The 57,165-nt window shown below is 65.2% G+C and carries 52 protein-coding genes and 1 pseudogene (2 of these 53 only partly in view); 24 read left to right on the top strand and 29 right to left on the bottom strand.

All coding sequences use genetic code 11. The features are described 5' to 3' along the window. From RAD15_RS16085 to RAD15_RS16050, 8 genes are all read left to right on the top strand, one after another. On the top strand, nt 1-771 hold the 3' portion of the coding sequence (locus tag RAD15_RS16085; protein WP_458179038.1) for an alpha-hydroxy acid oxidase. 363 nt of this gene lie to the left of the window's left edge; only the last 771 of its 1,134 coding nucleotides appear in the window; the start codon falls outside the window, past its left edge; the stop codon is at nt 769-771. A 29-nt stretch (nt 772-800) separates the two neighbouring features. After that, on the top strand, nt 801-1,427 hold the full coding sequence (locus RAD15_RS16080; protein ID WP_458179036.1) for an HAD family hydrolase: 627 nt from the start codon (nt 801-803) through the stop codon (nt 1,425-1,427). A gap of 161 nt (nt 1,428-1,588) precedes the next feature. After that, a complete protein-coding gene (locus RAD15_RS16075) occupies nt 1,589-1,795 on the top strand; it encodes a hypothetical protein (RefSeq protein ID WP_458179034.1) in 207 nt (68 codons plus the stop codon). A gap of 222 nt (nt 1,796-2,017) precedes the next feature. Beyond that, complete coding sequence (locus RAD15_RS16070) at nt 2,018-3,229, top strand: molybdopterin molybdotransferase MoeA (protein ID WP_458179032.1); 1,212 nt, start codon at nt 2,018-2,020, stop codon at nt 3,227-3,229. Between the two features lie 177 nt (nt 3,230-3,406). Further along, nucleotides 3,407-4,108 (top strand): transcriptional repressor LexA, encoded by a 702-nt coding sequence (lexA, locus tag RAD15_RS16065; RefSeq protein ID WP_129271649.1) that lies wholly within the window; start codon nt 3,407-3,409, stop codon nt 4,106-4,108. A gap of 171 nt (nt 4,109-4,279) precedes the next feature. Continuing rightward, a complete protein-coding gene (locus RAD15_RS16060) occupies nt 4,280-4,480 on the top strand; it encodes a hypothetical protein (protein ID WP_458179030.1) in 201 nt (66 codons plus the stop codon). 191 nt (nt 4,481-4,671) lie between these two features. Further along, nucleotides 4,672-5,100, top strand: a complete 429-nt coding sequence (locus RAD15_RS16055; RefSeq protein WP_458179028.1) for a hypothetical protein — start codon at nt 4,672-4,674, stop codon at nt 5,098-5,100. A gap of 223 nt (nt 5,101-5,323) precedes the next feature. Next, nucleotides 5,324-6,265 (top strand): GAF domain-containing protein, encoded by a 942-nt coding sequence (locus RAD15_RS16050; protein ID WP_458179026.1) that lies wholly within the window; start codon nt 5,324-5,326, stop codon nt 6,263-6,265. Nucleotides 6,266-6,274: 9 nt separating this feature from the next. On the opposite strand, the gene RAD15_RS16045 is transcribed toward RAD15_RS16050, so the two are convergent. Further along, entirely contained in the window at nt 6,275-8,557 is a 2,283-nt protein-coding gene (locus RAD15_RS16045) for a ComEC/Rec2 family competence protein (RefSeq protein ID WP_458179024.1), read from the bottom strand. Nucleotides 8,558-8,652: 95 nt separating this feature from the next. Continuing rightward, nucleotides 8,653-8,886, bottom strand: coding sequence for a DUF2171 domain-containing protein (locus RAD15_RS16040; RefSeq protein ID WP_458179022.1), 234 nt, complete (start codon nt 8,884-8,886; stop codon nt 8,653-8,655). A gap of 387 nt (nt 8,887-9,273) precedes the next feature. Here RAD15_RS16040 and RAD15_RS16035 point away from each other — a divergent pair, with 387 nt between their 5' ends. After that, nucleotides 9,274-10,596: an MFS transporter gene (locus RAD15_RS16035; protein ID WP_458179020.1), complete on the top strand. Its 1,323-nt coding sequence runs from the start codon at nt 9,274-9,276 to the stop codon at nt 10,594-10,596. Nucleotides 10,597-10,733: 137 nt separating this feature from the next. Here RAD15_RS16035 and RAD15_RS16030 read toward each other — a convergent pair whose 3' ends face one another. From RAD15_RS16030 to RAD15_RS16015, 4 genes are all read right to left on the bottom strand, one after another. Beyond that, a complete protein-coding gene (locus RAD15_RS16030) occupies nt 10,734-11,096 on the bottom strand; it encodes an SPW repeat protein (protein ID WP_458179018.1) in 363 nt (120 codons plus the stop codon). 170 nt (nt 11,097-11,266) lie between these two features. Next, a complete protein-coding gene (locus tag RAD15_RS16025; RefSeq protein WP_458179016.1) occupies nt 11,267-11,653 on the bottom strand; it encodes a YybH family protein in 387 nt (128 codons plus the stop codon). Between the two features lie 11 nt (nt 11,654-11,664). Beyond that, nucleotides 11,665-13,341: a glutamine--tRNA ligase/YqeY domain fusion protein gene (locus RAD15_RS16020; RefSeq protein ID WP_458179014.1), complete on the bottom strand. Its 1,677-nt coding sequence runs from the start codon at nt 13,339-13,341 to the stop codon at nt 11,665-11,667. A 79-nt stretch (nt 13,342-13,420) separates the two neighbouring features. Beyond that, on the bottom strand, nt 13,421-14,008 hold the full coding sequence (locus tag RAD15_RS16015) for an NAD(P)H-dependent oxidoreductase (protein ID WP_458179012.1): 588 nt from the start codon (nt 14,006-14,008) through the stop codon (nt 13,421-13,423). 67 nt (nt 14,009-14,075) lie between these two features. Here RAD15_RS16015 and gltX point away from each other — a divergent pair, with 67 nt between their 5' ends. The 10 genes from gltX to RAD15_RS15965 all read left to right on the top strand — a co-directional run bounded on the left by gltX (nt 14,076) and on the right by RAD15_RS15965 (nt 24,662). Further along, nucleotides 14,076-15,506 carry a glutamate--tRNA ligase gene (gltX, locus tag RAD15_RS16010; protein WP_458179010.1) on the top strand — a complete coding sequence of 477 codons (1,431 nt, stop codon included), beginning with the start codon at nt 14,076-14,078 and terminating at the stop codon, nt 15,504-15,506. A 180-nt stretch (nt 15,507-15,686) separates the two neighbouring features. Beyond that, complete coding sequence (gltA, locus tag RAD15_RS16005) at nt 15,687-16,991, top strand: citrate synthase (protein ID WP_458179008.1); 1,305 nt, start codon at nt 15,687-15,689, stop codon at nt 16,989-16,991. Between the two features lie 156 nt (nt 16,992-17,147). Beyond that, nucleotides 17,148-17,555, top strand: a complete 408-nt coding sequence (locus RAD15_RS16000; RefSeq protein WP_458179006.1) for a GFA family protein — start codon at nt 17,148-17,150, stop codon at nt 17,553-17,555. 98 nt (nt 17,556-17,653) lie between these two features. Then, a complete protein-coding gene (locus RAD15_RS15995) occupies nt 17,654-18,358 on the top strand; it encodes a hypothetical protein (RefSeq protein ID WP_458179004.1) in 705 nt (234 codons plus the stop codon). 126 nt (nt 18,359-18,484) lie between these two features. After that, nucleotides 18,485-19,663, top strand: coding sequence for an ROK family transcriptional regulator (locus tag RAD15_RS15990; protein ID WP_458179002.1), 1,179 nt, complete (start codon nt 18,485-18,487; stop codon nt 19,661-19,663). Nucleotides 19,664-19,721: 58 nt separating this feature from the next. After that, nucleotides 19,722-21,008, top strand: a complete 1,287-nt coding sequence (locus tag RAD15_RS15985) for an ABC transporter substrate-binding protein (RefSeq protein WP_458179000.1) — start codon at nt 19,722-19,724, stop codon at nt 21,006-21,008. Then, nucleotides 21,005-21,928, top strand: a complete 924-nt coding sequence (locus RAD15_RS15980) for a carbohydrate ABC transporter permease (protein ID WP_458178998.1) — start codon at nt 21,005-21,007, stop codon at nt 21,926-21,928. The genes RAD15_RS15985 and RAD15_RS15980 overlap by 4 nt, the downstream gene beginning before the upstream one ends. Then, complete coding sequence (locus tag RAD15_RS15975) at nt 21,921-22,778, top strand: carbohydrate ABC transporter permease (RefSeq protein WP_458178996.1); 858 nt, start codon at nt 21,921-21,923, stop codon at nt 22,776-22,778. Before RAD15_RS15980 ends, RAD15_RS15975 begins: the two co-directional genes overlap by 8 nt. Before the next feature lie 10 nt (nt 22,779-22,788). Next, nucleotides 22,789-23,898 (top strand): ABC transporter ATP-binding protein, encoded by a 1,110-nt coding sequence (locus RAD15_RS15970; RefSeq protein ID WP_458178994.1) that lies wholly within the window; start codon nt 22,789-22,791, stop codon nt 23,896-23,898. Then, a complete protein-coding gene (locus RAD15_RS15965; protein ID WP_458178992.1) occupies nt 23,895-24,662 on the top strand; it encodes an SDR family NAD(P)-dependent oxidoreductase in 768 nt (255 codons plus the stop codon). Before RAD15_RS15970 ends, RAD15_RS15965 begins: the two co-directional genes overlap by 4 nt. Here the strand turns inward: RAD15_RS15965 and lpxB are convergent. Genes lpxB through lpxA form a run of 3 tightly spaced genes read right to left on the bottom strand, consistent with a single transcriptional unit; the run spans nt 24,659 to nt 27,508 of the window. Then, nucleotides 24,659-25,843 (bottom strand): lipid-A-disaccharide synthase, encoded by a 1,185-nt coding sequence (gene lpxB / locus RAD15_RS15960; RefSeq protein WP_458178990.1) that lies wholly within the window; start codon nt 25,841-25,843, stop codon nt 24,659-24,661. The two genes, RAD15_RS15965 and lpxB, sit on opposite strands and share 4 nt — an antisense overlap. Next, nucleotides 25,840-26,697, bottom strand: coding sequence for an LpxI family protein (locus RAD15_RS15955; RefSeq protein WP_458179129.1), 858 nt, complete (start codon nt 26,695-26,697; stop codon nt 25,840-25,842). Before RAD15_RS15955 ends, lpxB begins: the two co-directional genes overlap by 4 nt. A gap of 19 nt (nt 26,698-26,716) precedes the next feature. Continuing rightward, on the bottom strand, nt 26,717-27,508 hold the full coding sequence (gene lpxA, locus RAD15_RS15950) for an acyl-ACP--UDP-N-acetylglucosamine O-acyltransferase (protein ID WP_458178988.1): 792 nt from the start codon (nt 27,506-27,508) through the stop codon (nt 26,717-26,719). Between the two features lie 176 nt (nt 27,509-27,684). Between lpxA and RAD15_RS15945 the strand changes: the two genes are divergently transcribed. Next, nucleotides 27,685-28,008 (top strand): KTSC domain-containing protein, encoded by a 324-nt coding sequence (locus RAD15_RS15945; protein ID WP_458178986.1) that lies wholly within the window; start codon nt 27,685-27,687, stop codon nt 28,006-28,008. A gap of 11 nt (nt 28,009-28,019) precedes the next feature. Here RAD15_RS15945 and fabZ read toward each other — a convergent pair whose 3' ends face one another. The 15 genes from fabZ to RAD15_RS15870 form a co-directional block, all read right to left on the bottom strand. Then, complete coding sequence (gene fabZ / locus RAD15_RS15940; protein WP_092028759.1) at nt 28,020-28,481, bottom strand: 3-hydroxyacyl-ACP dehydratase FabZ; 462 nt, start codon at nt 28,479-28,481, stop codon at nt 28,020-28,022. Next, nucleotides 28,478-29,545, bottom strand: a complete 1,068-nt coding sequence (gene lpxD, locus RAD15_RS15935) for a UDP-3-O-(3-hydroxymyristoyl)glucosamine N-acyltransferase (protein WP_458178984.1) — start codon at nt 29,543-29,545, stop codon at nt 28,478-28,480. The genes fabZ and lpxD overlap by 4 nt, the downstream gene beginning before the upstream one ends. Before the next feature lie 125 nt (nt 29,546-29,670). Beyond that, the gene (gene bamA, locus RAD15_RS15930) at nt 29,671-32,202 is read right to left on the bottom strand and encodes an outer membrane protein assembly factor BamA (protein ID WP_458178982.1); all 2,532 of its coding nucleotides are present in this window, start codon (nt 32,200-32,202) and stop codon (nt 29,671-29,673) included. Between the two features lie 175 nt (nt 32,203-32,377). After that, nucleotides 32,378-33,529, bottom strand: a complete 1,152-nt coding sequence (rseP, locus tag RAD15_RS15925; RefSeq protein WP_458178980.1) for an RIP metalloprotease RseP — start codon at nt 33,527-33,529, stop codon at nt 32,378-32,380. 44 nt (nt 33,530-33,573) lie between these two features. After that, complete coding sequence (dxr, locus tag RAD15_RS15920; RefSeq protein ID WP_458178978.1) at nt 33,574-34,797, bottom strand: 1-deoxy-D-xylulose-5-phosphate reductoisomerase; 1,224 nt, start codon at nt 34,795-34,797, stop codon at nt 33,574-33,576. A 4-nt stretch (nt 34,798-34,801) separates the two neighbouring features. Next, nucleotides 34,802-35,644 carry a phosphatidate cytidylyltransferase gene (locus RAD15_RS15915; protein WP_458178976.1) on the bottom strand — a complete coding sequence of 281 codons (843 nt, stop codon included), beginning with the start codon at nt 35,642-35,644 and terminating at the stop codon, nt 34,802-34,804. Next, complete coding sequence (locus RAD15_RS15910) at nt 35,641-36,399, bottom strand: isoprenyl transferase (RefSeq protein WP_458178974.1); 759 nt, start codon at nt 36,397-36,399, stop codon at nt 35,641-35,643. Before RAD15_RS15910 ends, RAD15_RS15915 begins: the two co-directional genes overlap by 4 nt. Before the next feature lie 100 nt (nt 36,400-36,499). Beyond that, nucleotides 36,500-37,063 (bottom strand): ribosome recycling factor, encoded by a 564-nt coding sequence (gene frr, locus RAD15_RS15905; RefSeq protein ID WP_458178972.1) that lies wholly within the window; start codon nt 37,061-37,063, stop codon nt 36,500-36,502. A 65-nt stretch (nt 37,064-37,128) separates the two neighbouring features. Further along, a complete protein-coding gene (gene pyrH / locus RAD15_RS15900) occupies nt 37,129-37,845 on the bottom strand; it encodes a UMP kinase (RefSeq protein ID WP_458178970.1) in 717 nt (238 codons plus the stop codon). Between the two features lie 60 nt (nt 37,846-37,905). Beyond that, entirely contained in the window at nt 37,906-38,829 is a 924-nt protein-coding gene (gene tsf, locus RAD15_RS15895; protein WP_458178968.1) for a translation elongation factor Ts, read from the bottom strand. A 133-nt stretch (nt 38,830-38,962) separates the two neighbouring features. Continuing rightward, nucleotides 38,963-39,958, bottom strand: a complete 996-nt coding sequence (locus RAD15_RS15890; protein ID WP_458178966.1) for a 30S ribosomal protein S2 — start codon at nt 39,956-39,958, stop codon at nt 38,963-38,965. A gap of 222 nt (nt 39,959-40,180) precedes the next feature. Further along, the gene (locus RAD15_RS15885; RefSeq protein WP_458178964.1) at nt 40,181-42,661 is read right to left on the bottom strand and encodes a caspase family protein; all 2,481 of its coding nucleotides are present in this window, start codon (nt 42,659-42,661) and stop codon (nt 40,181-40,183) included. A gap of 201 nt (nt 42,662-42,862) precedes the next feature. Beyond that, a complete protein-coding gene (locus RAD15_RS15880; RefSeq protein ID WP_458178962.1) occupies nt 42,863-43,606 on the bottom strand; it encodes a carbonic anhydrase in 744 nt (247 codons plus the stop codon). 214 nt (nt 43,607-43,820) lie between these two features. Next, entirely contained in the window at nt 43,821-47,324 is a 3,504-nt protein-coding gene (gene dnaE / locus RAD15_RS15875; RefSeq protein ID WP_458178960.1) for a DNA polymerase III subunit alpha, read from the bottom strand. A gap of 484 nt (nt 47,325-47,808) precedes the next feature. Continuing rightward, nucleotides 47,809-48,528, bottom strand: coding sequence for an outer membrane protein (locus RAD15_RS15870; protein WP_458178958.1), 720 nt, complete (start codon nt 48,526-48,528; stop codon nt 47,809-47,811). Between the two features lie 259 nt (nt 48,529-48,787). Between RAD15_RS15870 and RAD15_RS15865 the strand changes: the two genes are divergently transcribed. The 3 genes and pseudogenes from RAD15_RS15865 (at nt 48,788) to RAD15_RS15855 (ending at nt 50,823) form a co-directional block, all read left to right on the top strand. Further along, a complete protein-coding gene (locus RAD15_RS15865; RefSeq protein WP_458179127.1) occupies nt 48,788-49,102 on the top strand; it encodes a DUF3551 domain-containing protein in 315 nt (104 codons plus the stop codon). Between the two features lies 1 nt (nt 49,103). Beyond that, complete coding sequence (locus RAD15_RS15860; protein ID WP_458178956.1) at nt 49,104-49,352, top strand: DUF3551 domain-containing protein; 249 nt, start codon at nt 49,104-49,106, stop codon at nt 49,350-49,352. 161 nt (nt 49,353-49,513) lie between these two features. Then, nucleotides 49,514-50,823 (top strand): annotated as a pseudogene (locus tag RAD15_RS15855) (MFS transporter). 44 nt (nt 50,824-50,867) lie between these two features. Here RAD15_RS15855 and map read toward each other — a convergent pair. Continuing rightward, a complete protein-coding gene (map, locus tag RAD15_RS15850) occupies nt 50,868-51,617 on the bottom strand; it encodes a type I methionyl aminopeptidase (protein WP_458178954.1) in 750 nt (249 codons plus the stop codon). A 581-nt stretch (nt 51,618-52,198) separates the two neighbouring features. Further along, complete coding sequence (locus tag RAD15_RS15845; RefSeq protein WP_458178951.1) at nt 52,199-52,972, bottom strand: helix-turn-helix transcriptional regulator; 774 nt, start codon at nt 52,970-52,972, stop codon at nt 52,199-52,201. 108 nt (nt 52,973-53,080) lie between these two features. Between RAD15_RS15845 and RAD15_RS15840 the strand changes: the two genes are divergently transcribed. After that, a complete protein-coding gene (locus RAD15_RS15840) occupies nt 53,081-54,157 on the top strand; it encodes an alcohol dehydrogenase catalytic domain-containing protein (protein ID WP_458178949.1) in 1,077 nt (358 codons plus the stop codon). Between the two features lie 130 nt (nt 54,158-54,287). Here RAD15_RS15840 and RAD15_RS15835 read toward each other — a convergent pair whose 3' ends face one another. From RAD15_RS15835 to proS, 3 genes are all read right to left on the bottom strand, one after another. Continuing rightward, nucleotides 54,288-54,992, bottom strand: coding sequence for an ABC transporter ATP-binding protein (locus tag RAD15_RS15835; RefSeq protein WP_458178947.1), 705 nt, complete (start codon nt 54,990-54,992; stop codon nt 54,288-54,290). A gap of 7 nt (nt 54,993-54,999) precedes the next feature. Continuing rightward, entirely contained in the window at nt 55,000-56,280 is a 1,281-nt protein-coding gene (locus RAD15_RS15830) for a lipoprotein-releasing ABC transporter permease subunit (protein WP_458178945.1), read from the bottom strand. A 73-nt stretch (nt 56,281-56,353) separates the two neighbouring features. Continuing rightward, nucleotides 56,354-57,165, bottom strand: partial view of a proline--tRNA ligase gene (proS, locus tag RAD15_RS15825; RefSeq protein WP_458178944.1) — the 3' portion only. It continues 508 nt past the right edge of the window; the window shows 812 of its 1,320 coding nt (coding positions 509-1,320); the start codon falls outside the window, past its right edge; it ends in the stop codon at nt 56,354-56,356.

The following is a 57,165-nucleotide window of genomic DNA, read 5'->3' as shown; positions in this document are numbered from 1 at the left end:
CACATGCTGAGCTCGGTGTCGGAGCCCGGCCTCGAGAAGACCGCCGAGGCGGCCCCCGACGCGCTACGGCTCTACCAGCTTTATGTCCGCGGCGACGATGCCTTCGTCGCCGATGTCGTCAGCCGCGCCGAGAAGAACGCCTACGCCGCCTTCTGCCTGACCGTCGACACCGCCCATTACAGCCGCCGCGAACGTGACATCGCCAAGCGCTATGTGCGCGAGAGCCGCGTGCGCGCCACCGGCGGCGATTTCCAGAAGGGTCTGGAGTGGCGGACGGTGAAGATGATCAAGGACAAGTTTCGGACTCCGCTGATCCTCAAAGGCATCGCCACCGCCGAGGACGCGCAGATCGCGATCGATCATGGCGTCGAGTGGATCTACGTCTCCAACCACGGCGGCCGCCAGCTCGATCATGGCCGCGGCGCCATGCACGTGCTTCCCGAAATCGTCGAGGCCGTGAAGGGCCGCGCCAAGATCATGGTCGACGGCGGCATCTGTCGCGGCACCGACATCGTCAAGGCGGTCGCTGCGGGCGCCGACCTCGTCGGCATCGGCCGGCTGCAATGCTGGGCGCTGGCGGCGGCCGGCGAAGCCGGCGTGACGCGGATGCTGGAGCTGCTGGAGGACGAGGTGCTACGCTGCCTTGGCCTGTTGGGCGCCACCTCGTTCGCCGAGGTCAACAAGTCCTGCCTGCACCCGGCGACCGCGACGAATGCACCGAGTGTCTTCAGCGCGTTCCCGCTGTTCGACCACGAGCCTTACCGATACTGATTTGCGGATACCGAAGTGAAAAGGACGCAATGACCTCGCTCTCTCCCGGCAGCGCGGATGCGCTTCTGTTCGATCTCGGACGCGTGGTGCTCGACATCGACTTCTCCAAGGCGGTCGCCTGCTGGGCGGGACATGCCGGCTGCGCGCCCGAATCCATCGTCGCGCGCTACGTGCGGGACAGCGAGGCCTACCGGCTGCATGAGGTCGGCAAGATCAGCGATGCGGACTATTTCGCCTCGCTACGTGCTTCGCTCGGCATCGGCATTTCGGATGCGCAGTTCCTGGAGGGCTGGAACGCGATCTTCGCCGGCGAGATGCCCGACATCGCCGAGCTGCTGCCGCGTGCGGCGAAGCAGATGCCGCTCTACGCCTTCTCCAACACCAACCGGCCGCATATCGACTATTTCTCGAAGGAATATGCTGACCTGCTCGGCCATTTCCGCGAGCTGTATTTGTCGTCCAGCATCGGTCTTCGCAAACCGGATTCGGAGGCATTCGACCACGTCGTCGCCGCGATCGGCCTGCCGGCGAGGCGCATCGTGTTCTTCGACGACCTCGCCGAGAATGTCGAAGGCGCGCGGGCACGCGGCCTGATCGCGGTGCATGTGACGTCTCCGCGTGACGTCGCCAACGCATTGAGGGCATTGGGCATCTGACGACATCCCGTCATCGCGAAAGCGGCTCGGTTCCCGGAGCTAATTTTGCGGAACATGAGGAACCGGCCGCCTTTGTGCATTTTTGTACGGAGTTCCGGGAACAGAATCGTCCCTTCCGGACTCTAGAGTCCGTTGGGACTTCTACGGACGGACGCAGCATCGTGTTGGGCAAGACCTATCTCACCAAACAGGCCTCTCTTCTTCTCGAATTCGCCAGGACAACTTCGGATTCGGACCTTTCGGCCAAGCTTGTGAGCAAGGCCGCCGACCTGAAATCCCAGGCCGATCCGATGCCCGACAGGGATCAAGGCCCCAAAGCGCCCGACGTCACGCTGGACATCAGTCCGGACGGACAGACCGGGAGTTGACCGATGCTGGCCGTGGCGCTCGTCATTGTCGTCCTTGCCATGGCCACCCTCCTACCGATCTGCCTCGTTCTCTGGATCATGCCGCGCCGGGTCTGATCCCGCCTCCAGGATCGTATGGAAGCAGCGTGATGAACGCCGTGCTCTGCTGTTTTGCTTCCGCATTCGCGCTCGGCTAGAAGACTGACGGAACATTCGCCCGAACGTGCCGAGGAGTTTTCGCCCGTGGCCCTGATGCCGGTTTCCGACGCGCTTGCCGCGGTGCTGGCGGGTGCAGAGCCGCTGCCTGAAGAGATGGTTTCCCTCGACAAGGCCCACCACCGCGTGCTCGCGCGCGACGTCGCGTCACGGCGCACGCAACCGCCGGAAGCGATGTCGGCGATGGACGGCTACGCCCTGCGCGCGGTCGATGCGGCGAGGATCGATTCCCACCTGATGGTCATCGGCGAGGTCGCAGCCGGCCGTCCGTTTGCGGGATCGGTCGGCGCCGGCGAAGCCGTGCGGATCTTCACCGGCGGCGTGGTTCCCGACGGCGCGGACGCCGTCGTGATCCAGGAGGACACGATTGCGGACGGCAAGCACGTCACGATCAAGGAAGCCGCGATCGCGGGACGGCACATCCGTGCCGCCGGCGTCGACTTCCGCGAGGGCGACGTGCTGCTGCGCAAGGGGACCCGGCTGACCGAGCGCGATCTCGCGCTCGCCGCAGGCATGAATCATCCGCAACTCGCCGTCTGCCGCCGTCCGAAGGTCGCGATTCTCGCCACCGGGGACGAGCTGGTGATGCCGGGCACCACGCCCGGGCACGGCCAGATCGTCTATTCCAACGGCTACGCCCTGCACGCGCTTGCCCGCAGCGAGGGGGCCGAGACCATCGACCTCGGTGTTGCCGCCGATACGCTGGAGGCCACCACCGCCGGCATTCGCCGCGCCCGCGAGAGCGGCGCCGACATCCTGGTCACGACCGGCGGTGCGTCGGTCGGCGACCACGATCTGGTCCAGCAGGCGCTCCGGGACGAAGGCATCTCGATGGCGTTCTGGAAAATCGCGATGCGGCCCGGCAAGCCGATGATGCATGGGCGGCTCGGGGCGATGGGTGTGATCGGCCTGCCCGGCAATCCCGTGTCATCCTATGTGTGCGCCTTCCTGTTCATGGTGCCGCTGATTCGTGCGCTGTCGGGCCGCTCCGTGATTCACCATCGCCGCGAGCGCGCCGTGCTGGGCCGCGACGTGGGCGCCAACGACGTGCGCGAGGACTATCTGCGCGCGCGCCTGGAGCTGCGCGACGACGGCACGCTCGTCGTCATTCCCGTCAATCATCAGGACTCATCGCTGCTTGCGAATCTCGCTGCGGCACAGGTACTTCTCGTGCGCGCACCGTTCGAGCCGAAGGCCGAAGCAGGCAGCCCTTGCGAGGTGCTGCGGCTGCCAGTGTGAACTGCGCGGCCACACGCGTTCCGCGAACTTTGCTTTGTTCACGGTAAATTAAGCAGTTGCGGAACACATATCGAACATATAGTGTCCGTTCATGATTTGTTTCGAGCATGTAGCGGCTTGCCGCTCCACTTCAGCGTCTCGGAATCGAACGACATCAACCGGGGGATTTTGGTCGAGATGTTAACGCGCAAACAATACGAGCTTCTGCGGTTCATCAGCGAGCGTCTGAAGGAAAGCGGCGTGCCGCCCTCCTTCGACGAGATGAAGGATGCGCTCGACCTGCGCTCGAAGTCAGGCATCCATCGCCTGATCACCGCGCTCGAGGAGCGCGGCTTCATCCGGCGCCTGCCCAACCGCGCCCGCGCCATTGAAGTCATCAAGCTGCCCGAGCTGCAGGCGGCCGCCGGCAGTCGCCGCGGTTTCACGCCGAGCGTCATCGAAGGCAATCTCGGCAAGGTGCGCACGACCTCCAGCCCGTCCGCCGACGAGGGCGAGCGCCCCGTCGCGGTGCCGGTGATGGGCCGCATCGCGGCCGGCACGCCGATCGAGGCGTTGCAGACCCGCAGCCACACCATCAGCGTACCGCCCGACATGCTCGGCTCGGGCGAGCACTACGCGCTCGAAGTGCGCGGCGATTCCATGGTGGAGGCCGGCATCCTCGACGGCGACATGGCGCTGATCCAGCGCAACGAGAGCGCCGACACCGGCGACATCGTCGTGGCGCTGATCGACGACGAAGAGGCGACGCTGAAGCGCTTCCGCCGCCGCGGCGCCTCGATCGCGCTGGAGCCCGCCAACGCCGCCTATGAGGTCCGCATCCTGCCGCCCAACCGGGTCAAGATCCAGGGCAAGCTGATCGGGCTTTACCGGAAGTACTGAGCCTATCCCCCGGTCGTTCGAACGCTAGTGGAGCGGATCATTGTCCGCTCCGGCTGGATAGTCTTTCTGGTTCTGCACAGATTATCCGGCCCCTCCTCCGGCGCTACATCCTCGGCACACCGCAACCAGGCAGCATTGCTTCGCGGCCTCTGGAAGTTCGAGGAGACACCCATGCGCCAGATCATCTTGGGCACGGTCGCAGCGGCGCTGATCGCAGCATCAGCGTCGCAAGCCGTTGCCGCCCCATCGCGTCACCATGTCCGCAAGCAGACGGCGGTGAGCGAGCAATTCCGCAACGCCCGCAATGCGGCCCCCCAGTCACCGCAACCGAGCTGGCAATCCTCGGGCTGGTCCGCACCGGCAGGTCGATGACAGGCGCCTCCGGAATGCACGGAAGCGGGCTTTGTTCCTATTGGATTCGGGAAAGATAATGTGATCGCGTGCTGCGGACACCAGCCGCAGATTCGCCCACAACCAAGCAGAACGTTACGTGCTTCCACTCTGATAGAGGCCTGCGCCTCCGAAAGAGGTGCGGGTCGCTGTCTCTGCAAGAGGAGCACCCGATGTGTGACTACAGCCTGCACGCCGTCGCGACGCGTCCCGCAGAAGTCGGCGAGACCATCGTCACGACAACCTTCCGCGGCACATCGACCCGCGGCTTCGCCTCCGAAGCCGACCTTTCCGTCGCGGTCTGCCTGCTGCCCGGGACGGAGCTCGCCTTCGCCGACAACGTCCGTTACGACAATCGCTGGATCTGGACGCGCACCGTCAACTCTCGCGTCGGCAAGTTCGGCAAGATCGATCCGCACGTTCCCGATCGCCATCATGACGCGATCGAATTCCCCGACGGTAAATACGTGCTGGTGACGCAGCTCGTCGAAGGCCAGCGCGCAACCGTGCTGCAACTGCCGGTGACCCTGCCAGTCAGCGAGCACAAGCCGCAGATCACCGCCGACAATCGGCCGACCGTCACGCGGCTGCCGATCGGCTGACGCAGCCATGCCCGACCGAGAGGTCGGGGCCAGGAATGAGATGCCATCGCCGGCCGAGGCCGGCGAGATGGTATGATTTGCGTCCGACGAAATCCGCCCGGATGGACCGACCGCCCGCAGCTGTCCACCGCACGAAGTTTGGGCCGCCCTGCCTGAATTTTGAACGTCCGCTCCGCAGCCAAATGACCGATGCTGTCAGGGTTTGAGGCGGCGGGCACACTCGATGAAAACCTTCCTTCGCGTCGTTGAACTCTGGGTGCCTGACCGGACGCGCACGCGGCTGGAATTTGGCGGTGGCCTCTACGGCGACGGATTGTCCGCGTTCAAGGCCGTGAGCGAAGGTTTGTATTTCGGATATGACGAGGGGCTTCCCGGCAAGGCTTGGGCCGGCAGCCACCCGATCATCCTCACCCAATTCACCAACTCCTATTTCAAGCGGACCGATCAGGCCATCGCGGCCGGCCTCACCTGCGGCGTCGCGGTGCCGGTGTTCGCAGGCGAATTCCTGCATGCCGTGATGGTGCTGTTCTGCGGCGACGACGAGGCGCATGTCGGCGCCATCGAGCTCTGGCACAACGATGCCGGAATCTCCCACGAGATGGGACTGGTCGACGGCTATTACGGCACCGCCGACATGTTCGAGTTCAACTCACGGCACACAAAATTTCCGCGCGGCTTCGGCCTGCCCGGCCGCACCTGGAAGGCGGGCCTGCCGCTGATCATCAAGGATCTGCACGACGCCAAGAGCTTCCTGCGCTGGGAGGACGCCGCCAAGGTCGGGATCAATCTCGGCGTCGGCGTGCCCTATCGGACCGGCACCGACCAGACCTGGGTCCTGACTTTCCTCTCCGCGCAGGCAACGCCGATTGCGCGACGCTTCGAGATCTGGGTGCCGAACGGGTCCCGCTCAGCGCTGGTCTTCCGCGCCGGCGATTGCAGCGCGCAGACCGACCTCGCCAGGCTCTATGCGGAAAAATCCATCGCCAGGGGCGACGGCAGCATCGGCGGCGCCTGGGCCACCGGCATGCCCGCGCTCAACGACGATCTGGCGCATGACGGCTCGATCGCGGCCACAGAGGCACGCGCGGCCGGACTGAGCCAGATGGTGGCCCTGCCGGTGATCGGCAACACCGGGCTCGACGCCGTGCTGGCCTGGTACCTGTAGCCGATCCGGTCAATCGTCGGCCTGCAAATCGGTCTCCGAGGGCGTCGCATCGCGGTTACGGGGCGCGGCCGTCTTCGGCGCAAGGCTGCCGTCAAAGTCTCCCTCGCCGGCTCCGGCCGGCAACCAGGGGCGGCTCGCGCCTCTCGCCCGCACCGCCTGAACCGAAAAACCGTCACCACGCTGCGTCAGCGCCAGCGCGCCCTGGCTCGTGAGCCGCGGCCGGTCGACCACCATCGCCGCGCAATCGGGCGGCGCGGGCCGTGCCGTCACCACCAGCGCGGCGCGGCTGCAATCGTCCGCCAGCGCGTCGACGCGCAGGGAAAGCGCGACCAGACGCCCGTCGGCGAGCGGCGTCACGCAGCCGGACTCGTCACAGGACACGCCGTCCGCCAGCGAGGCACGCCCGGCATCGCGCAGATCGGCGTCGGCCGCCAACCACTCCTTGAGCAGGAAGCCGTCCTTGCTCGCCCTGATCAGATGCAGCTGCCCGTCCCTGCCCCGCACCGCCACGCTCTGGCCGTCCCCGGCGATCAGGATGTCGGGCTGCCGCACCGACAGCCCCCAGAGGATTGCTGCCAGCAGCACCAGAGCGCCGCACCAGCGCAAGGGCGTGCGCAAGAGGCCCATCACGATGATCCCGAGGCTCGCCGCGACCAGCGGCGCGATGCCGAAAGCCGGGATGCGGCCGACCGCACCCGGCAACGCTGCCACCCAGCCCGAGACCGCGACCATCCAGTCGATGCCGATCCCCATCAGCCACCAGAACACGCCGTCGAGCCCGAACGGCACCGCGAGCAATCCGAGCAGTCCCGCCGGCATCACCAGCGCCGAGACCACCGGCATCGCACCGAGATTTGCGAGCACGCCGTACGGCGTGACGCGGTGGAAGTGGAAAGCGGCATAGGGCGTGGTCGCGAGCCCCGCGATCAGCGAGGCCAGGAACAGCATGGCGATCTCGCGGCCGCCCCACATCGCGATGCGCGCGGTCGCCGAATGATCGGGTGAGGCAAACAAATTCGGCATGCCGATCTGCACCAGCGCGACGAGACCGAGCGTTGCGGCGAAGGACATCTGAAAACTCGGATGCACCACCGCTTCCGGCGCGACCGCGAGCACGATCAGCGCCGCCACCGCCAGCGTGCGGAAAGTGATGGCGCGGCGATCGACCATCACGGCGATCAGCACCACAGCGGTCATGAAGAACGACCTTTGCGTCGCGACCTCCGCACCCGACAGCAGCAGATAGAACGCGGCCGCGACCAGCGCGGCAGCGGCCGACCATTTCTTGATGGCAAAGCCGGCCGCCAGTCCCGGGATCAGCGCGAGCAGCGCGCGCACGGCGAAGAACACGACGCCGGCAACGACCGCCATGTGGTAGCCGGAGATCGAGAGCACATGACCGAGGCCGGAGATGAACATCGCATCATTGACGGGCGTCGTGATCGCATCGCGCCGCCCCGTCAGCAGCGCGGTCGCGATCGCGCGGTTGTCGCCCTCGAGCGTGGCACGGATGCGCGCATCGATCGCATCGCGCAGGCCTTGCATGAAGGCCGCGTAGCGCAGCCGCAAGCCGCCGGCATCCGGTGGCACCGACGCCGTGATCGCGCCCATCACGAAACCGGAGGCGCCGATGCCCTGGAAGAACATGTCGCGCGAAAAGTCGTAACTGCCGGGACGCACCGGCGAGAGCGGCGGCAGCAGCCGCGCCTTGAGCTGCACGAAGCTGCCGACCTCGGGCGCGGTGCCCTTGCGCACCGACAGGCGCACGCGTTCCAGCTTGACGTCGCTGCGCTGCGCCTCCATCGCCGTGACGCGCAGCACGAAACGATCGGTGCGCTCGCGGATATCGCGCGCCTCGACGTAGCCCGACAGCGACACCGAATAGAGCGGCTTGGCCAGCACCGTGTGCGCAATGCGCGCCGTCTTCCAGGTCGCCATGGCAAAGCCGGCAGCAACCGCCGCGATCATGATGGCTGGGGCGAACAGCCGGCTCCGCCGCAACAGGACCGCGCCCAGCATGAAGGCGACCGCCGTCGCGGCGACGACCCACAGCACCGGCTCATGATCGGCGGCGAAGTACAGCGCGATGCCGCCGCCGAAGGCGACGGGCACCCACGGCAACAGCCGCCCGGCGCCGGCTTCGGCACGCGCCCATTCGCGCAGTGCCTCGACGAGTGCTGGCCAGGCGCCAAGGCCCGCCGGGACAAAGCCGCCGGCCGACGCGGTCCGGCCCGTCGGCCAAGTGCCGGCGATGCCTTGCGAGACGCGCTGCGGCCGGCCCGGCTCCGCCATTCTCTGCACCTTACACTACGCAACCGGCGCGGATGCTACCGGAACGTGCAGGCGGCCGAATAGCGGTACGGATCAGGAACGAAGCGGCCCGAGCCCTACTTTTCCTCTTCCATCGTCACGGCGACAGCCGCCTTGGCCGACAGCCGGACCTTGTTGCCCTCGACGTCGGCGACGAAGCCCTTGTCGATGAAATGGTGGTGGCCCTTGTGGCTGCCCTCGCCGCTGTCCTTCTCGGTCAACTTGATGCGATTGCCCTCGACACGGTCGACGGTGCCGACGTGCACGCCGTCGGCGCCAATGACTTCCATATGCTCTGCGATGGTCTGCATGGTGGTTTCCTTGTTGGACCCCTCACAACGCCTGAGACGCCTTTCCGTTCGCTGATTACCAGACGTCGCGGACAATTCGAGTCCTTGCGATCTCTGTCGCAAAACCGCCCCGTGTCAGATCGATTGAGCCGAAAGTCTCATAAGTTGCCAACCCGTGGTGGGATTACACTACGTTCCCCGCCTCCCCGACAGACGGGCAGGCAGTGGTGGCTCGCGGTTCCAAGGCCGCTGGAGCTCTTCTCAGGTGGCGCAAAACGCGCCTGAGGTCAGACGTTGCCGACGCAACTCTTTGAATTGGCGCCTGCGACGCCGCGCATCACGCTCTTCCCGCGAGACGATCGACGCTGAAACAAGCGAGGAGACGTTTTGAAACCATAGGAGGCGTACATGCAGGTACCGAGCGATTTTCGCCGCGTGATCATCGCTGCGTCGGTAGGAAACATCATCGAATGGTATGATTTCTACATCTTTGGCAGCCTGGCCGCAGTTCTATCGGTCAAGTTCTTTGAGCAGTCCCACCCCGTCGCCGCCCTGCTCAGCACGATCGCGCTGTTCACGGCAGGATTTCTGATCCGTCCGCTGGGGGCCTTCCTGTTCGGATGGATGGGTGACCGGGTCGGCCGCAAATATACGTTTCTCATCACGCTCAGCGGAATGGGACTGGGCACGGGAGCGATCGGATTGATCCCGACCTACCAGTCGATCGGCCTGACAGCCGCGTTCATTCTGTTCGGGCTGCGCATGATCCAGGGCCTGTGCCTGGGCGGCGAATATGGTGGCGCCATCACCTATGTTGCCGAGCATGTGCCTGACGACAGGCGCGGCTACTACACCGGCTGGCTACAGACCTCTCCCACTCTCGGGATCGTGGTGTCGCTGGCCGTCATCGTCCTCACGCGGACCTATGCCGGCAACCAGGCCTTCGACGAATGGGCGTGGCGCGTTCCGTTCCTGGTGTCCTTCCTGCTGGTGGCCATCGCGATCTATATCCGCCTCCAGCTCCAGGAGACGCCGATCTTCCAGGAGATCAAGGCCCGCGGGCAGATGACGAGGAATCCGTGGAAGGAGGCCTTCCTCAGTTCGAACGTCAAATATATCGGGATCGCCATCGTGGTCCTGATCGGACAGGGCGTGGTCTGGTACAGCGGTCAATTCTGGGCGCTGTACTTCCTGCAGCAGGTCTCCAAGGTGGACCCGCTGACCTCAGCCTACATCGTGGGAACAGCACTGCTCATCGCAACGCCGAGCCTGATCTTCTTTGGCTGGCTGTCGGATCAGATCGGCCGCAAGCCGGTGATCCTCGGAGGCATGCTGCTCGCCGCGATCACGTACTATCCGCTGTATCTGTGGCTGGGTACGGTGACGCAGCCCGGAAACATCAACTATCCGACCGCTATCTTCATCATCTTCATCCTCGTTTGCTACGTCGGGATGGTGTACGGGCCGGTCGGCGCGTTTCTGGCGGAATTCTTCCCCGCCAGGATCAGGTACACGTCGGTCTCCGTGCCGTACCACATCGGCAACGGCTGGGGCGGCGGATTGGTGCCGTTCATCACCTCGGCAGCATTCGCCGCGACCGGCAGCATCGGCTACGCACTGATCTACCCGATCGTGGTCCCCGCGGTGTGCTTCGTGCTCGCTGTCTTCCTGATGCCGGAGACGCGAAAGATCAGCATCTGGCAACCGATCGAGCCCAGAGCCGCATTGTGATGGGTTGTGATGGGATGACCCGGTGCAGGACCGCGAGGCCCTGCACCGCACCTTTCCTTCGGAATGCCGGAGCCAAATCCCCGCCTCTCCGACCGCCAGCGGATAGAGGTCGGCGAAAGTTCGGCTAACCGCTCTTGTCAGCCGGCTGGATGATGCCAGCGATCGTGCCACCAGGCGGTGAAGTCACGATCGGACATCAGTTCCCAGCCGCCGAGCAAGATCACCAATATGCCCGACAACACGCTGCTCACCGTGGCTGATGCTGACTCATAGCCAATGGTCCAAGGCGCGAGCACAAGGGCCAGACCCAGCAGCATTTCTCCCCACTCTTCCAGATATGACGGGATGACAAACGCTTCTACGGCAAAGAGCACGACGCCGAGCCCGAGCGCGATGGTGATCCAGACAGCCGCCCCGGACAAGCCCAGGACGAAGGACGACAGGACCAGCCATACGCCGACCAACAGGCTGGCAGCATCTTGCCAATGTTGGATGCGCATAATGCTCACCTCCCCTCTTCCAATTAGATGGGGCGCACCGATGAAAATGCATCGATCCAACCTGCGTTATGTTGCCGCTGCGCTGATCCGAGGCGCCAATCCTGACACGTCTGTCCCTGGAAAGGCCCCAGCAAACGCCCTGCGTCAGGACGCAGGACGTTCCGCTGCCGCTAGATCAGCGATGTCCGCGACGAGGCATGGTGATTGACGATCTTCCAGTCGCCGTCCTCGCGGATGATGACCCAGCTCATCTTGACGACGAGGTCGGGGCGCTCACCGGCAAGGTCGAAGGAGATCGTCGCGCCCATGTTGATCAGGTCGGGGCCTGCCTGCGCGACCTGCACCTCGGAAAATGCAGCGCTCGGCTTGCGCCAGCGCGGCAGGCCGTTGACGTATTCGGCAACGCCGTCCCTGCCCCGATAGAGTCTTGGGTTGGAGCCGAAGAAGAATGCGTTCTTGGCATAGAGCGAGGACAGTGCCGCAGCATCGAGCATTGCGAAGCCGGCGCACCATTTCGCGATGATGGCGGAAACGATGTCGTCGGCTTCGTTGCTCATTTTCGTGTCCTTCAGCCCTTTGCGACTTCCTTCGCAAAGGTGTCGCGCAGGCCGATGGTGCGCGAAAACACCGGCTTGCCCGGCGTCGAGTCCTTGTCACGTACGAAATAGCCCTGGCGCTCGAACTGCATCGGCTCCGTCGCATTGCTCTCGGCGACCGACGCCTCGATCCGGGCGTCGGACAGAATCTCCAGCGAGTTCGGATTGAGATCGGCCGCAAAGTTCGAAGCGTCCGGGCTCGGGTTCGCGAACAACTGGTTGTAGATGCGGATTTCCGCCGGCTTCGAATTCGCCGCCGGCAGCCAGTGCATGGTCGCCTTGACCTTGCGGCCGTCGGGAGCGTTGCCGCCCCTGGTCGCGGGATCGTAGGTGCAGCGCAGCTCCACCACCTCGCCCGCATCGTTCTTGATCACGCCGGTGCATTTGACGAAATAGGCGTAGCGCAGCCGCACCTCGTTGCCCGGCGACAGGCGGAAGAACTTCTTGGGCGGATTCTCCATGAAGTCGTCCTGCTCGATATAGAGCTCGCGGCCGAAATTGATCTTGCGCGTGCCGGCGCTGGGGTCGTCCGGGTGGTTGATCGCGTCGAGCTCCTCGACCTGCCCTTCCGGATAGTTCTCGATCACCACCTTGAGCGGCTTGAGCACCGCCATGCGCCGCTGCGAGGTGCGGTTCAATTCCTCGCGGATGCAGAACTCGAGCATGCCGACGTCGACCACGCTGTTGGCCTTGGCGACGCCGATGCGCTTGACGAATTCGCGCAAGGCCGCCGGCGGCACGCCGCGGCGACGCATGCCCGCCATGGTCGGCATGCGCGGATCGTCCCAGCCCGCGACATGGCCCTCGCGGACCAGCTGGGTCAGGACGCGCTTCGACAACAGCGTATACGTCAGGTTCAGCCGGGCGAACTCGTACTGATGCGGCTGCGACGGCACCGGGAGCTTCTCGATGAACCAGTCGTAGAGCGGCCGGTGGTCCTCGAACTCCAGCGTGCAGATCGAATGCGTGATGCCCTCGATCGCATCCGACTGGCCATGGGCATAATCGTAGCTCGGATAGATGCTCCACTCGGTCCCGGTGCGCGGATGGTGCGCATGCAGGATGCGGTAGAGCACGGGGTCGCGCAGATTGATGTTGCCTGCACCCATGTCGATCTTGGCCCGCAGCACGCGCGCGCCGTTCGGGAATTCACCGGCCTTCATGCGGCGGAACAGGTCGAGGTTCTCGTCCACACTGCGGTCGCGGAACGGCGAGTTCTTGCCGGGCTCGGTCAGCGTGCCGCGCGAGAGACGGATCTCCTCCTGGGTCTGGTCGTCGACATAGGCGAGCCCGTCGCGGATCAGCTTCTCCGCCCATTCGTACAGGCGCTGGAAATAGTCGGAGGCGAAGAACAGGTTCTTGCCCCAGTCGAAGCCGAGCCAGCGCACGTCGGCCTGGATGGAATCGATATATTCCTGCTCTTCCTTGACCGGATTGGTGTCGTCGAAGCGCAGATGGCAACGGCCCGGAAACTCCTGGGCGATGCCGAAATTGAGCGCGATCGACTTGGCGTGGCCGATATGGAGGTAGCCGTTCGGCTCCGGCGGGAACCGGGTCACGATCTCCCTGTACTTGCCCTGATCGAGGTCGGCCTGGATGATGTCACGAATGAAATCGCGCCCAACCTCAGCTGCCACCGGTTCTGTCATTACGAAAATCCTGTCGGGAAATCAGCGGTCCTTCTGCCAAATTCGCGCCGTCAGGCCAAGCCCCAAGCCCGCCTCCCGGTCAAACTTCGGCGATCCTGGCGCGTACGCGCTCGACAAAGGCAGCTCGAGATGCCGGCGTGGAGCGATCCATGTCGTAATGCGCCAGATAGAACGAGCGAACGCGAGGCCCGCACATCGGTCTCAGCGCCCGAAACAGCACTTTGCGGCCGGGATCCTGCATGACGATCCGGGTCAGCCACCACGGTGAACCGTAGCTCGTCACGACACCGAACAGGCGGATATTGGTCAACAACGGCCTGATACGACCGCCGCCCAGATCGTGGGCAAATGCCGTTCCGGGCGCCCAGACCCGGTCGAAATAGCCCTTGAGCATGGCCGGCATCGAGAACCACCAATGCGGGAAGCAGAAGATGATGCCGTCGGCCCGCCGCAACTGACCGATGAGGCGCGCCACGGCGTCCTCGGCATAGGGTCCCTGAAAGTAGCTGCGCCGCTCTGCCTCGGTCATCGCCGGCGAAAAGCCCTCGCGGTCAAGATCGGTCGCGATCACCTCGTGCCGGCGTTCCAGCGTCTCGACGATGGTGTGGAACAGCGCATGGTTGTAGCTGTCCGCGAGCGGATGGCTATGAACGACCTGGATTAGCATTGGCAAAATCTCCCATCCCTATGATACACGGTCGCTCCACAACTTGACCGCCCTTGCCCGCCACAGAATGACCACATCCCAAATCATCACCCGCTTCGCTCCCTCGCCGACCGGCTTCCTCCATATCGGAGGCGCCCGCACGGCGCTGTTCAACTGGCTCTATGCGAAGAAGCACGGCGGCAAGATGCTGCTGCGGATCGAGGACACCGACCGGGAGCGCTCCACGGAGGCTGCGATCGGCGCCATCCTCGACGGGTTGAAATGGCTGGAGCTCGGCTGGGACGGCGACGTCATCTACCAGTTCAGCCGGGCCGCCCGTCACCGCGAGGTCGCCGAGCAGTTGCTCGCCGACGGCAAGGCCTATCGCTGCTACGCCACGGCCGAGGAGCTCGCCGCGATGCGCGAGAAGGCGCGCGCGGAGGGGCGCACCCGTCTCTATGACGGCATGTGGCGCGACCGCGATCCGGCAACGGCCCCGTCCGACGTCAAGCCCACCATCCGCCTGCGCGCGCCGCAGACCGGCGAGACCGTGATCGAGGACCAGGTGCAGGGCCGCGTGGTCTGGCAGAACGAGAACCTCGACGACCTCGTCCTGCTGCGCGGCGATGGCAACCCGACCTACATGCTCGCGGTGGTGGTCGACGACCACGACATGGGCGTCACCCACGTGATCCGCGGCGACGACCATCTGATCAACGCCGCCCGCCAGAAGCAGATCTACGATGCGATGGGCTGGGCGCTGCCGAGCATGTCCCACATCCCCCTGATCCACGGCCCGGACGGCTCCAAGCTCTCCAAGCGCCACGGCGCGCTCGGCGTCGATGCCTACCGCGCCATGGGATACCTCCCGGCCGCGCTCCGCAATTACCTCGTCCGCCTCGGCTGGAGCCATGGCGACCAGGAGATTTTCTCGACCGAGGAGATGATCGCGGCATTCGACCTCGCCAGCGTCGGCCGCGCCGCCGCCCGCTTCGATTTCGCCAAGCTGGAAAACCTCAACGGCCACTACATCCGCCACGCCGACGATCAATCACTCGTGAAGATGTTCGAGGACGTGCTGGACCACCTCGTGCCCAGCCGCGACGAGCTTAAGGCCAAGTTAAACGACACCACGCGGGCACAGCTTCTCAAGGCCATGCCGGCCCTGAAGGAGCGCGCCAAGACGCTGATCGAGCTGATCGACGGCGCCTATTTCATCTTCGCCGACCGGCCATTGCAGCTCGATCCGAAGGCGGCAGCCCTGCTGACACCCGAGAACCGCAAGCTGATCGGCCAGCTGCATTCCGCGCTGGAGAAAGTCGAGACGTGGAGCGGCACCGCCACGGAAGCCGCGCTACGCGCCTTTGCCGAGGAAAATAGTCTCAAGCTCGGCGCCGTTGCCCAGCCGCTCCGGGCGGCGCTGACCGGACGGACCACGTCGCCTGGTATATTTGAGGTTTTGGACGTCCTGGGACGCCAGGAAAGCCTGGGCCGGCTTGAAGATCAGGCCAAAGGCTAGGTCAAGGGCCAGGGAGGGCCAGGCTACGACGTAAGTCGAGCATGCGCGCGGTGATCTTGCAGCGCACACAGCAATAATATACCCATCTCCCCCGTACCTTCTGGAACATCCGGCCTGCCCCAATCAACTCGCATGGGGCCTCCGGCTCCGGTCCGTTTCACATTTCATCGGGGACCTACGATGGACGCAAAACCAAGCAACAAGACCGCTACACTGACGGTCGGAAACAAGAACTACGATCTTCCGATCCACAGCGGCAGCGTCGGGCCCGATGTCATCGATATCGGCAAGCTCTACGGCCAGTCCGGCCTGTTCACCTACGACCCCGGCTTCACCTCGACCGCGAGCTGCCAGTCCAAGATCACCTATATCGACGGTGACGCGGGCGTGCTGGAATACCGCGGCTACCCGATCGAGCAGCTCGCCGAGAACGGCGACTTCCTGGAGACCTGCTATCTCCTGCTGTTCGGCGATCTGCCGACTGCCGAGCAGAAGAAGGATTTCGACTACCGCGTGATCCATCACACGATGGTGCACGAGCAGATGGCCCGCTTCTTCCAGGGCTTCCGCCGCGACGCCCATCCGATGGCAGTGATGGTGGCCTCCGTCGGCGCGCTCGCCGCGTTCTATCACGACTCGACCGACATCAACGATCCGAAGCAGCGCATGATCGCTTCCATGCGCATGATCGCCAAGATCCCGACGCTGGCGGCGATGGCCTACAAGTACACGGTCGGCCAGCCCTTCGTGTATCCGAAGAACTCGCTCTCCTTTGCCGAGAACTTCCTCAACATGTGCTTCGCCGTGCCGTGCGAGGAGTACAAGAGCAATCCCGTGCTCGCTGACGCGCTGGACAAGATCTTCATCCTGCATGCCGACCACGAGCAGAACGCCTCGACGTCGACGGTGCGCATCGCCGGCTCTTCCGGCGCCAACCCGTTCGCCTGCATCGCCGCCGGCATCGCCTGCCTGTGGGGCCCGGCGCATGGCGGCGCCAACGAAGCCGCGCTCGCGATGCTCGCCGAGATCGGCACCGTGGACAAGATTCCCGAGTTCATCGCCAAGGTGAAGGACAAGAACTCTGAAGTCCGCCTGATGGGCTTCGGTCACCGCGTCTACAAGAACTACGATCCGCGCGCCAAGATCATGCAGAAGATGTGTCACGCCGTGCTCAAGGAGACCGGCCATGGCGACGATCCGATGCTGAAGGTGGCGCTCGAGCTCGAGAAGATCGCGCTCAGCGACCAGTACTTCATCGACCGCAAGCTGTACCCGAACGTCGACTTCTATTCGGGCATCACGCTGAAGGCGATGGGCTTCCCGGTCTCGATGTTCACTGTGCTGTTCGCGGTCGCCCGCACCGTCGGCTGGATCAGCCAGTGGAGCGAGATGATCGAGGACCCGCAGCAGAAGATCGGCCGTCCGCGCCAGCTCTACACCGGCGTGACCAAGCGCGATTACGTCGCGATCAAGGATCGCAAGTAAGTCTTCAGCCAACACGGCTTTCCAAACGGCGCCATCTCACGATGGCGCCGTTTTTGTTTGTGCAGTGACCTTGTAGGGTGGGACCGCGGAGCCTGTCATCGGGCGCGCATTCGCTCGACCCGGTGGCTTCGTCCACCCTACAGATTGGAGAACCTGATGCTGAGCGGAAGCTGTCTCTGCGGACGTGTTGCCTACGAGGTCGACGCAGCCCCGGGTCTAATCATGCACTGCCATTGCCAGACCTGCCGCAAGACCCACGGCTCGGCTTTCTCCACCGTCACCAATGTCCCCCGCGACCGCTTTCGCTGGACCAGGGGCGAGGACCTGCTGCGCGGTTTCGAATCCTCGCCGGGCAAGACGCGTTACTTCTGCTCGCAATGCGGATCGCACATCGTCGCCGCGCGCGACGGCAGGAGCACCCTCCTGCTGCGGATGGGCTGCCTGGACACGCCGATTGTCGAGCGCCCCGAAGTCCACATCTGGCGATCGGATGCCGCCAATTGGTACGACCCGAAATCCGAATTGCCGGAATGGTCGGAGGGAACGCGGCCGCCGGCACCGTAATTTGCGAAACAGCGAGCTGTCCTGAAACGCGCTGTCTCACGATCGCGCCGCTTTTGTTTGGTAGGTGCCCCGGATCGAGCAAAGCGCAGGGCGAGCGGATGCAGATTACGAACCCGGTGGAGGGATGGTTGCAGGTCGTGGCCTGCTCACCGTTTCCCGATGCGGCCGGCGAAATGGTGCTCCATCCCAGATGCGACATTGACGGGTTGATTATCGCCGAACGCGTCGCAGCGACGGCCGTGCGATACAACGGCTACGACGTCCCCAAGCTGAAATGGCCGTGTCCCGGGACGATGCTTCCCGTCACCGTGGATCTGGCCGATCCGACACGGTTCAGGATCGAATGGGATCTGGTTTCGACCGGCCGTGAAGCCGCCGAACAGCTCGCGGAGCGTTTGCGCGGCGCGCCGGAGGCCAACACGCCCGGCCGCCGCCCGTTTCCCCGCACTTGGCACGAGGTGGAGCATGCCGCTTCGTCGCCGGCGCTGGTCAACGGGCTGACGCCACAGCAGATGGAGATTGCGCTGGCCGGTGGCGCCGCCGTGGTCGGTCTGGTTCCGACGACGGCGAAGGTGTTGAGCGCGCACGAGGCCCAACCGAGCAGCGCGCCGGGCGGGACGTGGGATATCGCCGTCGCGGTGAACGACCCGAATGGCGGCCCGAGTTGGGAAGCGATCACACGCATGTCCTTCAGCAGCCCAGACCGCCGCGCAAGCCGCACTGCCGATGGCGTCGTGTTGCCTATCCTAGTCGACCCGGACAACCGCAGACGGATCATCGTCGACGTCGCGCGTCTCTCCTGAGGGACATCGCACGCGCCAATCTTGTTGCCACGCACAACAACAAGTCGGCGCATCGCGCCGGCAAACGCTTGACAGTCCGAACGCTCCGCGCGCAAATTCTTACACTAAGTAAGAATGACGACAGGGATGGAAATGCCGGAGCAGCCGAGAAGTCGGCGGCAGACGCGCGCTGCCATTTTGACTCACCTGCTTCAGTCGGGCGGCTCGTTTCGGCCGCCGTTGGCGAAAGCCGTACGTCTGTCCGAGGCCAGCCTGTCGCGCATCCTGTTCGATCTGAAGGCCGAAGGCCTGATCGAGGAGGTGCGGCGCCCTGCCCCTTACGTCGGCGGCCCGACCGGCCTCGTGTCGCTGGACGGCTCGGTGGCGCTTGCCGCCTTGGAGCTGGGCACCCAACGGCTCAGTGTCGGCATCGGTAGCCTGTCGGGTGAGCTGCACTACACGGAGCGTATGCTGCTGCCGAAAACGCCAACCGTCGAATCCGTCGGCCGGGTGTTTCGCGAGGCGCTGACATTGCTGCGCGAGTGGACGCGGCGCCACCGCATCACCCTCGCACAAATCGGCGTCTCCATTCCGGGCCTCGGCCGGCTGAGTGTGTCGACCAATCCGATCATTCCCTGCGATGTCGAGCGCATCAGCGCGATGCTCGGCGAGATGTTTGCCGACGTGCCGGCCGAATTCACCAATTCCGTCGTCGCGCACGCCACCTTCCACCGCTGCCGCACGGAACATTATCCATTCAGCGACACGCATCTGTTCGTCTTCGTCAGCCACGGCGTTGCTGGCGCCTGGATGGACGATCCGGCCGAGGCCGATGCCCTGCAACCGGTCGAGCTCGGCCACATGGTGTTCGGGCCCGAGGGACCGCGCTGCCGCTGCGGCCATCATGGCTGCGTCGAGGCCTACACCTCGCTTCCTGCCCTGGCGGACGTCCTTGGCGTTTCCGAAGCCGAGCTGTTGCAGCTCGGCAGCGAATGGGTGCACACGATCCCGCTCTCGTCGCGCGTTCGCCAGGAGCTGCGCCGGAGACTGTTCCGGCTTGGCCTTGCGATCGGCAACACGCTGAACGTGAAGCCCTGCGGTGGCGTCGCGATCAGCGGCTGGCCGTCGCTGCTCGCCGAGGACGATCGCAACGCCGTGATCGAGGGGATCGACGCCTGCCTGCTAGGCGGACGCAAATTGGCGCAGGTGTCACTCGCCTTCGTTCCGCCCTCGACCGGGAACGATCCGCAGGCCGCGCTGGCTTTCGCCGCATTTTGTCTGGCCAGCCGCGGCGGCATGCCTGCGGCATCGACGGAGGCTGCCTGACATGCCCTGAGCCGCGCGGCCTCAACGCGCCAACACGTTCACACCAGGAGGAACTGTCATGCCGATCACAACAACAAGGCGTCGTCTGCTCGCTGGATCCGTTGCCACTCTCGCGCTGCCGGCATTTGCCCGCGCACAAGGCGCGGCCAAGCCGCGCCTGACCGCGATCTCGCAATGGTCCGCAGGCAGCGATGGAGCGGCGATCACCGCGCTCGGGAAGAAATTCGAGGAGAAAGGCGGCGTTTGGCAGCACTCGCCCGTTCCCGGATTCACCACCGAGATGATGAACAAGCTGCGCGCTCAGATCATGGCCGGCGATCCGCCGGCCTGTTCGCAGCTCAAGGGTCCCGAGATTGCGGCCTGGTCGAAGATCGCCCCGACCGTTGACCTCGACGCCGTCGTCGCTGCCGCCGGCTATGAGAAGGTCGTCGCTCCAGACCTTGCGAAATTGCACAAGCCGGGCGGCAAATGGATCGCACTGCCGTTGCAGATCTACAGCACCAACATGCTTTTCCTCTCCAAACGCGCGATGGACAAGGCCAAGGCCGACAAGATCCCCGTCACATGGGCTGAGTTCAACGACCTCGCCGAAAAGATGAAAGCGGGCGGCGTTCCCTATCCCGTCGCCAACGGCGGCACCCGACCGGACGACGGGCAAAAATTCGAAGCCGCGCTGGCGGGCATCAGTCCCCTCGCCTACCGCGCAGCCATCATGAATCTCGAGAAGAAGACCCTGGAGGGTCCCGAGATCAAGGCTGCGTTCGCACAGGTGCGCAAGATCGCCGACTGGATGGACCCCAACGTCGGCGCCCAGCACTTCTCGACCAATCTGAAGCGCTTCGTCGACGGCGACATGGGCATGATGATCATGGGCGGCTGGGCCCAGGGCGTGTTGCGCAATGCCGGCTTCAAGTTCGAGGACTTCACCATCGCGCCAGGCCCCAGCGACAATGGCAAGCCGGTCTTCCTGTTGAATGCCGACGCCTTCATCTTCTGGCAGCGCAAGGACCCTGACCTGCAAGCCGGCCAGACGCTGATGGCCCAGCTCGTCATGGATCCCGCGATCCAGACGATGTACTCGCAGATCACGGGATCGATCCCGGTGCGCACCGATGTCGATCTGTCCGGTGAAGGCTGGTCGGACGGTCAGCGCCGGACCGCAGCCGCTCTGAAAGACGCGATCGCCAGCAACCAGGCGGTCCTCAGCCTCGCGCACAACATGGCGCAGGAAAACGGCATGACCGCTGCGATGATCGACGTGATCACGGAGTACGTGAAGAACAAGACGATCAAGCCGGAGCAGGCCGCCACCCGCCTCGCCGAGGCCGTCGAGGGCGCCCGTTGACCAGCGTCGTCGCGACAAGACCGGGCCGGCCGGCGGCCTCTGACATGGTGCGCCGGCTGCCCGAATACCTGATGATCTGGGTGCCGCTGCTCTTGTGCGCCGCGCACCTCATTTCGTTTTCGCTATGGACGATCTGGATCTCGTTCACGCCGTCCACCCTCGTTCCGGTCTCGGGCTGGGTGGGCTTGCGCAACTACTCGGCGGTCGCGGCGTCGCGGAACTGGCAGATCGCCCTCGACAATCTGCTGCTGTTTGGCAGTGCGTTCGTGCTGCTGAGCGCGGTGACCGGCCTCGTGCTTGCGATCCTGCTCGACCAGCGCATCCGCGGCGAGAACGTGCTGCGATCCATCTTCCTCTATCCCCTCGCGGTGTCGTTCGTGGTCACCGGCACGGTCTGGAGCTGGCTGCTCAATCCCGGCATTGGAATCCAGAAGCTGGTCCACGACCTTGGCTGGACCTCCTTCAAGTTCGACTGGCTGATCGACCGCGACATGGCCATCTGGACCATCGTGATCGCCGCGATCTGGCAATCCTCCGGCTTCGCCATGGCGCTCTTCCTTGCCGGCCTTCGGTCCGTCGACGCCGACATCATCAGGGCCGCACAGATCGACGGCGCGGGACCGTTCCGAATGTACCGGCGCATCATTCTGCCGACGCTTTGGCCGATCACCATCACCGTCGTCGTCGTCCAGTTGCAGTTCGCGATTTCGGCGTTCGACCTCGTCCGCGCCCTCACCAACGGCGGGCCGGGAATCGCGACCCAATTGCCGGCCCTTGTCGTCTACGACCTGATGTTCCAGCGTAGCCTGCTCGGCCGCGGGGCGGCGGCGGCCGTCCTCATGCTGCTCATTCTTCTTGCGGTCCTGGTGCCCTATGCAGCGTGGCGCTATGTCCAGCAGCGGCGGGCGACCCATGCGTGAGCCAAGCTTCGCACCAGGCCGGATCTTGATCTATCTCATCGTTTCGCTGATCGCTGCAGCATGGCTCGCGCCACTGGCCGTTGTCGTGCTGAACTCGCTCCGTACCAACGAGGAGATCGCGCAGGGTTCGATGATCGGCTGGCCGCAGCACCTGGCCTGGAGCAATTACGCCGTTGCCTGGAGCGGCTTCTGCGTCGCCGAGACCTGCGCCGGCATCCGGCCGTACATGCTGAACTCCGCGCTCGTCACGATCCCTGCGACGATCTTCTCGACCCTGCTCGGGGCGATCGCCGGTTACGCGGTGTCGCTCTGGCGTTTTCGCGGCGACAACTGGGTCTACGGCATCGTGACCCTTGGCCTCTTCCTTCCCCAGCAGATGCGCCTGCTGCCCTGGACCATCGTGCTCAGGGACATCGGCCTCATCAACACGCTGGCGGGCCTCGTGCTGATTCACACGATCCAGGGGCTCTCCTTCACCACGCTGTTCTGCCGCAACTATTATGTCGCCATTCCCCATGAATTGATCAGGGCCGCGCGGATCGACGGCGCCGGCTTCTTTCGTATCTTCTGGCGCATCATCCTGCCGCTCTCACCGCCCATCCTGATCGTCACCGTGATCTGGCAGTTCACGCACATCTGGAACGAGTTCCTCTATGGCGTGACCTTCACGAGCGGCCAACAGCAGCCCGTCACGGCCGCTCTCATCGCGCTGTCCGCTGCAGTCGCGGACATCCCACAGCATGGCGTGCAGAGCGCCGCGGTGATCATCGCGGCCCTGCCCACTTTGTTGATCTATCTCCTCGGCGGCAGGTATTTCGTACGCGGCCTCACTGCCGGGGCCGTGAAATGATGGAATTGTCATGGCAGCACTGAGCATTCGAACCCTGTCGAAGCGCTACGCCAATCTTGAGGTGCTCAAGGGCATCGATCTCGACATCGAGAGCGGCGAATTCACCGTGCTGGTCGGACCGTCCGGCTGCGGCAAGTCCACGCTGCTCAACATCGTCGCCGGGCTCGATCGTCCAAGCGCAGGCACCGTGGAAATCGGCGGCCGTGTCGTCAACGACATCCCGCCCAAGGACCGCGACATCGCGATGGTGTTCCAGTCCTACGCGCTCTATCCGTCGATGACGGTACGCCAGAACATCACCTTCGGCATGGAATGCCGCCATGTGCCGAAGGCGGAGCAGGAGAAGGCGGTCGCGAATGTCGCAAAACTGCTCCAGATCGAGCCCCTGCTCGGCCGCAAGCCGTCGCAGCTGTCCGGCGGCCAGCGCCAGCGCGTGGCGATGGGCCGGGCGCTGGTGCGCGATCCCTTGCTCTTCCTGTTCGACGAACCGCTCTCCAATCTCGATGCCAAGCTGCGCGTCGAGATGCGGATGGAGATCAAGCGGCTGCACCAGCGCATCGGCGCCACCATCATCTATGTCACCCACGACCAGATCGAGGCGATGACGATGGCGACGCGGATCGCCGTGATGCATCGGGGCGTGGTGCAGCAATTCGCCGACCCTGATACGGTCTACCGCTATCCGGCGAACCTGTTCGTCGCCGGCTTCATGGGCTCGCCGCCGATGAACACGATGCCGGCACGGCTCGAGGCCGATTCCGGCGGGCTGCTGGCCGTGATCGGCGCGGGAAGGCCCGACGAGGTCCGTCTGCGCCTCCAGGGCTATGACGCTGCGGCGCCCTATGTCGGCCGCGAGGTGGTGCTCGGGATCAGGCCGGAATGCATCGCCGAGGGCGGCCGCGTATTTTCCGGCGAGGCGCCCATCGTCGTCAACGCACCGGTCGAGATGATCGAGCCGACCGGGGCCGAGACCATCGTCCTGCTGCGGCTTGGCGGCGAGCCCGCGCAGGCGCGCATCTCCCCGGACGTTCGCCCCGCGCCGGGCACCGCTGCCCCCTTCGCGCTGGACACGCGCCGCCTTTGCCTGTTCGACCCCGAGACGGAGCGACTGATCGCATGACGAAGACGATCTATTCAGGCCTTGCGGGCCAGGTGGCGCTGATTACCGGCGGCGCCAGCGGCATCGGAGCGGCCTTCGTACGGGCCTTCGCGGCCCAGGGGGCCCAGGTCGCTTTTTTCGACATCGATGAAGCGGCCGGCGGGGCGCTGGTCGCAGAGGTGGCGACGACGTCTGGCACCGCACCGTTGTTCGTGCCGTGCGACCTCCTGGACATCGAGGCGCTGCGCGCGGCAATGACAAAGGCCCATGGCGTGCTCGGCGATGCCGCAGTGCTCGTCAACAACGCCGCCAATGACCAGCGCCAGGTACTGGCCGAGGTGACGCCCGCCGAGTTCGACTGGACGATGGGCGTCAATCTCAAGCACGTCTTCTTTGCGGCCCAGGCGGTGGTGCCGCAGATGCAGGCGCGCGGCGGCGGCTCGATCATCAACATGTCGTCGATCGCCTGGATGCGCGGCGCCCCGACGCTACCGGTCTACGCCGCGGCCAAGGCGGCGATCGTCGGCTTCACCAACTCGCTGGCCCGCCTGGTCGGCCCCGACCGCATCCGCGTCAACGCCATTGCGCCGGGCATGGTGATCACCGAACGCCAGCGCCGGCTGTGGTATCCCGACGAAAAGATCATCGCCGAGATCCGCACCCGTCAGGCCATTCCCGATGCGGTGACGCCCGAGGACATTGCCGACATGGCGCTGTTTCTGGCGTCCGACGACAGCCGGCGCATCACCCGCCAATGCATTCAGGTCGATGGCGGCTTGGGCTAGCTCGTCCGCCGCCCCTTCCGCATCGTCGCGAGCACGATGTCGGCGGCGAGCACGCTCGGCGACTTGTTGCCGGTCGACATGATCTGATCGAGCCGGGCAAAGGCTTCGACCTGTTGCCGGCGCAGCGGCGAATCCGTCAGCAGTTCGGAGAGCGCCGGCGCCAGCTTCTCCGGCGTACACTCCTCCTGGAGATACTCCGGAATGACATCCTTGCCGATCACGAGGTTGGCGAGGATCACCGAGGAGACGCGGATGGCGCGGCGCAGGATGAATGCCTCGATCGCGCCGACGCGATAGGCCGTCACCATCGGAATGCCCGACAGCGCGAGCTCCAGCGTCACGGTGCCGGATTTGGCCAGCGCCGCATGTGCGATCCGGAACACGGCGCGCTTCTCGTTCTCGCCGGTCACGATTCTCGGCTTGACCGGCCAGTTCGCGACGCCTTCGCGGATAGTGGCTTCGAGATGTGGCATGGTCGGCAGTATCAGCTCGAACACGCGACCTTCGGCCTGCAAGCGGCCGAGCGTCCCGCCAAACACGTCGAGATGGTGCCTGACCTCGCTGCGGCGGCTGCCGGGCAGGACCAGGAGCACCGGCGGCTCGCCATCGCGTCGCGCCTGCTCCTCCGCGTTCGGCCGCAGCGACGGCAATTGCTCGATCAGGGGATGGCCGACATAGCTACAGGGCGGCCCGCCGAGCTTGCGATATTCCTCCGGCTCGAACGGCAACAGGCCGAGCACATGATCGACATAGCCGAGCATGGTGCGCGCCCGTCCCGGCCGCCACGCCCAGAGCTGCGGCGAGACATAATCGACGATCGGGATCGCCGGATTGCGCGCGCGCACGCGGCGGGCGACGCGATGGGTGAAATCGGGGCTGTCGATGATGACGAGCGCATCCGGCGCGGCCTCGGTCACGGCGTCCGCAGTCTGTCGGATCAGCCGCAGGATCTTCGGCAATTGCTGCACGACCGCGGCGAAACCGACGATCGACAGCTCCTCGATCGGAAACAGCGACTCCAGCCCCTCGCGCGCCATGGTGCGGCCGCCGACACCTTCGAACTGCACGCCGTCGCCGAGGCGCTGGCGCAGCACCTTCATCAGCGCCGAGCCGAGCCTGTCGCCGGATTCCTCCGTCGCGATCAGGAAGATCTTCCGCTTGGGATCGCGGCCCTGCATCACGCGGGCAGGCCCATGACGAAGAGATATTTTGCGTCGGCCAGCGCGATCATCGCCTGCGGCTCGGCGGCGATGGTGTTGCCGGCGATGACGGCGATACCGGCGAGGCCCGCGGCGGCGACCCCTTCGAGCGTGCGCGGCCCGATGGTCGGCAAATCGAAACGCAGATCCTGGTTGCTCTTCGGCGCCTTCACCAGCACCCCGCGCCCCGTCGCCGCGCGGATGCGGCCCTCCTCGCGCAGGCGCGCCACGCGCGCGAGCAGCGCGTCGGTGCCCTCGATGTCCTCGACCGCCACCACGTGACCATCGATCACGACCACGGCCTGGCCGATGTCGAACGTACCGAGCGCGGTCAAGACCGCGCGGCCGCGCTCGATGTCGGTCTTGCTGGTGTCGCTCGGCCAGCCCCTGCTGATGCACCCTTCGGGCATCAGCAGGTCGGGCGCGACGTCCTTGATGCCGACCATCCGAAAGCCGTCCTGCTCGAGGATGCGCCCGACGCCCGACAGCAGATGATCGTCGCCGCCGCGGAAAGCACGGATGACGTTGCCGAGCAGGCGGAGTGTCTTGACGTCGAACCGGATCTCCGAGAGCGAGGGTCGCACCAGAGTGCCGATGAAGATCAGGTCGCGGCAGCCCTCCTCGCGAAACAGCCGCATCGCGCGGCCGAGCTGGCCGACCGAGATCCAGCGGTGACGGAATTTCTCCACCCGCGCCGGATCGCAGGCCCCGCGCAGCGGAAACAGCACCGGCGTGATGCCGCGCGCGGCGAGCGAGTCGGCGACCGCGAACGGCATCGCGCCGCCGCCGGCGACCACGCCGACCGGCGATGAAATCTCCGAAGCCGCCGATGTCATGCCCGCGGCCATGCCAGGATCACTTTTCGATGGCGGGAAGACAGAGCGGGCGCTTGCCCTTGCCGATGAAGTCGAGGATTTCGGCGATGGCCGGATCTTCGCCGGCGAGCGGCCGGGAAGCCTCAAGCCGCTCGGCAAAGGTGCCCGGCCCGTGGAAGAGTTTTTGGTAGAACCCGCGCACCGTCGCCAGCCGCTGCTTGGTGAATTTGCGCCGCTTCATGCCGATGATGTTGAGGCCCTCGAGCACAGCATACTGGCCGTTGACCAGCCCGAACGGAATGATGTCGTCGCGCACGCCGCAGACGCCACCCACCATGACCTGCGGCCCGATGCGGGTAAACTGGTGCACCGCGGACAAGCCGCCGATGAAGACGAAGTCGCCGATCTCGGCGTGACCGCCGAGCGTTGCCGAGGTCGCGAAGATCACGTCGTTGCCGACATGGCAGTCATGGCCGACATGGCTGCAGTTCATGAAATAGCCGCGGTCACCGACCGTGGTGATGCCGCCGCCAGCGACCGTGCCGGCGTTCATGGTCACGGATTCGCGGATGGTGCAGCCCGAGCCGATCTGGAGCTTCGTCAGCTCGCCGCGATAGCTGAGCGATTGCGGCGGCGTGCCGAGCGAAGCGAAGGGATAAATGGTGCAATCGTCACCGATGGTGGTCTGCGCCGTGACATGCACATGTCCGATCAGCTTGCAGTCTTTGCCGATCACGACATTGGGGCCGATGAGGCAATAGGGTCCGATCTCGGTGCCCTCGCCGATCACGGCGCCGTCCTCGACCCGTGCGGTGGGATCAATCTTGCTCATCAAGCAATCTAACTCGTCAAGAAGGTCTGATTATATGTTGAAGTCGCTTGGTTTTCGGCTGGTTAGCGCGACTATGCCCGATCTGTCCAGTGACGTATCATCTCTGCCTGTTTCAAGTGCCGGATGAGGCGCCCGGCTCGGGGCATCAACGCGTTCACGTGGAGCTTTTGGTTACCATGGTCAGGGCCCTGGCACTCCTGCTCGCACAGCTGACGGCCGCGCCGATCGTCTCCGAGACGGTCGAGACCGGCGAACGCCGCCCCGTCGACCTCGCGACATTCGAATGCCGCGACATCACCCGCAGCACAGTGCTTCAGCGGGTCTGTTACGACCGCGCGCAGCACAACCTGATCGTCGCGATCAACGGCGCCTATGACCGCTATTGCGGCGTCGACCCCGATACGGTCGAGCGCCTCCTGGGCGCGCCGTCCATGGGGCAGTTCTTCAACCACAATATCAGGCGCGAGGACGCCGGCAGCCGCTACGATTGCAACGGGTGAGCGCCGTCCGCTCAGTCCGTCAGCATGGCGCCGACATCGGCTTCCGCGACCACCTGGCCGTTGACCTTGGCGTCGCCGTGAAACCACCACATCGCTTTGCGGCGTCCGATCGAACGCATGTGATATTCGATGGTGTCGCCGGGCAGCACGGGCTTGCGGAACTTGCACTTGTCGATGGTGAGGAAATACACCGCGCGCGGCTTCTCGGTACCCTCGACGGACGTGATGCCGATGACGCCGGCGGTCTGCGCCATGGCTTCGATCATCATCACGCCGGGATAGACCGGGCGTTCCGGGAAATGTCCCTGGAAGGCCGGCTCGTTGAAGGTGACGTTCTTGATGCCGATGCCGCTGTAGTCGGCGCGGATGTTGATGACGCGGTCGATCAGCAGCATCGGAAAACGGTGCGGCAGCGTCCGGAGGATCGCATTGATATCCACCAGCTCGAACTTAACAGGTGATTCCGCCGTCATTCCCGTCCCTCGTCCTTCGGTTCGGCCTTGCTGTCGCGTACCAGGCGCTCCACCGCGATAATTTCCTTGAACCACTGCTTGGTCGGCTTGGCAAAAAAACCACCCCAGCGTCCGCCCGCCGGGATGTCGTCCTTGACGCCGCTCATCGCGGTGACCTGGGCCCCATCGCCGATCTTGAGGTGATTGTTGATGCCAACCTTTGCTCCCAGCGCCACGTTGTCGCCGATCGTCAGGCTGCCGGCGAGTCCGATCTGGGCCGCCAGCAGGCAATTCCGGCCGATCGTCACATTGTGGCCGATCTGGACCTGGTTGTCGATTTTGGTGCCCTCCCCGATCACGGTGTCACGCAAGGATCCGCGATCGATGGTGGTGCCGGCGCCGATTTCCACATTGTTCTGGATCAGCACCCGGCCGGTCTGGGGAACCTTCAGATGGCCCTCGGGACCGAAGAAGATGAAGCCGTAGCCGTCCTGGCCGATCGAGCAGCCGGGATGGATCAGCACGTCGTTGCCGATCAGCGCGCACTGGATCGCCGTGCGGGCACCGACATTGCAGTCCCGGCCGATCTTGACGCCCGGGCCAATGACCACGCCGGCGCCGACCACTGTGCCGCTGCCGATCTCGACATCGGGGCCGATGACGGTGAGCGGCTCGACGATGACGTCGTCCTCGAGCCGCGCCGAAGGGTCGATGATCGCCGACGGCGCAATGCCGGTATTGCCGAACCAGGACTGCGGGCGCAGCGCATCGCCATGCCATTCCCGGGCGATCCTGACGAAGGCACGGAAGGGCTGCGCCACCCGCAGCACGGCCACATGCGCGGGCACCTGGGCCTCGAAGCGCGGACTCACGAGGCACGCGCCGGCCTTGGTCGCCTTCAGCTCGTCGGCATATTTCAGGTTGTCGAAGAACGCCAGATGCATCGGGCCCGCTTCGTCGAGCGAAGCGAGACCCGTGATGATTTGGCCGCCCCTGGCGGGGTCGACCAACTGCGCCTTGGTCAGCGCGGCGATGTCGACCAGCGCTGAGGCCGGCGGTTTCTTGAAGAAGATCGGCTGCGCCATTCCACCCCGTCGCGGTCCGGCTTCGGCATGAAGCGGTCAGGCCGCATCATGCCTCATCTCTTGGATCGGCACGATCCCTTTCGGAAACCGGCTCCTGTGATCCGGATCGTGCCGTGCTGATCGAACTAGAACGTGGTGCCGCCGCCGAACCGGAACTCCTGCGTGCGGTCGTGAGCGCCCTTGGTGAGCGGCACGGCGTAGTCGAAGCGCAGCGGTCCGAACGGCGACTGCCAGATCAGGCCGACACCGACCGACGAGCGGACGACATTGCCGTTGTCATACACCAAGCCGGTACAAGTTCCGGCCGAGGGCGGATTGATGGTCGACGGGATACAGTTCGAGTTCTTCGTCGTGGTCATCTCATTCGTTACCGACCACGTCGTCGGTCCCTGGTAGTCGTACAGGCCGCCGGCGTCGGCATAGACCGCGCCCTTCAGACCCACTTCCTTCGGCAGGAACCAGAACGGCATCTGCAATTCGAGCGAAGCGCCCCAGTACTTGGTGCCGCCAAGCGCATCCTGCGTGCCAAAGGGATTCAGGTCGCGCGGACCGATGCCATTCGGAGCAAAGCCGCGGACGAGGTTCGGACCCATCTGGAAGTGATCGAGCATGCGCAGATCACTGCCCAGCTTGTTCAGCATGCCGGTCTGGAGGTGAACGAGACCGACGATATCGGACACCAGCGGGGCGTAGTACTTCGCGTCGATGACGCTCTTCAGGTAGGTGACGTCGCCGCCGACGCCGGCGAAGTCCTGACGGAAGTCGACGAGCAGGCCGTCGGTGGGGTTCTTGTTGTTGTCCAGCGTGTTGTAGCTCAGCGTGTAGCCGAGCGCCGAGGTCAGGGTCTTGCCATTGGCAAGCTCCCTGCGGACCGGCAGCGAGGCTTCACCGTCGCTGTAGCAGCCGAGGCCGTTGGTCGAGCTCAGGTCGAGGCCGTTGAGGTTGGCGTAGGCCGGGCTCGGGTTGAATGCCGCCGAACCGGCTACGTTGTTACAGTTCGCCAGGTAGTACGGCAGCGTGATTTCCTGCCGATAGATCGAGTAGCGCACCTGGAGTGCCAGATCTTCACGCAGGGAGAAGCCGAGGCGCGGCGAGAAGCCGAGCGTCTTGGTGCCGTAGGAGATGTAGCTGTTGGACTTCTGCTCACGCTGATAGAGGTCGAGGCCGAGCGCGACGCGGTAGTCGAGCAGATAGGGTTCGACGAACGACAGCGAGTAGCCGCGCGCGTACTGGCCGTAGGTCACCGACGCCTTGGCGAACAGGCCGCGGCCGAGCAAGTTGCGCTCGGAGATCGAGACTTCAGCCAGCGCACCGTCGGTGGTGGAGTAGCCGCCCGAGATCGAGAAGTCACCGGTCGATTTCTCTTCCATGTCGACGATCAGGATCACGCGGTCGCTCGACGAGCCGGGCTCGGTCGTGATCTTCACGCTCTTGAAATAGTCGAGGTTCTTCAGGCGCCGCTCGGCACGGTCGACCAGCGCGCGGTTGTAGGCATCGCCCTCAGAGAGGTCGAACTCGCGACGGATCACGTAGTCACGGGTGCGGGTGTTGCCGCGCAGGTTGATGCGCTCGATATAGGTGCGCGGGCCCTCGTCGATGTTGAACACGACCGAGACGGTGTGCGCCTCGAAGTTGCGGTCGCCGCCCGGACGGACCACGGCAAAGGCATAACCGCGGCGCGCGGCCTCGATCTGCATCTCCTCGACCGACTTCTCGACCGATTCGACGTTGTATAGCGAGCCGACATTGACGCGCGAATAGGCGCGCATCGAGGCGGGATCGAAGTTCGTAATGCTGGAGCGGATATCGACCGCGCCGACGCGGTACTGAGGGCCTTCCTCGATCTTGAAGGTGACGTTGAAGCCCTTCTTTTCCGGATCGTATTCGGTGAGCGCGGCCACCACCTGGACGTCGGCGAAACCGTGCTTGAGATAGAAGCGGCGGATCAGGTCGCGGTCGGCCTCGACGCGATCCGGATCGTAGATGTCGCCGCTGGCGAGGAAGCTCAGCAGGTTGGATTCGCGCGTCTTGATGACGTCCCGCAGGCGGTAGGACGAGAACGCGACGTTGCCGACGAAATCTATCGACTTGACGCCGGTCTTGGCGCCCTCGTTGACCGTGAAGATGAGGTCGACGCGATTGTTCGGCTGCTCGATGATTTCAGGCGTGACGCGCACATCATAGCGGCCCGAGCGGCGATAGATTTCAGCGATTCGCAGCGTGTCGGACTGCACCATGGCGCGGGAGAAGGTGCCGCGCGCCTTGGACTGGACCTCGGCGGAGAGCTGCTCGTCCTTGATCTTCTTGTTGCCCTCGAAGGCAATGCGACCGATCACCGGGTTTTCCACCACGGAGACGATGATCTGACCGCCGGAACCACGGTTGATCTTCACGTCCTGGAACAGGCCGGTCTCGATCAAGGCCTTGAGGCCGTCGTCGATGGCGCCTTGATCCAGGCGGCCGCCGGGACCCGGCTTGAAGTAGGAGCGGATCGTCTCCACCTCGACACGGCGATTTCCTTCGACGGAAATCGACTGAACGGTCTGAGCGAGCGCAGACGAAGACACAAAAACAGCCCCGACCGGGGCAACCACCGGCGCGCCGAACATGATCAGGGTTGCGAGCAAGCCCCCCCGGAGTCGCAGTCCAAACTTCATGCGCAACGCGCCCTTATCATTCCGAGCCAGACCCAACCCCAACGCCGGTCTGGAGATTCCCCAAGTTCAGGCCGCTTGTAGCCAATTTCGCCGACGCCGCAAACGGCCGAAAGCGTCGTGATTTCAATTTCATTCCAAGACGTTGCTCAACAGCAACGCCACAAAAAAGCCCCTATCAGGATGCGGCCATCCGCAGAATGTCGTTGTAGGTCGCAAAGACCATCAACATCAGCACCAAACCCAGCCCGATTCGGAAGCCCATCTCCTGAGTCCGCTCGGACAGGGGCCGGCCGCGGACGATTTCCGCCGCATAGAACATAAGGTGACCGCCATCGAGCAGCGGAATCGGGAACAGGTTCAACAGACCGATCGACACCGACAGCACCGCGCACAGATTGATCACGAACTGGAACCCGGCGCTGGCCGCCTGCCCCGACATCTTCGCGATTCCGAGAACGCCGCTGACCTCGTTGGGATTGCCGTTTCCGACGAACAGCGAGCCCAGGAACTTGAAGGTGCTGGTGATGATGAACCAGACCTGCTCGACCCCGATCTTGAGCGCCTCGCCAACGCCCACCGGAGCGGTCGAGGCCTCCCCGGCCTGCGACTTGTGCTCGACGCCGAGCACGCCGACACGATGGCTGTTGCCGAACGGATCCTTGCGCTCGAGCAGCGCCGGCGTCGCGGTCAGCGAGACGATGGCGCCGTCCCGCTTCACCTGGAACGCAAGTGCCGAACCGGCATTCATCGCAACGATTCGCTGCATGTCGGCGAAGCTCTCGATCGGCTTGCCGTCGATCTGGACGACGACGTCGCCGATCTTGAAGCCGGCCGCGGCAGCCGCGCCTTCGGCAACCACGCCGTCGACGCGCGCGATCGTGCTCGGCTTGCCGTAATACAGCGCCATGCCGGCGAAGATCAGCGCGCCCAGGATGAAATTGGCGATCGGTCCGGCCGCGACGATGGCGGCGCGCGGACCAACCTTCTTGTGGTGGAAGCTGCCGGCGCGCTCCTCGGCCGACATCGCGGCGAGCGTCTCGGCCGAGGGAGTGGAGGCCTCGCTCTCGTCACCGAAGAACTTGACGTAGCCGCCCAGCGGGATCGCGGAGAGCTTCCAGCGAGTGCCATGGCGGTCGTTGAAACCGACCAGTTCGGGTCCGAAACCGAGTGAAAACGTTAACACGCGCACGCCGGCCCACCGCGCGACCAGGAAATGGCCGAGTTCGTGGAAGAACACGACGATGGTCAGGACGAACAGGAAGGGAACCGCGTAGCCGAGGAGCCCATGGCTCAACGTATTGAAACTATGGACAAAAAAGTCGATCATCGATTTCCCTCATCCAGCGCCGCAAGGCCCTGGCCCCGAACCAACTAGGATGCCTTTAAGGCAATTTGAGGCAATAGGGCGGCGGCTCTATTTCGAGCAACATGGTCAACAGAGATTGCATCGTCCGCGGACGTCAGGGGCGCCTGGTTCCCACCGCGGATCCAGTCGTCCAGCGTCGCCTCCACCAACCTGGCGATCGCGCCGAACCGGATCTTGCCGGCGATGAAGGCGGCAACCGCAACCTCGTTGGCGGCGTTGTAGACGGTGGTCGCCCCCTTCCCGGTCCGCAGCGAATCATAGGCCAGGCGAAGTCCGGGGAAGCGCTCGAAATCGGGCGTCTCGAAGGTCAGCTGGCCGATCTTGGCCAGATCGAGCTTGGCGGCCGGCCCCTTGATGCGATCGGGCCAACCTAGGCAGTGCGCAATCGGCGTGCGCATGTCGGGGGCGCCGAGCTGGGCCATCACCGAGCAATCGGAAAACTCGACCATGCCGTGGATGATCGACTGCGGATGAACGACGACGTCGATCTCGTCGGGCGAGAGCGCGAACAGATAGGACGCCTCGATCACCTCGAGGCCCTTGTTCATCATCGAGGCGGAATCGATCGTGATCTTCTGGCCCATGCTCCAGTTCGGATGCTTCAGGGCCTGCTCCAGCGTCGCCTGCTCGATATCGGCCGGCTTCCAGGTCCGGAACGGGCCGCCCGAGGCGGTGATGATGACGCGGACGAGCTCGTCGCGATTGCCCGAGGCGAGCGCCTGGAACAGCGCATTGTGCTCGGAATCGGCCGGCAGGATGCACGCGCCCGCTTTCGCCGCACGCTGCATGAAGAAATCGCCGGCGCAGACGAGGCATTCCTTGTTGGCGAGCGCGACATGCGCACCACGATCGACCGCCGCCAGGGCCGGCTTCAGTCCGGCAGCTCCACTCACGGCCGCCATCACCCAATCGGCCGGACGTGCGCCAGCCTCGATCACCGCGCTTTCGCCGGCGCCGCATTCGGTGCTGGTCCCGGCCAACGCGGCCTTGAGCTCGGCGAGCTTGGAGGTGTCGGCGATCGCGACGTAGCGCGCGGAGAATTCCTTGGCGAGCTTCGCCAGCGCTTCGACATTGCCGTTCGCCGTCAGCGCCTCGACGCGATAGCGCTCGGGCGAGGCGCGCAGCAGATCCATCGTGCTGTCGCCGATCGAGCCGGTGGCGCCGAGAACCGTGACGCTGCGGACGGCAGTCGCCGCAGCCTTGTTGTTACGCAAAGGGACTGCGCTCATATCCTCACCAAACCATAAGACCGCTTCCGGCGCTATGCACACCGTGACGGAGAAAACCGATAATCCATGCCATCAGGATGGCTGCGACAAAGCCGTCCAGGCGATCCATAAGCCCGCCATGGCCGGGAATTAAGTGACTGGAATCCTTGACACCAAACCGCCGCTTCACCGCGGATTCGAAGAGATCGCCGGCCTGTGATACCACCGACAGGACGGCGCTGACGAGCAGCAGCGGAACCGCCTTTCCAAACCCGCAGGCGGCAAAGCCCGCCGCGACTGCAAGGCTCGCCACGAAGCCACCGAGCGCTCCGGACCAGGTCTTCTTCGGGCTCACGCGCGGCCATAGCTTCGGCCCGCCAATGCCGCGGCCGGCGAAATAACCACCGATATCGGTTGCCCACACCACTAGCAGCACGAACATCAGCGCGGAGAAGCCGTTGACGAGATCCTTCCGCAGCAGGATCGAAGCCAGTAGCGCCGCCGATGCATAGGCGAATCCCGTGGCTGCCCAGATGAACTTGCCCCGCGCGATCAGCGTCACGATGGCACCGCCGATGAGGCCGACGATGACGGCGGTCTTGAGTGCGCCGAAGGCGACACAGGACCCCATCATTGCAAGAACGATCGTCCCTGCCCCGGTCAGCGCGGCCGACCCCGCGCCCACCACCGTCAGCCATTCCGCGAACAGCCCGATCGACACCAGGGTGACGAGGAGCGCCCACAGCCAGCCGCCGGCATAAGCGATCGCAATGGTCAGCGGCGCCAGCACCAGCGCTGCGAGGACTCGCATCACGAGATTGCTCGGGGCAGGCTTGGCGCCCGCCGGTGCGGCGTCGGATTCGCTCACGAGGCTGATTTCGCGACCAGGCCGCCGAAGCGGCGTTCGCGCCTGGCAAATTCGGCGATCGCGCCTTCCAGCGCCGCCTTGTCGAAATCGGGCCAGTGGATCGGCACGAAGACGAGCTCGCTATAGGCGGCCTGCCACATCAGGAAATTGGACAGCCGCTGCTCGCCACTGGTGCGGATGATGAGATCAGGGTCGGGAATGTCGGGTGCATCGAGATGCGCCCCGAGCGTCTCGGCGTCGATCGTATCAGGATCGCGTTTGCCCTCCGCGACCTCGCGCGCGAGCTTCTGCGCCGCTTTCGCGATCTCATGCCGCGAACCGTAGTTGAAGGCGACGACGAGCGTGAGGCGCGTGTTGTCGCGCGTCAGTTCCTCGGCCTCGTTCAGCAGCGCGCAGATGTCGCCCTCGAGCCCGTCGCGCTCGCCGATGATGCGGACCTTGACGCCGTCGCGATGCAGGCTCGCCAGATCGTTGCGGATGAAGCGGCGGAGCAGGCCGAAGAGATCGCCGATCTCGCTGGCCGGGCGCGACCAGTTCTCCGAAGAGAACGAGAAGATGGTGAGATAGCGGATGCCGAGCTCGTGCGAGGCACGCACCACGCGGCGCAGGGCCTCCACGCCGCGTCGGTGACCTTCCGCCCGCGGCAGGCCGCGCGCAGCCGCCCAACGCCCGTTGCCATCCATGATGATGGCAACATGCGCGGGCGCCTCGGACCGGTCGGGTCCTTCCGTTGCTGGCGCGGCGGCGTTGGACATTATGGCGGCCTCAAAGCATGATCCGGAAAAGTGCGAAGCGGTTTTCCGAAAAGATCATGCGCAAACAATAATCTAAAGCGCGATGACCATTCCTCGCGCTTTAGACGGTGAGGATTTCTTTTTCCTTGGCGGCCAGCAACTGGTCGATCTCGGAGATCGTGCCGTCGGTCGCTTTCTGCACCTCGTCGGCGTGACGCTTCTGGTCGTCCTCGGACATCTCGTGATTCTTTTCGAGCTTCTTGAGGACGTCGAGACCATCGCGGCGGACGTGACGCGCGGCGACCTTGGCGGCTTCGGCGTATTTGTGCGCGACCTTGACGAGCTCCTTGCGCCGCTCCTCGTTGAGCTCGGGGATGCGCAGGCGCAGCACCTGGCCTTCGGTCGCAGGCGACAGGCCGAGATTGGAATCGACGATCGCCTTCTCCACCGCCTTGACCATCGACTTGTCCCAGACCTGCACCGAGATCAGCCGCGGTTCCGGCACGCTGACGGTGGCGAGCTGGTTCAGTGGCATGTGGCTGCCATAGGCATCGACCTGGACCGGATCGAGCATCGAGGCGGAGGCGCGGCCGGTGCGCAGACCGCCAAGCTCGTGCTTGAGCGAGGCGACGGCGCCCTGCATGCGGCGCTTCACTTCGTTGAGGTCGAAATTACCCGTGGACATCACGTTTCTCCTTCAAAATCCCGGCGACCTCTCCGCGCCCTTCCTTGGGCGCGACCGACGAGCGGTCAGCCGGCGACAATGGTTCCGTGGCCGACGCCACGCAGAATCGCGCCGATCGAACCCGGCTCCGCGATCGAGAACACGATGATAGGCAGCGACGTCTCGCGGGCAAGCGCGAAGGCGGTCGCATCCATCACCTTGTAGCCGCCCTCGATCGCCTGCGAATGCGTCAGGCGGTCGAACCGCGTGGCGCTCGGGTCCTTCTTCGGGTCGGCCGAGTAGACGCCGTCGACATTGGTCGCCTTCAGCACCGCCTCGGCCCCGATCTCGGCGGCGCGCAGCACCGCGGTCGTATCGGTGGTGAAGAACGGATTGCCGGTTCCGCCGCCGAGCAGCACGATCCGGCCCTCGGCGAGGTATTTGTGCGCCGCAGTACGGGTGAACAGCTCGGAAATCTCGGGCATGACGAAGGCCGACAGCGTGCGCGCCGGCGTACCCTTGCGCTCGATCGCCGCTTCCAGCGCGAGGCAGTTCATCATGGTGGCGAGCATGCCCATGGTGTCGCCGGTCGTGCGCGAGACCCCCCGGGAGGAGACCTCGACGCCGCGGACCATGTTGCCGCCGCCGATCACGACCGCAACCTCGGTACCGAGCTTGCGGGCCGCGATCAGATCGTCCGCAACCCGGTCGATGGTCGGCTGATCGATGCCAAACCCCAGCTGTCCCGCGAGATACTCGCCGGACAGCTTGATCACGACGCGTCGATAGACCGGATCAGTCATGAGCACTTTCCTTGTCCGGGTGCCGCTTCCGGCGGCACGCCGGAAGGAACGTTCCGGCGCTTACTTCTTGCCGCTGGCGGCCGCGACCTCGGCCGCGAAGTCGCTTTCCTGCTTCTCGATTCCCTCGCCGAGAGCATAGCGCACAAAGCCCGCGATCTTCACGGCGCCGCCGACCTTGCCTTCGGCTTCCTTCACCGCCTGCGCCACCGACTTGCCGGTGTCGTGGATGAAGGCCTGCTCGAGCAGGCAGACTTCCTTGTAGTAGGTCTTGAGACCGGACTCGACGATCTTCTCGATCACGTTCTCCGGCTTGCCCTGCTGGCGATACTTGTCGGCGAGCACGTCCTTCTCGCGCTTGACGACCGCCGGATCGAGGCCGGTCGGATCGAGCGCGAGCGGGTTGGTGGCGGCGATATGCATCGCGATCTGGCGACCGAGCGTTGCGAGTTCGTCGGCCTTGCCGGGCGATTCCAGCGCCACGATCACGCCCATCTTGCCTGCGCCATCGACGACCGCGCCGTGGACGTAGCTCGACACCACGCCCTGGCTCACTTCGAGCGAAGCCGCGCGACGCAGCGTCATGTTCTCGCCGATGGTGGCGATCGCGTCATTGATCGCGGCCTCGACCGTGACGTCGCCGACCTTGGCGGCCTTGATCTTCTCGACATCGGAGCCGGCGTCGAATGCGACCTGGGCGACCATCTTGACCAGACCCTGGAACTGGCCATTGCGCGCGACGAAGTCGGTCTCGGAGTTGACCTCGACGACGACGCCCTTGGTACCCTTGGTCAGCGCGCCGATCAGGCCCTCGGCCGCGACGCGGCCCGACTTCTTGGCGGCCTTCGACAGGCCCTTCTTGCGCAGCCAGTCCTGCGCGGCTTCCATGTTGCCGTCGTTTTCGGTCAGCGCGGCCTTGCAGTCCATCATGCCCGCGCCGGTCGACTCGCGCAGGTCCTTGACCATCGCGGCTGTGATCGTTGCCATCGTTGAAAATCCTTTTTACCTGCCGGTTCGCCGCGGCGTGGCATTCAATCGCCCCGCCGCGGTCCATCTCAGGAATTCGCGTCAACTGAAATGGTGGCCGGATCCTATCCGGCCAACCCATCGCTCTTTTTGACTATTCCGCTTCCGCGGTCAGCGCCTTGGCCTTGGCCACCCAGGCATCCGCGCGGCTCGGCAGACCAACTTCTTCGCCGATCTTGTGCGCGGTGTCGTGATCGAGCTCGGCGAGCTGCCAGTAGTGGAAGATCCCGAGGTCGTTGAACTTCTTCTCGATCGCACCCGACACGCCCGGGAGCTTCTTGAGGTCGTCGGCGGTGCCGCGCGGACCGGCAAGGCCCTGGAAGCCGCTCGACGACGCCGCCGGCAGCTCTTCGGCCAGCGGACGGGTCGATGCACCGATGTCGATGCCCGAATCGCCCTGAGCGCGCGAAATACCGTCGATCGCCGCACGCGCGATCAGATCGCAATAGAGCGCGATCGCACGGCCGGCGTCGTCATTGCCCGGCACCACATAGGTGATGCCCTTGGGGTCGGAATTGGTGTCGACGATCGCGGCGACCGGGATGTTGAGCCGCTGGGCTTCCTGGATCGCGATGTCTTCCTTGTTGGTGTCGATCACGAAGATCAGGTCGGGCAGACCGCCCATGTCCTTGATGCCGCCGAGCGAGCGATCGAGCTTGTCGCGCTCGCGCTGAAGCGTCAGGCGCTCCTTCTTGGTGTAGGAGCTGGCATCGCCGCCGGACAGCACGTCGTCGAGGTGACGCAGGCGCTTGATCGAGGCCGAGATCGTCTTCCAGTTGGTCAGCGTGCCGCCGAGCCAGCGCGAATTGACGAAGTACTGCGCGCAGCGCTTGGCCGCGTCCGCGACGCCGTCCTGCGCCTGGCGCTTGGTGCCGACGAACAGGATGCGGCCGCCCTTGGCAACCGTGTCGCTGACCGCCTGCAAGGCGTTGTGCAGCATCGGCACGGTCTGGGCGAGGTCGACGATGTGGATGTTGTTGCGGGCGCCGAAAATGAACGGCGCCATTTTCGGATTCCAGCGGTGAGACTGGTGACCAAAGTGCACGCCAGCTTCGAGCAACTGACGCATAGTGAAATCGGGTAGTGCCATCGTTCTAATTCTCCGGTTGGTTCCTCCGGAAACGTGTGAGCAAAACGGAGCGTTCTCGCCCCGGCTGCCACCGGACGGCCTTGTGAGCCATGTTTCCGTGTGAGATGGCGCGCTATATAGCGCCATTTCGGCCAGAAGCAAGGAAATAAGGGCCTTTCGGGGGCGGTTTTCGCCCGCGAGAGGCCCCTTCCGTAAAGACCACGCTACCGCCTGGCACTTTGCCTAGCACTTGGGCTGGTTGGGCGGGCACTTCTTTGCGGCCGGCGGCGGAGCCGCAGGACGCGGCGGGGGTGCTGCCGGGCGCGGCGGCGGCGCGACGGCCATCCGGGGTGGCGGCGGTGGCGCCGGCCGGGCGACCGGCGGGGGCGGCGCGGGTCGCGCCATTGGCGGAGGCGCCGGTCGCGCGGCCGCAACCGGGGGCGCCGGTCGTGGCGGCGGAGGCGCGGCCATCCTTGGCGGAGGCGCCGACACCCGTGGCGGAGGTGGCGGCGTGGGCCGCGCCACAGCCTGGGGCCGCGGTGGCGGTGGCGCCGGTCTGGCCGCCTGTGGCGGGGCCGACGGGTGATTCTGCGGCCTGATCGGCTCACGCGCGGCCGAGGGCGGCGGTACGACCGGTCGCGCCGCGGCGCCGGGAGGCGTCCCGGCAGCGGGCGGCGAGACGGCCGGCTCCCGGGTTGCGGACTTCGGGTGATCCCCAGGCCGAATCCCGGGCGGGGTCTGGGCCACAGGCGGTTTCGGCGGTTGCACGGGCACGGCGGTCGGGTTTGTCGTGGCGGGCGCAGCTGTCGCCGGCGCGGCCACCGTTGGCGCACCGGGATGACCCGGTAGCGTCGTGCCGGGAGCCGCGGTCGTCGGCGCCCCCGGATGGGTCGGCGGTGTCCCGCCGGGTGCGGTCGCCGTCGGTGCGGGCCTGCCGCCCGGAAGCGGCCCTGCCCCCGCCGGCGGCGCCGGCGGGCCACCATGGGCGCCCGGGATCGGCAAAGTGTTGGCCTGCGGCAGCCTGGTCTGCGGCGCAACGGTTGGCGCCGCGGTCGGCGCGACATTCGCCGGCGCCACTGGACGTATCCCGGGCCTCACGGTCGGCTGGATCGTCGCGCTCGGCGGCATCGGCGCCTTGCCTTGCTGGATCAAGGCGGCGCGCTGCGTGGCGGCCTGCGGCAGGACTGGCCCTACGGAATTGGCGCGGCCGGCAATCGCCGGCGTCAGATTGCCCGGCCCTCCGGCTCCTCCCCCCGCAGCGGGTGCCGGTGCCGGCGGCTGGTTGATCACGGTGTTGATCACCGTCGTATTATGGATGTTCTGGTAGATGATGTTGTTCGGCGGCGGCGCGACATAGACCGGCGGCCTGACGAACACCGGGATCGGCACGAACACCGGCTGCGGCAGCACGAACAGGCCGACCACGGGCAGCGGCGGCGGCAGCACGACGAAATCCGGCGGCGGCGGCGGCAGGTAGTAGACCGGCGGCGGCGGAGGCGGCGCGAAGCCGAAATCGGGATCGCTGAAATACAGCACCGGACGGTCGACATAGACCACCTCCTCCGGCGGCGGGGGCGGCACGTCGTAGTCGATCATCGCAAAGCTCGGCGGCGGCTCGGCCGGTGCGGTGAGGATCGCCAGGCGCCGCCGCGCGTCGGCCGCATGCGGCCCGCGCGGATAGCGACGCAGATAGGACCAATAGGCCTCCGGCGTATCGTTGCGGTAGGTCCGCCGCCAGGTGATCGCCTCGCGGCGCGCCGCCACGATCGCCATCACGCGCTTGGCCATGGGATCGCCGGGATAGGCGGCGAGGAACTCCTCATAGGCCGGCAGCGTGTCGCGCTCGAGCGCGGCGGCATAGGCATCCTGCACGCCGAGATCGCGGATCGGCTTGTTGCGGATCGCGGCGACCTGGTCGGGCGCGGTCTCCGGCGGCGGCGCGTCGGGCCCGCGTTCGAAGAACGAGAATGGCGCCGATATCTTCTGCTCGTTCCAGGGCACCTGTGCGCCCTTGCTGGCTTCGTTGACGCGCAGGCGGACGCGGTCGAACACCTCGGCCAGCGGCAGGCCGCCGGTGCGGATCATCTCGGCCAGCGACTGCGCGTAGATGCCGTAAGGCCCCGGCTCTTCCGGCGCCACCGTACCGGGCGCGGCATTGAACGCGATCAGCATGTTCGGATCAGGCTCGACCAGGGCAAGCCCGCTCGCGATCGGCTGGCCGCCTTCGATGAAGGGCTGCGCCCGTGCGGCATCCAGCACGACGATGTTGGCCTTCAGCGGAACGGACGCGAGCTGGCGCGCATAGTCGCTGATGCGCAAGGCTTCGGTCGGAATGTCGGTGTCGCGGGTGATGTTGGAATCGACCGGGATGAAATAGTTCTCGCCGGCAAGCTGCACGCCGTAGCCGGACAGATAGATCATCGCGACGGTGCCTGGACCGGAGGCCTGCGCCTTCTGGATGAAATCGCGAAAGCTCTTGCGCAGCGTGTCGCCGTCGAGATCGCGCGCGCCGACGACATCGAAGCCCGCCGCCTGCAGCGTCTGCGCGATCAGGCCGGCATCGTTCGCGGTCGTCGCCAGCGGCGACTTGGCATAGGCGCCGTTGCCGACCACGAGCGCGATGCGCTTTTCCTGCTGCTGCGCACGGGCTGGCTGCTGTGCCCCCGCGGCGAGGACCGCGATCGGCAGGAGAAGGCATATGAAGACTTTGAGCGTCCCACGCATGGCTTGTGCCCGCTTTTGTTGTTGAGGTGGCCACAGCGCATCAGATGCGCGGCCAGCTGAATGGAGCTTGAACGAGATGCCCGGATTGAGGCGGCGGCATGGCGTCGGCGTCAGGCAGCTGCGTCAGGCACGCGTAAGCCTCGCGACGACGAACCGGCGCGAGGCGATCAGCGCGTCAACCAACTCGTTCAGCCTTGCGCGTTAGCCTTGCGCGATCAGGTCGACCGTCCCGGTCGTGAGCCGGTAGATGCCGCCGACGACCTTCAGCTTGCCCTGCTCCACGGCCGCATTGAGGATCGGCGCGGCCGACTTCAGCTTGCCGACGTTGTCGATCACGTTCTGCCGGATCGCCTTGTTGAGCACGTCCCCGCCCTGCTGCATCGCTGCCTTTGCGGAGGGCGCGATCGCATCGACCAGCGAAGGAATGTGGCCCGGCGGCGGCTTGTCGTCCTTGATCGCCTTCAGCGTCGCATCGACCGCGCCGCAGCTGTCATGGCCGAGCACCAGGATCAGCGGCGCGCCCAGCACCGCGACCGCATATTCCATGCTGGCGACGGTCTCGGTGCCGGCAAAATTTCCGGCGACGCGGCAGACGAACAGATCGCCGCGGCCGCTATCGAAGGCGTATTCCGGCGCGATGCGCGAATCGGCGCAGCTCAGCACGGCCGCGAACGGGTTCTGCCCGCCGGCCAGCGCCTCGCGCTCATGCTTGAAATCGTGCCGCCGCGACACGCCGTCGACATAGCGCGCATTGCCTTCCATCAGCCGCTTCAGCGCCGCGTCGGGCGACAGCACGTTCTGCGGTTTTGGCGGCGCCTTGGTCTCCTTGGCGAAGGCACTGCCGGTCAAGGCGAGGCCCAGCGCGGAGGCGCCAAACAGCATCGCGGCGCGCCGCGACGGTCCCATGTCGTGATTGAGGCGAACCTCAGAGCATTTTTCGCACATGTGACGTTTCCCCAGGTGCAGCGGACGAATGGAATCGTCGCGATCATAGGTCCGCTGACGTGAAGAAATCACCAATAATGATTGACGCAACTTACGCTTGCTGCAACGCAAACCATGCCGCGAAGCCGAAGCGATGACTGCACGGGCCTGCGCCCGCCTCCATCCATTCGCGATCGACCGCAAGAGCACGCAACGGCGTAAATCTCGTCGCGCCCTACAGCTGCTGCACGTCCACGACGCCCGCGACCGCCTTGATGGCACCCGCGATCTGCGGCGAGACCTTGAAGCGGCCGGGCAGCTTCATCTCGACCTCGGTCTCGAGGTCGAGCATCATCACCAGCGAGACCTCGCCATCGCCGTTGGAGCGCGGCGCGATGCCGGGGCTGCCGACTTTTGGCGCGCCGCCGTTCGACGCCGCCATCTCGGGCCCCGCGAGCCGCTTGGCGATCGATTCCAGCGGCTTGGTGTCGCGCAGGAAGATGCGCAGGCCCTTCTGCGTCTTGGCGGCGGCATCATCCAGCGGCTCGGCGTGCAGCACGCGGGCGCGGACGTCCTCGCCCTGGAGCTCGGCGCCCAGCTGCAGCAGCACGGCAGCGCCCGGCTCCAGCACGTCGCGATATTGCGCAAGGCCTTCGGAGAACAGCACCGCCTCGAAATGGCCCGTGGGATCGGACAATCCCATGATGCCCATCTTGTTGCCGGTCTTGGTGCGCCGCTCCATGCGCGAGACGACGGTGGCCGCGACCTTGCCGGCGGTGGCGCCGGTCTTCACCGCGCGCGAGAATTCCGCCCAGCTCTGCACCCGTAGGCGCTTCAGCACGGTGGCGTAATCGTCGAGCGGATGTCCGGACAGGAAGAAGCCGATCGCGTCATATTCGCGGCGCAGCCGCTCGGCCGGCAGCCACGGCTCGATCTGCGGCAGCATGATGGTCGGCGCGTCCGCCGACATGCCGAACATGTCGTTCTGGCCGATGGTCTCGGCCTGGTGCGCGCGCTGGCAGGCCGCGAGGATCGCGTCCGCGCCGGCGAAGACGCGCGCGCGGTTCGGCTCCAGCGTGTCGAAGGCGCCGGCGGCAGCTAAGCTTTCGATGATGCGCTTGTTGATTGCGCGCGGATTGACCCGCGCGGCGAAGTCGGCGAGCGAGGTGAACAGCCCGCGCTTGGTGCGTTCCTCGATGATCTGCTCGATCGCCTGGATGCCGACGCCCTTGAGCGCTGCAAGCGCATAGTAGATGACCTTGTCGCCGACCTCGAAGGTCGCGCCGGAACGGTTGATGTTCGGCGGCTCGACCTTGATGCCGAGGCGCTGCGCCTCGGAACGGAATTCGGAAAGCTTGTCCGTGTTGTTCAGATCGAGCGTCATCGACGCCGCGATAAACTCCACCGGATAATGCGCCTTCATGTAGGCGGTGTGATAGGACACCAGCGCATAGGCCGCCGCGTGGCTCTTGTTGAAGCCGTAGTCGGCGAACTTGGCGAGCAATTCGAAGATGGTCTCGGCCTGCGCTTTCGGCACGCCGTTCTTGACCGCGCCGGCGACGAAGATGTCGCGCTGCTTGTCCATCTCGGCGCGGATCTTCTTGCCCATGGCGCGGCGCAGGAGGTCGGCGTCGCCGAGCGAATAGCCCGACATCACCTGCGCGATCTGCATCACCTGTTCCTGGTAGATGATGACGCCGAAGGTCTCCTTCAGGATCGGCTCCAGCACGGGATGCAGATATTCCGGCTCCTCGTCGCCATGCTTGCGCGAGCAATAGGTCGGGATGTTCGCCATCGGGCCCGGGCGATACAGCGCGACCAGCGCGATGATGTCCTCGAAACGGTCGGGGCGCATGTCGACCAGCGCGCGCCGCATGCCCTGGCTTTCAACCTGGAACACGCCGACCACCTCGCCGCGGGCCAGCATCTGATAGCTCTCGGCATCGTCGATCGGCAGCGTGGCGAGATCGACATGGATGTCGCGCGGCTTGAGCAGCTTGCACGCGACGTCGAGCACGGTCAGCGTCTTCAGGCCGAGGAAGTCGAACTTCACGAGGCCCGCCGGCTCGACCCATTTCATGTTGAACTGGGTCACCGGCATGTCGGATTTGGGATCGCGATACATCGGCACGAGTTCGCTCAAGGGGCGATCGCCGATCACGATGCCGGCCGCGTGCGTCGAGGCGTGGCGGGTCAGGCCTTCGAGGCGCTGGGCGATGTCGAAGGCGCGCGCCACCACGGGGTCTTCGTCGCGGAACGCCTGGAGTTTCGGCTCGCTCTCGATCGCAGCGGCCAGCGTCACGGGCGCGGCAGGATTCTGCGGCACCAGCTTGGTCAGCTTGTCGACCTGGCCATAGGGCATCTGCAGCACGCGGCCGACGTCGCGCAGCACGCCGCGCGCCTGCAGCGTACCGAAGGTGATGATCTGCGCCACCTGGTCGCGGCCATAGCGCTCCTGGACGTACCTGATCACCTCGCCGCGGCGATCCTGGCAGAAGTCGATGTCGAAGTCCGGCATCGAGACGCGCTCCGGATTGAGGAAGCGTTCGAACAGCAGGCCGAACTTGATCGGATCGAGATCGGTGATGGTCAGCGCCCACGCCACCAGCGAGCCGGCGCCGGAGCCGCGGCCCGGCCCGACCGGGATGCCTTGGCCCTTCGCCCATTTGATGAAGTCGGACACGATCAGGAAGTAGCCGGCGTATTTCATGCGCATGATGACGTCGAGCTCGAACGCCAGGCGCTTGTTGTAATCCTCCTCGGTAGTGCCCTGCGAGAGGCCGTGCACGCTGAGGCGATTGGCGAGCCCCTCCTCCGCCTGGCGCTTCAATTCGGCCGCCTCGACCGCGGCCGCATCGGAGCTCGCGGCGGCGCCGACGGTGAAGAACGGCAAGATCGGCTTGCGCGTCATCGGGCGGAACGAACAGCGCTCGGCGATTTCCACGGTCGAGGCCAGCGCCTCCGGAATGTCGGCGAACAGCACCGCCATCTCGGCGCGGGTCTTGAAGCGGTGATCGGGCGTGAGCTGGACGCGATCGGTCTCGGCGATCAGCCGCCCGCCGGCGATACACAAGAGCGCGTCATGCGCCTCGTAATCGTCGGTCGTGGCGAAATACGGCTCGTTGGTCGCAACCAGCGGCAGGCCCTTCGCATAGGCGAGGTCGATCAGCCCGCTCTCGATGCGCCGCTCCTTGTCGGTGTTGTGGCGCTGCAACTCGATGTAGAGGCGATCGCCGAACAGGCCGGCGAGACGCTCGCAGCGCGCAGCCGCAAGCTCGGCAAGGCCGCCGGCAAACGCCAGCGAGATCGGGCCGTCCGGGCCGCCGGTGAGCGCGATCAGCCCTTCGGTCTCACCCTCGAACCAGTCGAACTTGATGAACGGGGCATGGCTGTCAGGCGACTCGAGGAAGGCGCGCGAGTTCAGCCGCATCAGGCTGCGATAGCCGCGCTCCTGCGCGGCCAGCAGCACCACGCGCGACGGCGCCATCGCGTTGCGCGCATTGGGATCCTGGTCGCCGAAATCGATTGCGAGCTCGCAGCCGACGATCGGCTGGATGCCGGAGCCCGCCATCTTGTCGGAGAATTCCAGCGCACCGAACAGATTGTCGGTGTCGGTCAGCGCCAGGGCCGGCTGGTGGTCTTTCTTGGCAAGCTCGGCGAGCTTGGCGATCTTGATCGAGCCCTTGAGCAGCGAATAGGCCGAGTGAACGTGAAGGTGGACAAATCCGGCGCTCGGCATGGTCGCGTGACGGCCTCTTGCAGATGGGATGGAGCGGACGCCGGCTCCAAGGGGTTCTGCACCGCCGGCCGACTCGCCTCACGATGGTGGGGCGTCGCCGTGCCAGAGTCCATTCCGGAGCGGCCGATAGGCTGCGTCGTCCTGCTTTTCCCCAAGGGGCATCTCCAACAAGGCTCCGCTCGGGTTCCCGACCTTCGGGTTACAAAACCGCCGGTCTAGAGCTGCGGAATCACCTGGGCCCAGATGGCGATCATCCCGACGAACAACGTGATCGACGCCAGTGCGGCGGCTTCTTCCACGAAAATCCTGAACATGGCCTGCTCCCTTGCTGGAACGTATGCAGAACATTGTTCTCATTTCGTTCTTAGGAGTCAAGCATTCTGAGCCAACCTGAGACAGGATGGTTAACTCGCTGAATTCAAACAATAAAAAAGCCCCGGCCAGTGGCCGGGGCTTTCGACAACCGTTCGAAGAGCGATTGGTATCAGTAACGGCCGAGGATCGGGCCGCCGAACTTGTAGTTCAGGCGGACGAGACCCATGTCGACGTCCTGCTTGATGCGCTCGGCGCCGGCGAAGCCAGCGAAGGTGACGTCCTTATCCGACAGGAAGATGTGGTTGTACTCGACGCCAACCGACCAGTTCGGCGCGAAGCCGTACTCGAGGCCAGCACCGACGGTGCCACCCCAGCGGGTGTCGTTGGCCGACGAGAGCACCGCGCCAGCGAGGTTGGAGATCTCGTACTTGTCGCTGACCACAGCCGCACCGCCCTTGACGTAGACGAGGACGTTGTTCCAGGCATAACCGACCTGGCCGGTGATCAGGCCGAACGCATCGATCTTGGTGCGGTTGCGGGTGGCGAACAGCGCGCTGGTGTTGTCGCCGGAGAAGTCGGCCCAGTTGCCCTGACCTTCCACGCCGAACACCCACTGGCCGGACTGCCAGCGATAACCGACCTGACCACCGACCGTGCCACCGGTCGCGTCGTGGGAACCTTCACGACCCACGCCGACGAAATCCCAGGTCGCGTGCGACGAACCGCCGCCGCCGTTGATGCCGATGTAGAAGCCGCTCCAGTCGTAGATCGCGGCGACCATCGCAGGCGCCTTGGTGTACGGCCGAGCCGCGAGATCGGCGGCCAGCGCCGGCGCAGCCGCGCTGAGCGCGACAAGGCTCACAGCAGCGAGCAACAAATTCTTCTTCATTTGAGTCCCGTTCCAGTTCCAGTTTCGTCGTTAGGCCCCCTGGCCGTGGCGTCGTCATAACAGCGCTCGACGGAATTGCTGTAACCTCGACGCAACAGTCGAAGCCAAAGGCCGCTGCTGCGTTAATGAACGTTTAGCAGCGCGCGCTGGAAACCCTTTGAAACAAGAGTTTTCTGTAGTTCCATTGTCGGCTGCACGAGATAAATTGCAGACGCGCGTAACATCGTCGCGCGCACATTCGCGTGATTGGAGAGTTGATATGCGCAGACAAATTTTCATCCCCATTGTCGCCACATTTTTTCTCGCGCTCGCCACATTTACACTGAGCGCAAACACACCGGCGCTTGCTTTCGGAACGCATCATGCGTTCTGCCTCACCGGCGATGAATGGCCGGGGCTGAGCAATTGCACCTTCGACACCTACGCACAGTGTCAGGCGAGCTCGTCGGGCCGCGCGCTCACCTGCATCGCCAATCCCTATTTCGCAGGTCAAAGCGATGATCCCTATGCGTATCAAAACCGTCCGCGCACGCAGACGCCCGGCTATTCACCCGGCTACTATGTGCCGCGCTGAGATGCGCCGCGCCCGCCTCGCGTTCGTCGCGATCGGCCTGCTGTTCGCGGGCGGAGCTTCGCGCGCGCAGACCTATGATCCCAACTATCCCGTCTGCATGCAGATCTACGGCCCCATCGGCTATGCCGACTGTCGCTACGCCTCGCTCGAGCAGTGCAGATATCTCGCCGTTGGACGTTCGGCGACGTGCATCGCGAATCCGTATTTTGCGCAGAAGAAATCGCCTCGCCGATCGAGGCGTGCGGATTAGGGTCGGCACAAGTAAATCGGGACGCTGATATGCGGCGTGCCCTGGATCGCATCTCCGGTGTTGACGCAGGCTGATCCGGGTTTAAGTACGGCGGACAAATCTTGCAGGGGTGGCGACGTTTCAAAGGGCTGGTTCCCGTTGACGCCACCAATGCAGGACACATGACGACCTCGCCTCAAGCGACCTCGCCGCGCGCTTCAGCGCCCCCTCACCTCGCCATCGTCCTGTTCTCGCTCGCGATGGGCGGCTTTGCGATCGGAACCACCGAATTCGCATCGATGAGCCTGTTGCCGTTTTTCGCCGCCGACTTGGGCATCGACGAGCCGACCGCGCGACATGCGATCAGCGCCTACGCGCTCGGCGTGGTGCTGGGCGCGCCGCTGATCGCCGTGCTCGGCGCGCGGTTCGCGCGGCGCACGCAGCTTCTGGTCCTGATGGCCGTGTTCGCGCTCGGCAATGCGCTCACCGCGTTGGCGCCCGGCTTCGGCTCGATGATCGCGGCACGCTTCCTCTCGGGATTGCCGCACGGCGCCTATTTCGGCATCGCCGCCCTCGTCGCAGCCTCGCTGGTTCCTCAACACCGTCGCTCGCAGGCGATCGGCCAGGTGATGCTCGGCCTGACCAGCGCCACCATCATCGGCGTGCCCTCGCCAATCTGATCGGCCAGGCGCTCGGCTGGCGCGCGAGCTTCGGCCTGGTGTCGGTGCTGGCGCTGCTCACGGTCTTGCTGTGCGCCCTGTTCGCGCCGCGCGACCACGCCGGCGGGTCGGATCCGCTGCGCGAGCTCAGTGCGCTGAGAAACGGCCGGGTCTGGATCACGCTGGCGATCGGCGCCATCGGCTTCGGCGGCATGTTCGCCGTCTACACCTATCTGGCGACGACGCTGATCGAGGTCACCAGGGTCAGCCCCGCCGTCATTCCGTTCTTCCTCGCCGTGTTCGGCATCGGCGCCACGCTCGGCAATCTGCTCGTGCCGCGCTTCGCGGACCGCGCCTTGATGCCGACGGCGGGCTGCATTCTGCTGTTTGCGGCCGCGGCGCTGCTGGTGTTTCCGCTTGTCGCCGGCAATGTCTGGCTGCTCGCGGTCGACATTTTCGCGATCGGCGCCAGCGTCTCGCTCGGCGCCATCCTGCAAACGCGGCTGATGGACGTCGCGGGAGATGCGCAGGCGCTCGCCGCCGCGCTCAACCATTCGGCATTCAACACCGCCAATGCGCTCGGCCCGTTCCTGGGCGGCTTGGCCATTCGCGAGGGGCTGGGGTGGACTTCCACCGGTCCCGTCGGCGCTGCGCTTGCGCTTCTCGGTTTCCTGATCTGGATCGTCGCCTGGCGCGACGCCGGAGCTGCTCCGGTGGAGGCCAGCTCAGGACGCAACGCGGCTACGCCTCGGAACGCTCCGGCGCGACAGGCGCCGCCACTGGCGCCGGTTGATCAAAGCCGTTCGGAAGCTGCCAGAGCTCCGGTGGCGTGAGGCGCCTCCGGTCGAGCGACGCGTGAGCTCCGACCTCGGTGGCCTCAACCGGCCAGCGTGACGATCAACGGTCCGTTTCGGGTTGCGATCACGGTGTGCTCGTACTGAACGGTCGGCGCCTCGGGGCTGCTGTAGAGCGTCCAGGGATCGTCGCCATCCTGCGCCCATTCGGCGCCCAGGGACAGGAACGGCTCGACGGTGAACACGAGGCCATCGCCCATGATGCGGCGCTCGGAGCGGTCGGGCCATGTTGCGATCTCCGTCGGCTCCTCGTGAAGCGACAGGCCGACACCGTGACTGGCAAGATTCCTGACGAGACTGTAGCCGTTCTTCCGCGCGAAGGTGCCGATGGCCTGGCCGATGCCGGCGATCGGCTTGCCGGCGCCGACCTGCTGCAGGCCGGTCCACATCGCCCGCTTGCCATCCCGGCAAAGACGTTCGATCGCGCGCGTGACAGGCGGCACGGCGAACGATGCTCCCGTATCGGCAAAGAAACCGTTCTTCTCGGCTGAGACGTCGATGTTCACGAGGTCGCCGCGCGCGATCCGCCGCTCGCCCGGGATGCCGTGTGCGACCTCCTCGTTCACGCTGATGCAGGTCGCTCCGGGAAAGTCGTAGGCCAGCTCGGGCGCCGAACGCGCCCCGGCAGCCTCCAGCAGCTGTCGCCCGATCTGGTCGAGCTCGGCGGTGGTCATGCCCGACTCGATCGCCTTCCCCATTGCCTCCAGGGTATTGGCGACGATGCGCCCGATCTCTTTCAGCCGCGTGAGGTCGTTGTCGTCAGAGATTGTCATGTCAGGGCTCTTGTCCGGGAGGCACGGACATAGCGCTTGCGAAGGCGGCTGGCAAACCGGAGACCACGTGGCCCAGATGGCTCAGAGTGAAGCTAATCGGCTATTGAGCGTCCAAGTTCACTTACGTAAATGGCCCACTCGAACTCGAATGGCCCAAGTGCGACCTCGCAAGCTGCGTCAGATCCATTTTCGTACGCAAAATCGGACCATCGGATGCCAAACTCAGTTCGAGACACGCGGGCAGTGATAGCGCCACACGCGAAGTCGCCGCACTCCGGGCAAATAAACAGGGGGACACGGTACCCGCTGAAGAGGGCGTCCGAAGTCAACGCAGCAACCGTTTTTCCATTGATGCGCCGAGCCACGTCGCGTTCGAATTGCGGGTCCGAAAGACACCCACACATATCGTATTTAGAAGCTTGAGCAGCTTCGAAGAGTGACGTTCCATTGACTACGAAATCAAAAGAATGCCGCTCCCGCTTCTGAGGATTGTCGCTACCAATTCGATGAAGGCACGCTATTTCGAATTGATCTGCCATTCTGCCTGTTCTCTCCTGCGCCGCGATTTGTCAGCCCGCGCCTCACACCGGCGTATAAATCACGAGCTTCAGCGCTGGATCGTCATTGGCTTGAAAGCTGGTGTGCTCGAAATTCAGCACGCCGAGGGTCGGATGGGACATGGTCTTGCGGCCCGAGATGGTGCCGCGGATCTCGTGCGCTTCCCACCATTTGACGAATTCCGGACTGCCCTGCCGCAGCCGCGCCAGCAATTCCGCGAAGGCGGGATCGCCCGCCCAGACGTCGTGGGTCGCGCGAAACATCGCCACCATGCCCTTCGCGATGTCCGTCCAGCCTGCCCCATATAGTTTCCGCCGCTGCTTGTCCGTCATGACGAGAAGCAGCGTGTTGCGATCTCGCTCAGGCAATTGTCCGAACCCGAACACCTCTTCGGCCGCGTCGTTCCAGGCCAACACGTCCCAGCGTCGCCCCGTGACATAGGCCGGCTGATTCAGGCTCTCGATCATGCGCCCGATGGAGGGCGGCACGACCTCGCGTACGAACGGGCGTCTGTCGCCGTCTCTCGCCAGCGCCTTCAGATGTGCGTGCTCGGTCTTGCTGAGCCGCAGCGCGCGGGCCAGCGCGTCGACGGTGGTGACCGAGGGACTGACGGTGCGGCCCTGCTCGAGGCGGATGTACCAGTCGACGCCGATGCCGGCGAGCTGCGCGACCTCCTCGCGGCGCAGGCCCGCGGTCCGTCGGCGGCTGCCTGCGGGCAGCCCCACCGTCTTCGGCGTCAGCTTTTCGCGGCGGGACCGCAGGAAGTCGCCGAATTCGACGCGGCGCGGGTCGGCCATGACGGATGTCCTCGATGGAGGGCCTGGATAATACTAGGATAATACCAGGCCTTCTTGTCCCCTCCAAGGCGGCGCATAGGGAGTTCACCCGACCTTGAGGTGAACATCATGAAAGCTGCAATACTCAAATCCCTGGGATCGCCGCTGGTCGTCGAGGACGTTCCGGAACCGTCCATCGGCACCGGCGAGGTCGTCGTCGAAATCGTCGCCACGCGCGTGCTGTCCTACATGAACGAGGTCTTCAGCGGGATGCGCAATTACGCGCTCGACCTGCCGATCATCCCGGGCCCGGGAGGCATCGGGCGGGTGCGCGCGATCGGTCCGGACGCAACCAAGCTTGCCGTCGGCGACTGGGTGTTCTGCGATCCGACCGTGCGTTCGCGCGACGACGCCGTTGCGCCCGACATCGCCCTGCAGGGGCTCACGGCTGCGGGGCCCGGCGGCATGCGCCTGCAACGGCACTTTCGCCACGGCTCGTTCGCCGAGCAGATGCGCCTGCCGACCGAGAACGTCAAACGCCTCGGCCAGATCACGTCCGAGGAGGCCTCGCAATGGTGCGCGCTGGGGACGCTGCTGGTGCCCTATGGCGGCTTTCTCGCCGCGAAGCTCCAGCCCGGCGAGACCGTGCTGGTGAGCGGGGCCACCGGCAATTTCGGCAGCGCCGCCGTCTCCGTCGCGCTCGCGATGGGCGCGGCCTGCGTGGTGGCGCCCGGCCGCAACGACAAGGTTTTGGCCGACCTCGTCCGCCGCTTCGGCAACCGCGTGAAGCCGGTCAAGCTCACCGGCGTCGAGGACGACGACCGCGAGGCGATGCAGCGGGCGGCAGGTCCGATCGACTGCGTGTTCGACATCATGCCACCCTCGGTGAGCACGAGCGTCGTGCGCGCAGCGATCATGACGGTGCGTCCCTACGGCCGTGCCTTGCTGATGGGCGGCGTCGGCATGGCCGGCGGCGCGGGCCTCGAGCTGCCCTACCCCTGGATCATGCGGAATTGCATCAGCATTCACGGCGTCTGGATGTACCCGCCGGATGCGGCGGGCCGCCTGATCGCGCTGCTGCGATCAGGGTTGCTGCGCCTGGAGGACTACGAGGTGACGGCCTTCGACCTCGACCACGCCAACGAGGCGGTCGATCACGCAGCAGCCAATGGCGGGCCGTTCAGATTGACCGTGATCCGGCCGTAATCAGCCTGCCCGCCGCGGCGGTGCGCCGTCGCGGCGGATTTGCCCGGCAGGTCAAATGGCTGGGAGACGTCACCCCATGCGTGGCCGGCGATCGCCGTCTACTGTGCATGGGGTTGTTTTCGCAGATTTGTTATTCGAGCTCGACGACCTGGCCGTTCGACAGCGACACGCGCCGGTCCATGCGGCCGGCGAGCTCCATGTTGTGGGTCGCGATCAGCATCGACACCTGGGTCGCCTTGACCAGCTGCATCAGCGCCTGGAACACGTGATCGGCCGTATGCGGATCGAGATTGCCGGTCGGCTCGTCCGCAAACAGCACGCGCGGCGCGTTGGCCACCGCGCGCGCGATCGCCACGCGCTGCTGCTCGCCGCCCGACAGTTCGGCCGGGCGATGGGTGATGCGGTCGCCGAGGCCGAGATAGCCCAGGATCTCCTTGGCGCGCTTGACGCTCTCGGACTTCTTCAGGCCGCGGATCATCTGCGGCATCATGACGTTCTCCAGCGCCGAGAACTCCGGCAGCAGCCGGTGCGACTGGTAGACGAAGCCGATATCGGTGCGGCGCAGCTGGGTGCGCTCGATGTCGGGCAGCTGCGAGGTCGGCGCGCCCGAGACATAGACCTCGCCGGAATCGGGTGCCTCCAGCAGACCCGCGATGTGCAGCAGCGTCGACTTGCCGGTGCCCGACGGTGCGACCAGCGCGACCGACTGGCCCGCCCACAGCGCGAGCTTGGCGCCGTCGAGGATCGTCAGCGGCACCTCGCCCTGCAAGTACTGCCGCTTTATCTCGTGGAGATAAATGACCGGTACGTCTTCCGCCCCATGCTGCTGCTCCATCAGCCCCTCACTCGTACCGCAGCGCTTCGACGGGATCGAGGCGCGCGGCGCGCCACGACGGATAGAGCGTCGCCAGGAACGACAGCGTCAGCGCCATGATGACGACGGCCGTGGTCTCGCCGACGTCGATCTCGGCGGGCAGTTTCGACAGGAAATAGAGTTCGGGCGAGAACAGCTCGGTGCTGGTCAGCCAGGACAGGAATTGCCTGATGGATTCGATGTTGAGGCAGATCACGAGGCCGACGAAGAAGCCGACCAGCGTGCCGACCACGCCGATCGAGGCGCCCGTGATCAGGAAGATGCGCATGATCGAGCCTTGCGAGGCCCCCATGGTGCGCAGGATCGCGATGTCGCTGCCCTTGTCCTTCACCAGCATGATCAGTCCGGAAACGATGTTCAGCGCTGCGACCAGCACGATCATGGTCAGGATCAGGAACATCACGTTGCGCTCGACCTGGAGCGCGTTGAAGAAGGTCGAGTTGCGCTGCCGCCAGTCGACCAGGAACACCGGCCGGCCCGCCGCCTCCGTCACCGCCTTGCGGAAGGCGTCGATACGGTCGGGGTTGGTGGTGAACACCTCGATCGAGGTGACGTCGCTGCTGCGGTTGAAATAGGCCTGCGCCTCCGCAAGCGGCATGAACACGAAGCCGAGGTCGTATTCGGACATGCCGATCTCGAACACGGCGACGATCTTGTACGGCTTGATGCGCGGCGTGGTGCCCATCGGGGTGACCGCGCCCTTCGGCGCCACCAGCGTCACGCTATCGCCGGCATGCAGGGACAACTGGTCGGCGAGGCGCCGGCCGATCGCGACGCCCTGCCCGTCGTCAAAGCCCTCGAGCGAGCCCTGCTTGATGTTCTTGGCAATCGAGGTGAGGTTGTTGAGGTCGTCGGAGCGGATGCCGCGCACCAGGACGCCCGAGGCGTTCCACGGCGAGGACGCCAGCGCCTGGCCGTCCACCACTGGGGCGGCAAGCCGGATGCCCTGGACCTGGCTGATGCGGTCGGCGACGTCCTTCCAGTCGGTCAGCGGCGATTCCAGCGGCTGCACCAGGATGTGGCCGTTCAGCCCCAGGATCTTGTCGAGCAGCTCTTTCCGGAAGCCGTTCATGACGGCCATGACGATGATCAGCGTCGCCACGCCCAGCATGATGCCGAGAAAGGAGAACCCGGCGATGACCGAGATGAATCCCTCCTTGCGGCGCGCCCGTAAATAGCGCGCCGACAGCATCCACTCGAATGGTGCAAAAGGCCGGGTTGGAACGGTTTCGGTCATGGTTTCATCCATCGCTCGATAATCCCATGATTCGGGGTCAATTGTGGCCGGATTGGCGGCCTCGATATCGGGCGATGAACAATATTCAGCCGACCAGCCGGGCGACCGCGTCCGCAGGCGACATGGTCTCGCGGGAGCCGTCACTGCGCCGCTTGATCTCGACCTTGCCGTCGGCGAGCCCCTTCGGGCCGATCATGATCTGCCAGGGGATGCCGATCAGGTCGGCGGCGGCGAATTTGGCGCCGGCGCGCTGGTCGGTGTCGTCATAGAGCACGTCGACGCCCTTGGCGGTGAGCTCCGCATAAAGCTTTTCGCAGGCCGCATCGACCGCGGCATCGCCCTGCTTGAGGTTGAGGATCGACACCCGGAACGGAGCAACAGCCTCCGGCCATTTGATGCCGGCATCGTCATGGCAGGCCTCGATGATGGCACCTAACAGGCGCGAGACGCCGACGCCGTAGGAGCCGCCATGGATCGGCACGTCGACGCCGTCGGGCCCGGCCACAAGGGCCTTCATCGCGTCGGAATATTTCGTGCCGAAATAGAAGATCTGGCCGACCTCGATGCCGCGGGTGTTCACCCGCTTGTCCGCGGGCACTTCCTGTTCGAACCGCGCGGCGTCGTGCACGTCTTCCGTCGCCGCATAGACCGAGGTCCATTGCTTGATGATCGGCGTCAGGTCGCTCTCATAGTCGACGTCCTCGCCCGGCACCGGCAGGTCCAGCACGTCGCGATTGATGAACACGCCGGATTCGCCGGTCTCAGCCAGTACGATGAACTCGTGGCTGAGATCGCCGCCGATCGGGCCGGTCTCGGCGCGCATCGGGATCGCCTTCAGCCCCATCCGCGCGAAGGTGCGCAAATAGGCGACGAACATCTTGTTGTAGGCGACGCGCG

The sequence above is a fragment of the Bradyrhizobium sp. 14AA genome (genome assembly GCF_054185205.1).
The sequence above is the reverse complement of the archived record's forward strand: the minus strand, read 5'-3'. Positions and strand labels throughout refer to the sequence as shown.

What these genes read in the sequence shown, in the direction of transcription:
- RAD15_RS16080 (WP_458179036.1), top strand. Translation starts at nt 801, where the DNA reads ATGACCTCGCTCTCTCCCGGCAGCGCGGATGCGCTTCTGTTCGATCTC.
- lexA (WP_129271649.1), top strand. Translation starts at nt 3,407, where the DNA reads ATGTTAACGCGCAAACAATACGAGCTTCTGCGGTTCATCAGCGAGCGT.
- RAD15_RS16060 (WP_458179030.1), top strand. Translation starts at nt 4,280, where the DNA reads ATGCGCCAGATCATCTTGGGCACGGTCGCAGCGGCGCTGATCGCAGCA.
- RAD15_RS16055 (WP_458179028.1), top strand. Translation starts at nt 4,672, where the DNA reads ATGTGTGACTACAGCCTGCACGCCGTCGCGACGCGTCCCGCAGAAGTC.
- RAD15_RS16050 (WP_458179026.1), top strand. Translation starts at nt 5,324, where the DNA reads ATGAAAACCTTCCTTCGCGTCGTTGAACTCTGGGTGCCTGACCGGACG.
- RAD15_RS16045 (WP_458179024.1), bottom strand. Translation starts at nt 8,557, where the DNA reads ATGGCGGAGCCGGGCCGGCCGCAGCGCGTCTCGCAAGGCATCGCCGGC.
- RAD15_RS16040 (WP_458179022.1), bottom strand. Translation starts at nt 8,886, where the DNA reads ATGCAGACCATCGCAGAGCATATGGAAGTCATTGGCGCCGACGGCGTG.
- RAD15_RS16035 (WP_458179020.1), top strand. Translation starts at nt 9,274, where the DNA reads ATGCAGGTACCGAGCGATTTTCGCCGCGTGATCATCGCTGCGTCGGTA.
- RAD15_RS16030 (WP_458179018.1), bottom strand. Translation starts at nt 11,096, where the DNA reads ATGCGCATCCAACATTGGCAAGATGCTGCCAGCCTGTTGGTCGGCGTA.
- RAD15_RS16025 (WP_458179016.1), bottom strand. Translation starts at nt 11,653, where the DNA reads ATGAGCAACGAAGCCGACGACATCGTTTCCGCCATCATCGCGAAATGG.
- RAD15_RS16020 (WP_458179014.1), bottom strand. Translation starts at nt 13,341, where the DNA reads ATGACAGAACCGGTGGCAGCTGAGGTTGGGCGCGATTTCATTCGTGAC.
- RAD15_RS16015 (WP_458179012.1), bottom strand. Translation starts at nt 14,008, where the DNA reads ATGCTAATCCAGGTCGTTCATAGCCATCCGCTCGCGGACAGCTACAAC.
- gltX (WP_458179010.1), top strand. Translation starts at nt 14,076, where the DNA reads ATGACCACATCCCAAATCATCACCCGCTTCGCTCCCTCGCCGACCGGC.
- gltA (WP_458179008.1), top strand. Translation starts at nt 15,687, where the DNA reads ATGGACGCAAAACCAAGCAACAAGACCGCTACACTGACGGTCGGAAAC.
- RAD15_RS16000 (WP_458179006.1), top strand. Translation starts at nt 17,148, where the DNA reads ATGCTGAGCGGAAGCTGTCTCTGCGGACGTGTTGCCTACGAGGTCGAC.
- RAD15_RS15995 (WP_458179004.1), top strand. Translation starts at nt 17,654, where the DNA reads ATGCAGATTACGAACCCGGTGGAGGGATGGTTGCAGGTCGTGGCCTGC.
- RAD15_RS15990 (WP_458179002.1), top strand. Translation starts at nt 18,485, where the DNA reads ATGGAAATGCCGGAGCAGCCGAGAAGTCGGCGGCAGACGCGCGCTGCC.
- RAD15_RS15985 (WP_458179000.1), top strand. Translation starts at nt 19,722, where the DNA reads ATGCCGATCACAACAACAAGGCGTCGTCTGCTCGCTGGATCCGTTGCC.
- RAD15_RS15975 (WP_458178996.1), top strand. Translation starts at nt 21,921, where the DNA reads ATGCGTGAGCCAAGCTTCGCACCAGGCCGGATCTTGATCTATCTCATC.
- RAD15_RS15970 (WP_458178994.1), top strand. Translation starts at nt 22,789, where the DNA reads ATGGCAGCACTGAGCATTCGAACCCTGTCGAAGCGCTACGCCAATCTT.
- RAD15_RS15965 (WP_458178992.1), top strand. Translation starts at nt 23,895, where the DNA reads ATGACGAAGACGATCTATTCAGGCCTTGCGGGCCAGGTGGCGCTGATT.
- RAD15_RS15955 (WP_458179129.1), bottom strand. Translation starts at nt 26,697, where the DNA reads ATGACATCGGCGGCTTCGGAGATTTCATCGCCGGTCGGCGTGGTCGCC.
- lpxA (WP_458178988.1), bottom strand. Translation starts at nt 27,508, where the DNA reads ATGAGCAAGATTGATCCCACCGCACGGGTCGAGGACGGCGCCGTGATC.
- RAD15_RS15945 (WP_458178986.1), top strand. Translation starts at nt 27,685, where the DNA reads ATGGTCAGGGCCCTGGCACTCCTGCTCGCACAGCTGACGGCCGCGCCG.
- fabZ (WP_092028759.1), bottom strand. Translation starts at nt 28,481, where the DNA reads ATGACGGCGGAATCACCTGTTAAGTTCGAGCTGGTGGATATCAATGCG.
- lpxD (WP_458178984.1), bottom strand. Translation starts at nt 29,545, where the DNA reads ATGGCGCAGCCGATCTTCTTCAAGAAACCGCCGGCCTCAGCGCTGGTC.
- bamA (WP_458178982.1), bottom strand. Translation starts at nt 32,202, where the DNA reads ATGAAGTTTGGACTGCGACTCCGGGGGGGCTTGCTCGCAACCCTGATC.
- rseP (WP_458178980.1), bottom strand. Translation starts at nt 33,529, where the DNA reads ATGATCGACTTTTTTGTCCATAGTTTCAATACGTTGAGCCATGGGCTC.
- dxr (WP_458178978.1), bottom strand. Translation starts at nt 34,797, where the DNA reads ATGAGCGCAGTCCCTTTGCGTAACAACAAGGCTGCGGCGACTGCCGTC.
- RAD15_RS15910 (WP_458178974.1), bottom strand. Translation starts at nt 36,399, where the DNA reads ATGTCCAACGCCGCCGCGCCAGCAACGGAAGGACCCGACCGGTCCGAG.
- frr (WP_458178972.1), bottom strand. Translation starts at nt 37,063, where the DNA reads ATGTCCACGGGTAATTTCGACCTCAACGAAGTGAAGCGCCGCATGCAG.
- pyrH (WP_458178970.1), bottom strand. Translation starts at nt 37,845, where the DNA reads ATGACTGATCCGGTCTATCGACGCGTCGTGATCAAGCTGTCCGGCGAG.
- tsf (WP_458178968.1), bottom strand. Translation starts at nt 38,829, where the DNA reads ATGGCAACGATCACAGCCGCGATGGTCAAGGACCTGCGCGAGTCGACC.
- RAD15_RS15890 (WP_458178966.1), bottom strand. Translation starts at nt 39,958, where the DNA reads ATGGCACTACCCGATTTCACTATGCGTCAGTTGCTCGAAGCTGGCGTG.
- RAD15_RS15885 (WP_458178964.1), bottom strand. Translation starts at nt 42,661, where the DNA reads ATGCGTGGGACGCTCAAAGTCTTCATATGCCTTCTCCTGCCGATCGCG.
- RAD15_RS15880 (WP_458178962.1), bottom strand. Translation starts at nt 43,606, where the DNA reads ATGTGCGAAAAATGCTCTGAGGTTCGCCTCAATCACGACATGGGACCG.
- dnaE (WP_458178960.1), bottom strand. Translation starts at nt 47,324, where the DNA reads ATGCCGAGCGCCGGATTTGTCCACCTTCACGTTCACTCGGCCTATTCG.
- RAD15_RS15870 (WP_458178958.1), bottom strand. Translation starts at nt 48,528, where the DNA reads ATGAAGAAGAATTTGTTGCTCGCTGCTGTGAGCCTTGTCGCGCTCAGC.
- RAD15_RS15865 (WP_458179127.1), top strand. Translation starts at nt 48,788, where the DNA reads ATGCGCAGACAAATTTTCATCCCCATTGTCGCCACATTTTTTCTCGCG.
- RAD15_RS15860 (WP_458178956.1), top strand. Translation starts at nt 49,104, where the DNA reads ATGCGCCGCGCCCGCCTCGCGTTCGTCGCGATCGGCCTGCTGTTCGCG.
- map (WP_458178954.1), bottom strand. Translation starts at nt 51,617, where the DNA reads ATGACAATCTCTGACGACAACGACCTCACGCGGCTGAAAGAGATCGGG.
- RAD15_RS15845 (WP_458178951.1), bottom strand. Translation starts at nt 52,972, where the DNA reads ATGGCCGACCCGCGCCGCGTCGAATTCGGCGACTTCCTGCGGTCCCGC.
- RAD15_RS15840 (WP_458178949.1), top strand. Translation starts at nt 53,081, where the DNA reads ATGAAAGCTGCAATACTCAAATCCCTGGGATCGCCGCTGGTCGTCGAG.
- RAD15_RS15835 (WP_458178947.1), bottom strand. Translation starts at nt 54,992, where the DNA reads ATGGAGCAGCAGCATGGGGCGGAAGACGTACCGGTCATTTATCTCCAC.
- RAD15_RS15830 (WP_458178945.1), bottom strand. Translation starts at nt 56,280, where the DNA reads ATGGATGAAACCATGACCGAAACCGTTCCAACCCGGCCTTTTGCACCA.